A 56,187-nucleotide genomic window follows, 5' to 3' on the forward strand; every position below is an offset into this window, starting at 1 on the left:
TGGAGATGCCGATCATATGAAGAATGCCGAATACGACAAATTCCGCAGGATAAACAAGCCAGGTTACTATCGTAATGACGGCGGCAAAGCAAAGGAGATAGAGACCACGGAAAAATAGTTTCTTCGCCGACCGAACCGGGTTGGTCTCGCGGCCAGTGGAAAGAACGAGAGAAACGCCGGCGATCACTACGAAGAGGAATGCGATCGGCGCACCCGACATGGTATACGGATCGAACCAAGTGGCTAGCCCGGTCTTAAAGAAGTACAGACAGAAGAGGATATGATACAGGATCATCAGGATGAGGGCAACCCCGCGTGCAGCATCCAGTTCAAAGTAGCGTGACCCTCTCATTGGATTTATGTTGATTCGGATATCATATCTATCCATCGGAAAATGAAGGACGAACATATTATTGAGGCAGTCGGGATGACGCGGGTCGTCATCAGGGACGGTGAGGTCGTGGAAGTCGGAGAGCCGGGGGTCCGGTTCTGTCCGCTTGCAAAACGGTTTGCAACACCAGTCGACCCGATCACGAAGGAATCAGTGCAGAAAAACATCGAGTCGCGGATCAAAAACTTCGGGATGTGTACAAAAGAGCGGCAGGTGCTAGACCAGGAAACCTTCGTTCTCTTCGGCGCATCTGAGTTGATGAGCACCGGTCTGAGATCGAAGACCCTGGACGCGGCAGTCATCTGTTCAGACGGAGCCGGCACGGTGGTCGTGCGAACACCAGACCTTGTCCAAGGACTCGGCGGAAGGATGTCCGGTCTCGTCTCAACGACCCCTCACCTCGAAGTTATTAAAAAAATAGAGGAGGCAGGAGGCATCGTGATCGATAAAGAGACCGCGAAACTTGATGTTCTCGCGGGACTAGCACGGTCAAAATCTGAAGGCTGGACCAAAACGGGAGTGACGGTCGCGGGATTCCAGCATGAACTCGCAGAGGAGATCCGCCGGACTTATCCGGAAGCGCTGATCATAGCCGTTCACACATCAGGCGTCAAAAATGCGGAAAATGCAGAGAGATTAGTCGCCGCATCCGATCTGGTCTTTGCCTGTGCCTCAAAATATGTCCGTGCCGCCGTGTCCAAAGCATTGGTCCAGGGCGGAGTGGGCGTACCGGTATATGCAATGAGCCTTGCAGGAAAACGCCTGATCATGGAGAGGCTGATAGAAACAGATCAACAGATCCTGGTAAAAAACACCAAGCTTCCGGTCGATGATATGGGGAAACAACCGGAACCTTTAGTCTAATTTTTTTGCCCAACAAATACCCGACCCTACAGCCGGATATCAGTGACGAAAGAGCCTGCTTAATACAGTTTTGTCATTATTCAGGACACTATTTTACCATATTTTGAAATTTCCGCTAATTATATTCGAATTGGGGCAAAAGGTTTATAGTGTGAGCCCATAGTTAAAGTGTTCACCGGACTGTGCAGTTATCTGCCGATAATTTTTGGTCCATCAATGCAATTCTGGCTTTGTACAGACCGGTTTCTACCCCGTTGGGGTGAAAGATAAACAAGATTTGAGGAGATAAAAATGCATCCATTGTACATTACATCATTTTTCGAGCTCGGTAATGAGCCTGAGCCTGCTTTGCATGGGAACGAGCTGAGAACATATCCGGTCGACGGGCGGATCATTGATCATCATTATGAATTAAGTGACTCCGGACCGCCGGGGACAGGAGAGTTGAATAAATGACACTGCCGCCGGAATCCACGGACAAACACGCATACGGGAGTGCGACGACGAATGAGGCAGGTTCCTTTCCAGAGGGAGGGTATGCCGGAATAGATACCAGTGAATACTGGAAAAACTGGAAATGGCAGGTCCGGCATGCAATCAGAAGCATTGACACGGTCCAGCAGGTGCTGGGAATCAGGTTTGATCCGGACGAGCGAAAACAACTCCAAAAGACTGTCGAGAAGTTTCCTCTTTGTATAACACCGTATTATCTCTCACTAATTGATACGGATGATTACCGGAACGATCCGATCTTCCGACAGGCATTTCCCTCTCCTGCCGAACTCATCGTGGAAAATTATGAACTCAACGACCCTCTTGCGGAGGATAAAGACAGTCCTTGCGAGTGTATTACTCATAGATACCCTGACCGGGTCCTATTTCTCATCAGTAATACTTGTGCAATGTACTGCAGACACTGCACACGAAAACGGAAAGTCGGCGACATAGATTCGATTCCCGACCGGGAGAAAATTCTGGAGGGAATAGCCTACATCCGTGAGAATCCCCAAATCCGTGATGTGCTTCTCTCAGGAGGAGATCCCTTTATGCTGAGTGATGAGGTCTTAGACTGGATACTGACCGAACTCAACGCCATACCTCATGTAGAGGTTATACGTATCGGGACACGGGTCCCGGTGGTCCTGCCATTCAGGATCACCGATGATCTAGTGAATATGCTGAAAAAGCATCACCCGATCTGGATCAACACGCAGTTCAATCATCCAAAAGAGATGACATCATCAGCCCAGGCCGCCATTGCCAAACTTGCCGATGCCGGCATTCCACTTGGAAACCAGTCGGTCCTGCTTGCACGGATCAACGACTGCCCGATCATCATGAAAGAACTCGTTCACCAGCTGGTGAAGAACCGCATTCGTCCGTATTATCTTTACCAGTGCGATCTTTCGGAAGGAATCAGTCATTTCCGAACACCCATTGCCAAAGGGATTGAGATCATGGAGAGTCTGATCGGGCATACCAGCGGATTTGCCGTTCCTCGATATGTGGTCGATGCACCTGGAGGAGGAGGGAAGATTCCTCTTTCTCCGAATTATCTGCTGACCTGGTCGGTGAACAAGGTCGTGCTCCGGAACTACGAGGGAATAATCTGCACGTATCAGGAACCTGCGCACTATGATCGGATCCTTTGCGATGAAAACTGTGATGCCTGCAAACTCCAGCTGGATATCGAACGTGCCGATGAATCAAGGGTGGTCGGGGTCGCGAGACTTCTCGCCGATTATGATGAGACGACGACCCTTATCCCTGAGAATAATGAACGAATTGAGAGAAGAGATGATGAATCCATCTGATTCAGTGATAAAGTATGGAAAAAGCATACTCCAGCACGGTCATTTCAATAACCGGATATATATCATAAAACTCGCACAAGATGATCTCCCGGGGATCATCGGATTCGCCGACGATCTGGCCGAGAACGAGGGATACACCAAAATATTCGGGAAAGTGCCAGCATCATCTGCGGATCTATTTGCCCGTGCCGGTTATGTCATCGAGGCATCCATCCCCTCATATTTTCAGGGTAAGGAGGAGGCTGTATTTATAGCAAAATACTTTGATCCAAACCGATGCAAGGCAGTCAATGTAGCAGAACTTGCCGGAATCTGCACAGAAGCCGGAAAACATACGGGAAAGAGACAAGACCAAAAACTGCCCGAAGGGTTCACCCTTCGACCAGCAAATACTGAAGATGCCGAGGAGCTCGCAGATCTGTTCCGAAGAATCTTCCCAACCTATCCCTTTCCCATCTCTGATCCGGCATACATCAGAACCACTATGCAGGATAACATACACTATTTTGTGATAAAAGAGGGGAACAAAATTGTAGCTGCATCATCCTGTGAGGTCGATAAAGAGAGCTTGACGGCGGAGATGACGGATTTTGCAGTGGACCCACGCTTCAGAGGCCACGGTCTTGCACGGATCCTGCTTACTGAGATGGAAGAGACAATGCGAAAAGAGGGAATAATCACAGCATATACTATTGCGAGATCTGCCTCACTCCCCATGAACGCCGTTTTTGCCGGGGCAGGATATCGATTCAGCGGGATGCTCCCAAATAACACCAACATCAGCGGATCGATCGAGAGCATGAACGTCTGGTACAGAAAGATATAAACAGCATATTTGGATTTAATACCAATTTTCCCAAAAAATATCATCTAATAATTGAGAAAATACACATATTTTCACGATTTTCACCATCGACACAGAAAATGGCGGAAAGGGTTTAAATGATAGGGACCAAGTAAAGTGCGTTTAAAGAATTTTGCATCAGGTCACTAAGATCTTCTGTTAACAGCAATGTGACCGATCTTTTTGCACATAATGAATTTGCCCTTTTTTGGCAGATTACCCCAGTAAACGAGGTAAAAAATGCATCCAAAGTACATTACATCTATTTCTGCGCTTGACAATCTTGTCGGGCTTGCTCCTAAAGAACGGGAGATGATGGAGAGAGTGACCGACGTGTTCCCATTTCGGGCCAACGACTATTATCTATCCCTGATAGACTGGAAAGACCGTAGGGATCCGATTAAAGCTATTATCATTCCCGACTCCCGTGAACTAGAAGTCGGAGGATCTGCTGATCCCTCCTGTGAGAAGGATTATACCAAAAAACCCGGTCTGCAGCACAAATACGATCAAACCGGCCTTCTGCTTTTGACTGATGTCTGCGGCGGGATCTGCCGTTTCTGTTTTCGAAAACGCCTTTTTATGTCCTGCGAACGCGAGACTGTGAGAGACGTATCCGAGAATATTGCGTATATCCGGGAGCACACGGAGATCACCAACGTTCTTCTGACCGGCGGGGATCCCCTGACACTGGATACCCGGCATCTTGAATCCGTGATCCGTGAACTCCGCGAGATCCCACATGTGAACATCATCCGGATCGGGAGCAAGATGCTGGCGTACAATCCTTACCGTATTCTCAACGATTCAGAACTTCTTTCAGTCCTCTCGCGGTACAGCACCCCGGAAAAACGGATATATCTGATGGCACACTTCAACCACCCAAACGAGATCACCGAGATTTCGATACAGGCGGCAGAGGTGCTCCAGAAATCAGGCGTCATCGTTGTGAACCAGACCCCGATCCTGAACGGGATCAATGCCGAACCAGAAACACTTACGACACTCTTTCGAAAACTGTCTTTTGCAGGAATATCTCCCTACTATGTCTTCCAGTGCAGACCGGCAACCGGCAACGGATTATTCCATGTCCCGGTCGAGACATCCTACGATATCCTCCAGGAAGCTTGGAAAAACTGCTCGGGACTGGCAAAACGGGCAAGATTCATCATGTCCCATTCGACCGGAAAGGTTGAAGTGGTCGGTAAAGATGTCGAAAATGTCTTCATGCGGTATCATCAGGCCGCCGAGAACAATGACATCGGGAAGTTCATGACCTTCCCGACGAATCAAAAGGCAGAGTGGTTCGATGATTATCTTGCAGGTCAAGCCCCTGCAAAGAATTAACACTCTTTTTTTGTCAAAGGATAACCATGATCAGATATCAGTCCATTCCCCTGCTCATGCGATCTCACGATTAAGATTCACACTTTTATCAAAACATGTGCCTTCTGAATAAATCAAACCCCATTAACAATTTACCCATATGCGCACAAGTAATTTAATCCATCGTGTCATATACACAACATCCATATAAGAAATGATACAGACGCATCCGAAAAACCATATCGGCGTGTTTTGTCATTATCTCAATATTGGAGGAGAGAATCGTATGAGTAATAAGAGTATAATTGATGAACTTCTTGCAACCCTCCCGGAAAAACCAGTTCCCGTTCGATCCATAGAAGTTGGGGCTCACTGGACCGCCGTCTGCAGCACACACTGTGGTCTCGCCACAACGATAATCGGGGATAATTGTCATGATCACAAAACCGTTGTACGTGATGCAGGATCTCTGCACCTGAAAAGTGCGCAGGAACTTGCCGAGTATGCAAAATCAGATTATTCGTTAGAAGCCAGTATTGGTATAGCTGCTATCAACTCGCTTCTGGATATGAACGAACAAAATGCGGTAGAGATGAACGCATCTCAAGTACTTATGGAAAAGGGCGCCGGGAAAAATGTGGCACTTGTTGGACATTTCCCTTTTATTCCCAAACTCCGAAAAAGTGTGAAAAATCTCTGGGTCATTGAACTTCATCCAACCGAAGATGACTACCCAGCGCAGTCTGCTGCTGAGTTGATTCCAGAGGCCGATATCGTAGCACTAACCGCGAGTTCCCTGATAAATCATACCATGGATGATCTGCTGAACCTCTGCGAACCGGATACTCTCGTCATGATCCTAGGACCAAGCACCCCTCTTTCTCCTGTGTTGTTCGATCACGGAGTAAACATCATCGCAGGATCACGTGTTCGTGATGAAACCGCCGTTCTTCATGCCATTGGACAGGGTGCGACGTTCCAGCAGGTCACTGGTGTGAAACTGCTGACCTTCACGAATCCGTAAATAGTCCAAACCCGTATGGGAAAATAACGATGACACAGAAACCAGATCAAACAATTATCCCTGATAGTGAAGAGAAAACGTTCATGCAATCATCCGAGGGCACACTGGATTCGTTCACCTATACGCCGATCGGCATCGTGCGGTCTCCCTACACTGATATCGCCGGTATGCCGATCCAGCCAACCGGAGCGGAAGGCGTGCGCGGCACCATTGTTCTACGCCCGGAGTTTTCTCCAGGTCTCAACGATCTGGATGAGTTTTCCCACATCATCCTGATATATGCGTTTCATCGGTCCAAAGGATATTCCCTGCAGGTCACCCCGTTTTTGGACACAGTCCAGCACGGAGTCTTTGCCACCAGAGCACCAAAACGACCGAATACAATCGGACTGTCGATCGTCAGACTGATCAATATTCGGGAGAACATCTTAACGATAGAAAATGTAGATCTTCTTGACGGAACGCCCCTGTTGGATATCAAACCCTATGTGCCGGCGTTCGATGCATTTTGCTCGGCAAAAGCAGGATGGCTCGATCGAAGTTCACGGGATGCAGGATCGGCAAGATCAGACAAACGGTTCAGCGAGTAACTGATTCCTGCAGTAACGTGGAAAAGCGTTGGAAAAATCGTATTATTATGCATAAGGGTAATAATAGATATACATGATTCAAATCACCGCCGACCGCATATTCGAGGAATGGAAATGACAGAGAACCATATCTTCGGCCCGGTCAATTCCAGGAGACTCGGGAGATCACTGGGCATCGATCTTTTGCCCTTCAAGACCTGTTCATATGACTGCGTCTACTGTGAATGCGGAGCAACGAACAGTCTAACGACAAAAAGGGCCGAGTTTTTTCCAACTGAAGAGGTGATCGCCCAGCTGGATAAGGTCCTCAGAAAAGGACCAACATTGGATTACATAACGTTTGCCGGATCAGGTGAGCCGACCCTTTCCCTGTCGATCGGGCGGATCATCAGACATCTGAAAACAACCTATTCGCAGTATAAGGTCGCCGTCCTCACGAACGGGAGCCTGCTGGGCAATAAAGAGGTCATTGCGGATCTTTCCCGGGCTGATCTGGTTATCCCCACCCTGACCAGTACAAGTCAGGAAACGTTTGAACGTATCCACCGTCCATATCCCGGCCTCTTAACAAAAACGATCATCAATTACATACTGGAGTTCAGAAAGGAGTTCCGGGGAGAAATGTGGCTTGAGATTTTCCTGATACCCAATCAGAACACCAGCTTAGAAGAACTGGCATCGCTTCGAGACGTTATAGATAAAATCCAACCCGCACGCATTCAGCTGAACACGCTTGACCGGCCGGCTGCTGAAGACTGGGTCACAGCCCCGGATGAAGAAGAGCTGATAAAGATCAGGAACTACTTTGCTGAACTCAACATACCGGTGGATGTGGCCGGAGTCTGCTGTGAACAGCCCGACGTCTGCATCTCCGGTGAAAGCACCCATGAACTGATCAAAAAAACCCTCCACATCCGTCCCTGCACAGTTGAAGATCTCGCTTCAATGACCGGCTTACATCATCACGAAGTGGCCAAATACTTATCAGGACTTCTTGAGGAAGGGACGATTCATGTCCAGAGAGGGAAAAGAGGCGTTTTTTACTCGGCCGGACCGCAGACGGAACGAAAGTAACGCCAGGTGAAGAAGCCACAACCTCCATCGGATATTCTAAAATAAGCCCCCATCAATATATTCACAATAGTGTGTAGTAAAATAAGCATAAATACCACGTGAATCATCGATTCAAGCAGTCTATTTCCCTATCCCCGTAGGAAATCTACAAAATTCCACCATTTTTGAAGACCATAGCTTCAAATAGATAGTAGCAATATACAACTCAATCAATGCTATCTATCCTTTATTCTCTTCGTAAATCAAAAGGAGTTAGGATACCCTGCATAAGCATAGCAGTGATTTTCCTCTGTTTGTGTCTTGCATGCGTACCTGTCCTTGCTAACTCTGATGTGACCTTGGTAACGGATACTACCGCAAATCCGGCGACCATTACTGATGTCGAAGATTTTTTTGATACTGCTATTCCAGCAGGACTCGCAACATACAATATACCCGGCGCAACTGTCGCAGTAGTGCAGGATGGAGAACTGATTTTTTCCAAAGGGTACGGTTATGCTGATCTTACCAATGAAACGCCAGTTGATGCCGACTCAACAATCTTCCATATTGGATCGGTCACTAAACTCTTCACCTGGACCTGTGTTATGCAACTGGTGGAAGAGGGTAAAATCGATCTGGATACTGACATCAATACTTATCTGACTGATTTTTCAATTCCCGACACATATCCAGGCCAACCAATCACCATGCGAAACCTGATGACACACACGGCTGGATTCGAAGACGCATCTCGTCGTGGGGCAGTTGAAGACGTAGAAGATCTCTTTTCGTTTAGAATCTACTGCCGGGATTATATGCCCGCAAGGGTGTATCCTCCAGGGACCGTTACCTCCTACTCAAATTATGGCACCACACTCGCAGCAGTCATCATTGAGGATGTGAGCGGCGTTTCGTTTGAGGAATATCTGCAGGAACATATTTTAACGCCTCTTGATCTCACAAAAACACATATTTCCTATTTCCTCCCGCCTGAATCTGCCGCGAATCTCTCCTCAGGGTATAATTATATCAGCGGGAAGAATGTAGCCGTCACAGACACAGTTTTTGTCATTGGTCCCGCCGGATCCATCAGTTCCACGGCACCAGATATGGCAAAATTCCTTGCTGCACATATGCAGAACGGGACGGTTGATGGAGTAGAAATTCTTTCTGAAAAAACGGCAGCACTCATGCACGCAAGAACATTTTCAAATGACCCACGGGTCAGCGGCATGTGTCTTGGATTTTATGAAACATTTCTCAATAATGAGAGGATTATTCTCCACGGTGGAGATACAAATACATTCCATTCGCTCTTTGTAATTATTCCAGAAAAAAAAATCAGGATTTTTTGTCTCATACAATGCTCCTGGAGGGACAGCAGCACGATACGACCTCCTTGTGGAGTATGTCAACCAGTTTTATCCTCTCACCGAAACAGTGACATCGACCCCGGACACAAACCCGGGCACATCGTTGGAGAAATACGCGGGAACCTACCAGTCAACCCGCCATAATTACCGGACTTTTGAATTCTTCATTGATCCACCCAAACAAATGGTAGTTGAGGTGGGGGAAAACAACACACTCCGTTTGATAAAAGCAGACACAACATCTTCAGAATACATCGAGATTAACCCAGGCGTCTTCAAAGAATTGAGTGATACACCATCGTTCTACGGGAATATGGTCTTTCGTGAGAATGAGAATGGTGATGTAACGTTCCTCTGTTACGAAAACCTTCCGGTCTTCGCGTATGAACGGGTGCCTTGGTATGCTACCGATGGTTTTACTGAAGGTGTGCTCTCCGTTGCTGTTGTACTTCTTCTCACTGTTTTCCTCTGGCCGGTTATGGCACTGTCCCGGAGAATATACGGGAAAAAAGGTGAAGTGATACAGGAAAAAGGACTCCCGTTCTATGCCCGTCTGATCGCCTTTTTATCCTCCGTTATCAGCATTATCTTTGTGTTCTGTCTTCTCCCGATTGTTCAGAACAATGAAGGACTGATAAATTTGTATGAATGGGATGCAACACCCCCGTTCATCCTGACTGCCATTCTAACGGTCCCGGTGATTTGTGTTTTATTATCGATCGTAACCGCAGGTTTCACAGTCGTCGTCTGGAAGATGCAATGCTGGCGTCTCTGGCACCGGGTGCATTATACGCTCGTTACCATAGGACTCTTTATGCTGATATGGTGGATGAATTATCAGAATTTGTTCTTCTTCCGGTTATAACGGATATCATACACTCATTTTTTCATATCAATTCATTTTCAGCCGTTTTTGAGGATAAGGACATCACCGGTTGCCCAAATACAATCAACATATATGCCGAAAGTCGAAAAAATCATCCGGCAGACATTTATATCATCAAAGGAATTTGTTATTTTAACATGCAGCAATGTTATTGAGTGAAATAGCTAAGCTCATATCGCAAAGAAATACGAATAGGCACCTCAAAAAGAGCAGACCAAGACTATTCCCCCTTTGCGGTTGAGAAAAACCTGCTGCACGTCTAAATCCGGAATGAAACCATGCCAACATTACACGTCAATGATATCGAAATGTATTACGAAACCCGCGGAGAGGGAAAGCCGCTGCTGATTATCTGGGGAATCGGTGGTGAAATCCCGCCGCTTATTGACCGGCTTGCAGAATCAACTCAGGGTAAATACAGACTCATCTTGTTCGACAACCGGGGTTCCGGGAGAACGGACAAACCGGACATCCCGTATTCAATTTCCATGATGGCAGATGATACATCCGGCCTCATGACGGCAATTGGTATCGAACAGGCCCATGTCATCGGCATTTCGACCGGTGCCAGGATTGCCCTTTCACTCGCAGCAGAGCACCCAAAACAGGTGAAAAGCCTCATTCTTCACGTGGCTGCTGCCCGCTCTCCTGATAAAGAAGACAAGGATGCGGCCGCATCGTTTGAACGACTGCGTGCTGCCATGACACAACCGGGATTTATGGAAAAAGTGCTCGCCTACCCACCTACGATCGAATCATTCTTCCGGCAATTCGAGGCTTTGAGGGAATTTGACGGCAGATCACTGCTGGGGAAAATTCAGTGTCCCGTACTGATCGTGAACGGAACGCAGGATGCATCGACACCGGTCAGATACGCAGAAGAACTCGAGGCAGGAATCCCGGATTCACGTTTGATCCTTGTAGACAGTGATCACCTTTTTGCAAGAACAACGCCCGACCTCCTGATCACGCCGGTTCTTGCATTCCTGAACGAAATTGAGTGAAGAGACGCCCTAAATCAAACATAATATAAATCTTTCAGGACAGATAACAAGATTATGAGCGTAAACCAAAGAGAAACACTGGATGATCTGCGAGGTAAGGAATTAGGCATTCCAACAAAACTACCCGCCTTTAACCCGGACACGGATGTACCGGCGGCTCCGGATTATACAAATCCCAACAGCTGGCTTTCGATGCCCGCATATTTCAGCACGGAAAAGCAGCCGGTCGATGTGTTCTGGGTATATCCCACCATCCTCTCTGATAATATAACCTATCTGATGGACATCAGCAATTCGGCATTACGGGAGAAAGCGCACTGGACACTTGTGGAACAGGCCAGCATATTTGACGGGCAGGCAAATATTTACGCACCGTTGTACCGGCAGAACAATGTGAAAATAAATCCTTTGATGCTGACCGAAGCAAAACCCATCTTTGATCTGGGACAGCAGGACCTCATCCGTGCTTTTGATTATTTCCTGAACCATTTCAACAAGGGAGAACGGCCTATTATTCTCGCGGCCCACAGTCAGGGATCGGTCAGGGTCGTTGAACTCTCAAAGGCAGGAGAACTCCTGACCGGTGATGCCGAATCACTGAAGAGACTGGTGGCGGCATATGTTATTGGCTATTCGATTACACCTGCAGATCTCAAACAAAATCCGCTGATGAAGATCAGTGAAAATGCAACGGAAACGGGGTGTTTTATCACCTATAATACGATATCCAATGCAAAATGCAAAGAAAAGCAGGGGCCGACAATCATTCCCGGAACATTTGTGGTAAATCCCCTGACCTGGAAGACCGACACCACGTTTGCATCTGCTTCGGAAAATATCGAAGCAGTGTTCTTCAAACATGAGCATCCAAAAAATCCCGACAGGCACCCGAACTTTGCAGCAGCGAGAATCGTAAACAACGCGCTCGTGATAACAAACATATCCAACCCGGAAGAATTACCGGCAACCAGTGCCACCTTCCCGGAAGGTGTCTACCACATGTATGATTATGCGATCTTTTACGAGAATCTCAGAAAGAATGTCGGCGATCGGATCCGTTCGTATCTGGAGAATGAGAACGTCACAAAAAATGAAATAAACCAGATCCTTTTTTCTGAAATCTGATGGTCAGTATTTTTTTGAACAGTCTTCATTTGATAGGATAGCATACCGAATTTTCTGTAAAATTCATGACAATAAGATAGAAAATGAAATTATGCTCTTCTTCTGTTTCCTGAATGACCAGTATCCACTTCCGGGGGAACAAACGACGGGGGCCGGATCCCTACTTTTCTGAACTCCGCCAATGCCCTCCGGGAGACTTCCGATTTGAACTCAAATTCAAACCGGAGATCGTTGACATATCCCTTTGCACGGACACGCTTGTAGAACGGGAAATCGTCAAGCAGCACTGTATGGGTATATTTTTTTGAGATGATCACATATTTTGATGTGACAAGGGCTTCCTTGAGGATTTTCATGGCCTTCTCCGCATCAGAATCCGGGTGGACATAGAGATCGATGATGATCATCATGGCAAGGTCGCCCGCATTGCCGCTGGTTACCGACTGGGTGAATATCGTACCATTCGGAGCCGACACCTGTTCATCGCCAGGAGTCTGTAATCGGGTAGAGCGTATCCCGATATTTTTTACCTCCCCGTACTTTTCTCCGATGGACACCATGTCGCCGATCTGATAGGGTTTTTCAAAGATAATGATGATACCCGCGATGATATCGGCAAAAAGGTCTTTCAAGCCGAACCCGATGGCGGCGCCAAAGAGTCCCGAGAATGCGAGTAATAGGGTCAGCGAAGGTTCGATAACAGCAATGAGGATGTAATAGAGGGCGACCACATACACGACAAGCTTCAGCAAGGGGATCAGCATGGTGATCGTGGTCCGATACCGGCCCATCCGTTCCGAGATATGTGTCAGGATAAAACCGAGCAGCCGATTGAGGACATACGCGAAGATAATGATGAAAAGAACATACAGGATAAGGTTCGCATCTATGGTTTTGAGCGGGAGTTCAGCCAAAACGTCTGTAGTAACATTGGAAATCAGAGTGTCAGCCGAAACACTTGTCGTAACATTAGAGAGCAGAGTATCAGCCATGATTACCACAGCCTCCGGGTCTTTTTCAGATACTCGGCAACCGGCTCAAGTGCAAACGCCGGAATACTGTAATGCCCGTCATCATTCCCCACAAGCTCCTCTTGGACAAGACGGTAGAGGACGCGCCTGATATCCATCTCTGACCCAACGATCGCGATCAGATCTTCCTCCCGCAGGGATTTCATGGACAGGATGATCGTGAGGATGAATGATTCGCTGGTATCGAGATTGATGGAATAGGTAGTCTCGGTGATCGCGTTCAGAGATATGGTATTATCTTTCAGGCTCGACTCCCAGAGAATGAGGGAAACACCAGGGTTTCCCCGGGAGATCCTTTTGATTTTTTCAAAGATTAGGTCCTCGATGGACATCTGGATACGTTTTTTCCGGGGGAGCCGGCGGAACATGAAAGTAAAGTTCAGTTTTATCCAGGGAATTGAAACTTCGGAACCTTTGAACGGCAAACGGACCTGTTTATGGACCAGAGAGAAAAACATTGAGCGTTCGGCAACCCCGTCATTGATAAACTGGATCTCCCCGGGCTTATGCCGGGACAGGATCATCTCCTTGAGAACCGGCGTGTCCATCTTCTTGAGAACGATAATGGTCGGGAAATATGCCTCAATGTTCATGACGGCCGAAAGATACTGCCAGCTGAACAAATTCCATGTCGTGATGAAGAGTTTCTTTGAAGAGATCAGTGCAAGCAAAAACGCATCAAGGACATCAAACCCGCCGATCTTCCGCGTTGCAAGGAGCCGGCAGTTATCTATCAGGATAATATCCCCGGGAAAGGCAGAAAAATCCGGGAGGGAGGAGGGCGACATCCCAAACTTCAGCGGAAGGTAGTGTACCCTTTCACCGTAAAGGCGCCGGATCTCATTGGCGATCGTGGTCCGGCCGCCCAGCGGTTCGGCAACAATGGCGATGTGCGCCGGGGCACCGTCCCCATACCGTTCAATAGTCTCTGCGATTTCCTGTAGCTCTTTCTCAAGACCGATAATGGGTCTGTCGGAAACCGCATTCGGGTTTTCTGCCATGGATTTATTGTACCTGATAATAAGATATCCGGGGAACTATTAAAGGATATGCAGAAACTTGACAGACTCCTGCGGTTTCTTTTATGAAATTTCAAGGAAAATATTCGTAGAAAGCCATCGAAGAGTGGACTCGGACGGGAAAAAGAGCTCCCCGTAAGCAACTGAACGAAAGGATAAATAATACAGAAATGACGGGTTCAAAAGAAAACTGGACGACTATAACATCAAATCCAGATGCGAGGGATGGGATTCGAACCCAAGAACTACTACTAGACTAGCCCCTCAAGCTAGCGCCGTTGACCTGGCTTGGCTACCCTCGCACTGTGCGACCTATACATGTGGGTCAGTCTAGTAAATAAATCTACTGAATTTAAACAGATGCATCGGACATCACTGTACAAAAATCAAGGCAAGCGTATATATGTATTCCGTGATAGACACAAAGATACAATGTGGCGGAGAATACTCGAACAATTTCAGGACTCACCCTCGCAGCAGCGTGTCGTCCGTTTTCTTCTTGAGAACGGTTTCGGCGTTTCTTCAGAGGGAAAAACCGTAGTAAACGGCATAGAAATATCCGCATCCGCGCTCGCACGCGTGATAAAAGTGGACAGACGGGTCGTGGACTCCACCCTGCGCCGGATCTGCGAGATCGATGAACTGCAGTCTCTCTTTTCCCGTCTCCGTGTCACCCCGGATCTGACGGACGTCGCCAAAAATCTCGGCCTCTCGGTTATCACCATCCTCCCGAAAAATGCCGGCGATAAAAACATAGTCTCCTCGGCAGTTGATGTTCTCGCATCCTATGACCTGCCGCTTAGACAGATATTCGTCACCGACCCCTACGTGGTCGAAACACCGCGCCTAGTCATCATAATCGACGGAGTGATTCCGGCAGATGCCATACAGAAACTCCGGAGCCTCCCAACGGTCCAGTCACTCATCCTGTAACCAGGATCGATCACAAAAGAACAGATTAATTACGTCATATAACTAACACTTAGAGATATGGTATCCAGCATTGTCCTTCCGATAAAAAAAGTCAACTCACTCGTTGACTCAAAAATTTCTGTGGAGATAAAAGATGAGGGATGTAAATTTGAGGGAAGGCTTGTCGCAATGGACGAGTATCTCAATCTTCATCTCGAAGAAACCGTTGAGATCACCACAAACGGTCGAAGAAACATCGGCACAGTCGTCATCCGCGGAAACAACATCCTCACCATCTCTCCGCTGAACTAAATATGTCCAGAGAAGCTGAACTAAACGAAGCGGACGAAAAAACATTTGCCTACCTCAAAGAGCACCCAAAAGGTGTTCTTCAGAGTGATCTCTGGAAAGCTATTGAGGTGGACAGCCGTACGTGTTCACGTATCCTCAAAAAACTTGAGGATGCAGGTCTCATCGCCCGGGAAGAGACCAAAAAGGACGGGACACGAACCTATCTCATCACTGTCGTCCACACCTCCCAGGCGGTCGACCCCAACCTTCTGATGGCAGGGGAATCCATCGTTCCGTGTGTAGCCTGCGATGAGGAGTGTACCGTCGAACACTGTAAAATGCTTGAAGACTGGGTCTATGAACTGGTCTTCGATGAACTTGAATAACCTTCTTTTTTCATCTGTCAATCAATAACGAAACCTATTTCTCCATTGCCTACAGATTCAGTGTAATATGTCGGCAGGTTTTTTTGACCGGTTCTCTGCAAAGAAACCCTGGATCGTCGAGAGTGTTCCGCCGCCCTCGACCGGTCACGGGGCGGGAATGCAGGTACCCGAATACAAGTCCAATCCTTATTTCATCGTCGCATCCGTCGAAATGGGAAATACTACCACCAAATGCATCCTGACAGGTACAAACCTTGATACTGGAAAATCCTATATCATCAACAAGACCGTGTCCATGAGCAGGGATGTCAGAAAACCAAAAGCTGGAGAAGAAGTCTTTGGAGCTACCCTTGACGGAACGGAACTCACACGGGAATCCGTCACTGACCTGGTCAGAGATACCCTGATCAAATGCCACAAAGATGCTGATCTGAGCATCAAGGATGAACTTGATTTCGTTGTCAGAAGTACAGGCGTAGTGGCTGCCATGGACTCGCCCGAACAAGTCGGCGAGTTCGTCAAGGCACTCGCTAACGGATGCCTGCTCGCCGGCGTCCCGCCAAAGAAGATGACACCACCGATGGGAATCAACAGCCTCCCGAAAAAACTCAGGGGCTTCTCATATGCCGACCGGCTCGTCTTCACCGGAGCTATTGCCGGCGTAACCCCGCCGATCGGATCAACCGGTGTTGAGATGGTCGCAAATGAGATGGAGGGGGAACTGGCAATGGCAGGCATCAAAGAGGGCGCCAAATGGACCGGTGTCGACTTCAGAAATCCCTGCATCTCCATGGACTTTGGTACCACGCTTGACGGTCGTATCACCGGTGACGTGGATGATAAAGCGGAAAATCCCTTTGCAAAGACCATCGGAAACTTCTGCGGCCTCGCCGGGGCAATACCCGATGCAATAATCCGCGGGACAGGTCTCGTCGATAAAAAGAAAGGGACAGCGCTCGATCTTTTCGGAGAAAAATGCAAAACATCCTCGAACCGCTCAACCAAAAATGCAATGCCCTATGTTGAACGCTGCATGGAGATCATTGACGTCGCCGAAGTCCCGCGTGAACGGACGCATTTCGGCAAGGTGCCGGTCTGCGCCGATGTTGCCGAAGACTCAGGCATCGTCCTGATCGGTGTCGATATCGGTGTGAACGGAGATAGGACAGCCGACCTTGAAGCGATCGGAGCCGAAATCGCCAAAAATGAAAATAAGGAGGTCATCAGAGAGGTCATCGACCGGGTGTGTGCAAACGTCGCACTCAAAATCATCGACCTCTGTATCAAGAGAAACTTCCTCCCGAAGAACAGCTCGATCGGGTTTACTGGTCGTGCGATCATCTCCGGAAACAAACCTCAGTACATCCTCGAAGGCATTATGGAGAGAGGGATCTACGACGACCCGGTCGATCACCTTGTCTTCGTCGACGACGGACTTGCCCGCGGGGCGGCACTGATGGGGCGGTGTATGAATAGTATCGGTCATCCAAAGTGCCCGATCGGCGGTGTTCGGGGCGGACATTGTATTATGGCAAAACGCCAAAAGATAGGTAAGTAATATGGCAGACGAAGAATTTGATTTAGTCATCCCTCCTGGAACACCCAGAACGATCATCCGTGATGCTGCGCTGAAGTTCAACGTCGAGATCGTAAGCGTCACCCGCCCGCTGAGCTATGCAAATATGGTGAACGACGAACGCGAACTTCTGGCGCTCCGAGGAAATAAGGAAGAGATTGAAAAAGCAAATGAATTCCTTTATCAAAAGATAAAGGAGTTTATTGAAAGCTAACTTTTTTTATTTTATTAACGGGTCAATCCCCTAAAGAAAAGAGAGGGTGAAAAAATATAGATTTATGTTAATTGATATTTTCTAGACTGTACCCACGTGATGAGAGAAGTATTTTTACTCTGTCACGGTGATTTCCCTGAAGCTCAATAGAGTTTTCCTTCACGGTGCCTCCGCATGCAAGCCGGCCTTTGAGGAACTTGGACAGATCCTCAAGATCGATCTCATACGGATCAAGACCATCAACAACGGTCACTTCTTTACCGTACCGTCTCTTGCTTACTTTAACACTAATACGTTGCTGTTCTTTTGCGACTTCTTCGCAAATACAGAGTTCCTTTGGTAAACCACATTTCGGGCAGATGCCACTGTTCATTGCAGTAGTTAATTGGCGTCGGCAAGTTAAAATATATATGGTTGACTCCCAAAAAACGAACCTTGGGAAGTTATCCTTTAAAATTATAAAAATAATTGTTAAGTTTCTCTTTTTTTGTCACGAGATCCCGTTCGTTTTTCGACAAAAGAAGATCCCGCTCCCTGCTTTGGACCGCCGGACAGTATTTGCAGAAGGCGTCATCGATATCATTCCATACTGCGCGGACCGGGCAGTAATATTCACCGTCATACTGTTCCACAGAAAAGCCGCCGGGAAACGGCATGCCGACAGGGTGGACCGGCTCTTCTTTGATGTACACCGTATAGGCGGCTATCAGATATTTCAGGGACCGCAGACGGTCGCCGGGTGTCCCTTTCTTTGCCGCTGTCTGTGCATCGGCCGCAAATGCTTTCCATGACGAAGGAAGCGGAACCGCAGCATGGATCTCGGCAAGATCATCGGTCATCATCCGGTGATATCCTTCGATGATCTGGATGCGGGCATAATACAGGAGAGCCTCAGCGTATTCGTGAGGGACATTCTCCAGCTTTTTTGCGTATCGGTTAAGCATCAGCTCCAGGTCTTCAGGAGAATACAGCTGACCTTTTTCTTTAAGAGCAGAAAGAAGCGTCCCTTTTCGAGAAATACGGGCGAGATCATTCCATGAAAAAAGAGTTCCCGAAGGGGAATTCCCCTCACGGTTCCAGAATCCCATCTGGACACCTTACTCTGACAGAGGTTTTGCTCCCTTCTTCCATACCTCTTCCCGATAGGTCGGGCCGCTGTTATAGGTACAGAACGGGATGAGTCTGCCATCCGGGGTCGCATAATGGATACAGCATCTTGAGACACGGTCGGTGTCGTAGTTGAAGGCATCCATGAAATGCATCGTGCCGATAAAGAGAGCATTTTCGTGGAATTTCCCGATCGAGTCATAGTCGTGTTTGACGAGAGCATCGTAGATGAGTTTCTTCAGATCGATTCGGATCCCTTCGACCTCTTCCTTTGAAACAGCCTTGTTGATCTTACCTAGACCCGTGGCCATTGCCAGATACTTCCCGGTCTTCCCGGCGGTCTTAAATCGACCCGCCAAGGTGGCTGCCTCGGCAAAGAACTTCTCCACATCAACGAACCGGGTGATCGGCACGAGATCGCCCTCATCATTCACAAACCCGTAGGTCGCTGCTCCGCAGTGCGGGTGGGCACAAAACATGATCTGCGGTTTTCCGGTGTATGCCTCGATCAGATCACAGATGGTCATTACCGACGGAATCGGATAGAAATCTGATGACTTGAGTTTGCCGTTCATCTGCTCATCGATAGAACGGGTGATATCAGGAATGGTGACACGTTCGCGAATGACGTCATCCTCCTTTGCCGCGCCCGTGAAGGCGACCGGCTGGAAATTGATCCCCCGGATGATGTCGACATTTTTGCTCGCGAACCGAATGATGTCCCCGATCTCATGGTTGTTTTTCCCGTTGATGATCGTCGGGACGAGGACAATGCCAAGACCTGCTTTCCGGCAGTTTTCGATTGCCGGCAGACTGGTTTTTTCCAGGAGAGGATTCGTCTCTTTTGAAACGCCATCAAAATGCAGATACACCGTTGAAAGACCTGCATCCCGCAGTTCCTGTGCGAGCTTCGGGTTTTGAGCGAGCTTGACGCCGTTTGAGGCCATCTGCACCTGGCTGAACCCGAGTTCACGGGCTTTTTTGATGATCTCCGCAAGATCATCGCGCATCGTGGGCTCGCCGCCGGAAAACTGGACCGCCGGACATGCCACAGGCTGTTCATTTCTCAGGAGTGTGAGCATCGAAGTGATCTCATCGAACGTCGGTTCATACACATAGCCGCATGCTCTGGCATTGGCAAAACAGAACTCGCATTTGAGATTACAACGGTTCGTTACATCGATGTTTGCAAGAAGTGTTCCTGATTTGTGATTAGAACAAAGACCGCAGCGGGTCGTACACTCTCCAGGAAGGTCAACATTCGGATTTTCCACACCCCTGCCGACTCTGTCATAGGCGTCAAACCGCCGGTACATCTCAGCGTCCGACCAATACAGTGTCCTTGCATAACCGTGTTCCGGACAGGTCCGGCATATCCATATTGCGCCGTCCTCTTCAGTAATCTCCGCGTCAAGCAATTTACCACAAACGGGGCACAGGCTTTTCGTTCTTTTTATCGGCGTCATGGTTAACTCCCTTGAAATATAATTATTATACTAATTCGCGTGTAACTATAAAAGAATGAGAGTGAGAGATTGATAACAGATATTTTGATGACAGTTGGCATGGCCTGTCTATGGGCAGTATGGATTATGATCCCCGCATATATTCCAAACCCAGCCGCCGCGCTCATTGGCGGAGGGACACCGATCGATTTCGGCAGATGCGCAAAAGACGGACGACGGATCCTTGGTGACGGAAAAACCTGGCGCGGCCTTATCGGCGGCATCATTGTCGGTATCATCTTCGGATTCATACAGATCTTTCTGGTTGACTACTTCCAGCTGGATTTCCTGCCGAAACAGACGATTGTCACCGTATGTGCCCTCGCCACGGGAGCTCTTCTCGGCGACATGGTCAAGAGTTACTTCAAGCGCAGAATGGGAAAAGACCGGGGAGCCAAATGGCCCCTTGCAGATATGTATGACATGGTCGTCGGGTCCCTTGTCCTGATGACACTCGCATTACTCGTGACCGGGAATATCGGATGGTTCGCCGAGAACTTTGACTCGGTCGGATTCCTGGTAGCGACCTTAATTGCGATCCTTATACTGTCACCTCTATTACATAGAGGAACAAATATTATCGGATACTTACTCGGGTTAAAGGACGTACCATGGTAAATAGAATATTAGATCTTCTGGTTCAGTATAAGGCAGTGGAGTTTGGGGATTTCACCTTGGCGTCCGGTGCTCAAAGCAGGTATTACATCGATGTGAAAACAGCGATCATGCAGCCGAAACTGCTCTCTGAGATCGCCGCGGAGGTCGCAGCAAAATACGAGTTCGAGTGCATCGCCGGAGTGGCCGTCGGCGGGGTACCACTCGCCGTGGCCGTTTCTCTGGCAGCAGACAAACCCTGCGCCGTTATCCGGGCAGCAGCAAAAGACCATGGGAAAAGCGAGATGATCATCGGAAACGTAAAAGGAAAACGGGTCCTCCTGATCGAAGACGTCACGACATCCGGCGGTTCATCGAAACACGGCATCAATGAACTGAGAAAAGCCGGGGCAATGATCGATTCCGTCGTCACCGTCGTTGACCGGGAAGGCGGGGCAAAAGAGCTTCTGGCCGCAGAAGGCATCACGCTGCACCCGCTCGTCAAAGCAAGCGAACTCCTCGCATAATTTTTTTCTCATTTCCAAATAGATAAACGCATCAAAAATTAATGTGATATATTTATAACATATTGTGACAAATATATCACATGTGAATATGATTTCATTGATGGGACTTATCGGGTTCCTTGGCTTTCTCGGATTCTATACCGGGAATTATGGATATTTCGGATTCTTCGGATTCTTTGTATTCTTCACCTACGCTCTGAAAAAATATGATGAACTCTTTGATGCATATGTGAAAAGATCCGCAACCACGGCATTCTTTACCTCGGTTGTATTATTCTGCGCAGCACTCTGTGCAGTTGTCATACTCAACGTTCCGGAATATATCCCGATCCTCTTCACATTGGTGTTCGTTTTTTCGATCATTGTGTTTATTCTCCGTCTGATCATCTACGAAATGATGGAAAACGTTCATTCTCAGGAGGAGTGATGCAGACACGCATTCGCGAATGCCGGCAAAAACTTGACATGACCCAGGGGGAACTGGCAGAACTCGCGGGCGTGCGTCGGGAGACAATTGTCCATCTGGAAAAGGGGAAATACAACCCCTCACTCAAGCTCGGATTCGATCTGGCAAAGATTCTTCAAATGCCGGTGGAAGAACTGTTTTCCTTTGAGGACGAGTGAACGAGTTTCCTGCCTCCACAGTGATACGGGGCGGCAAATCCCGAGTTATTGGAAACATTATTTGACTGTTGACGCGCCATAGATAAGGATATGAAAATATTAGTGGCCGGAGGTGGCGGAAGGGAACACGCCATCTGCTTAGCACTCACCAAAAATGCGAACGTTGAACTCTACTCCGTCATGGGGAAAAAGAATCCGGGAATCGCAAAAATAGCCCGCGAATCCTTCATCCACGCGGAAACGGATGTCCCCGCAGTTCTGACCTTCGCAAAAGAACACAATATCCAATACGCCGTCGTCGGACCCGAAGCCCCGCTTGAAGCAGGCCTCGCCGATGCACTCACAAAAGAAGGGATCGGCTGTGTAGGGCCGGTCAAAGCAGCCGCCAAAATCGAGACAGACAAAGGGTTCTGCCGCGGACTCATGAATAAATACGGGATCGACGGCTGCCCGGCATACAAACTCTGCAATACCCCAACCGAAGCCGCTGCATTCATTCGAGAATATCCAGGTGACCTTGCAGTTAAACCGACCGGTCTTACCGGCGGAAAAGGGGTCAAAGTTATGGGCGAACAGGTCGACCGCGAAGGAGCAGTCGAATATGCCATGACCCTGAAAGATCAGGTTATCATCCTCGAAGAACGTCTTCTCGGCGAAGAGTTCACGTTGATGGCATTCGTAGACGGCAAACATCTCGTTCCCATGCCGCTCGTACAGGATCACAAACGGGCATTTGAAGGAGACATTGGCCCAAACACCGGCGGAATGGGCTCTTACTCACTCGAAGACCACAAGTTCCCCTTTGTCACCGACGAAGACTACGCTCAGGCGATCTCCATCATGCAGGCAACGATCGACGCCCTCGCAAAAGAAGGGAGCCCCTACAAAGGCATTCTCTACGGCCAATTTATGAACACAAAAACCGGACCGAAAGTGATCGAGTTCAATGCACGGTTCGGCGACCCCGAAGCAATGAACGTCTTGTCGATCCTGACGTCTGACTTCCTGACCATCGCAGAACACATCATCAACGGCACGCTTTCGGCAAAGGACGTCTCCTTTGAAAAGAAGGCAACGGTCTGCAAATACATTGTCCCAATGGACTACCCCGATAAACCCCACGCAGGTGATATCATCACCGTCGGTCCGGCAGAAAACACTGTCCTGTACTATGCGAACATCGCTCAGGAAAACGGTGTCTTGAAAACACTGACCTCCCGCACGATGGCATACGTCGGGATCGGAGACTCACTCGCCGAAGCAGAAAAGTATGCAGAATCGGCATGCAGAAATGTATCCGGAAACGTCAGATACCGGAGTGATATCGGAACAGAAACCCTGTTTGCAAAACGCATCGCCCACATGAAGGAATTACGATCATGAAAAAAGATTTCATTTCGATCACCGACCTTTCAGCTGAAGAGTACGAAGACATACTCACACTCGCCGCCCGGCTCAAACGCCAGCGGTATGCGGGTGTCCCCCATCCGCTCCTCGCCGGAAAAACACTCGCGATGCTCTTCGAGAAGGCATCCACCAGAACACGGATGTCGTTTGATGTCGGCATGTACGATCTCGGCGGATACGCACTCTACCTGAACGCAAGGGACACCCAGCTCGGCCGCGGCGAAACCGTCGCCGATACGGCTCGGGTGATGTCCCGGTACGTTCACGGAGCGATCATGCGGACCTATAGACACGAAACGATCACCGAGTTCGCGAAATACGCATCCATCCCTGTCATAAATGCACTCTCCGACAAAGAGCACCCATGTCAGATCATGGCCGACTCGCTCACCCTCAAAGAAAAGTTCGGGGAACTGGACGGGCTGAAGATTGCCTGGATCGGGGATGGAAACAATGTCTGCAATTCGCTCATCATGTCGTCCGTCCAAACTGGCATGGAAATCGCAGTCGGAACCCCGAAAGGATACGAACCCGACCCCGATGCGGTGAGATTTGCGAAAGAAAACGGCGGCAAAGTCACCATCTACGATGACCCGGTCAAAGCGGTAACCGATGCCCACGCGATCTATACGGACACCTGGATCTCAATGGGTGAAGAGGATATCAAAGAGACCAAGCTCAAAGACTTCGTCGGATACCAGCTCGACACCGCCCTGCTGAACAAGGCAGCCTCGGACGCGCTCGTTTTGCACTGTCTTCCTGCCCACCGAGGCGAAGAGATCACCGACGAAGTTATCGACTCCATGCAGAGCGGAGTCTGGGATCAGGCGGAGAACCGGCTGCATGCCCAGAAAGCCATTCTCGTTCGGCTGATGGGCCAGGGACACTGAGATGCAGCCCGACTTTACGCGGATCGGCAAACGGCTGTTTTCTGAACATCTGGTCGGAGGAAACTTCGGCAACATGAGCGTGAGGATCGATGAGGGATACTTCATCACCAAAACTGGCTCCTATCTGGACGCTGACCCGGAACAGATCGTCCTGATGCCCCTAAACGGCCGGGTCACCCCGGGTGCATCCAGCGAATGGCGGGTCCACACCGCCGTCTACAATACCTCGGAGCACAAAGCAATCGTCCACGCCCACCCGCCGTATGCCGTGGCCCTCTCACTTCTCACCGACTCTGAGATCATTACTATTGACAGCGAAGGAAAACTGCTTGCCCCGACGATCCAGGTCGTCGACGGACCCTGCGGATCAGAGAAGCTCGCGGACGTGGTCGCAGAAGGCCTCAGTTCTACAAACATCGTCATCGCCAAAGGTCACGGGACCTTCGCAGCCGGACGAGATCTGGATCAGGCATATCTGTACACCTCACTCGCCGAACACTGCTGTAAAGTTCTGTATCTGACGAAAACATACAGATAATTTCTTATTTTTTTATTTCCACATTTTTTTCTTGAGGCATTGAGGAAAAAAATTATATGTGAGTATAAGTAAACAAAATGGATATTACTTGGGAAATAATTAAAAATATCTCTCAAATACCATATGAGAAAATTATTTATTTACATATATACAAACATAAAATAATGAATTTCATCTCAAATCCTGAAACATTAATTAAAAGGGTTTTGTTTTTTGCAGGTGGATTCATCATTGGATTTCCTATCGCAGGATTTATGATGTCGCTTGGCATATTTCCGCAACTTTGCGGCACCCCGGATATTTTACAAATACCAGTCGTTATCGTGGGATTAGCGTTATTTCTCGCAGGAATGGTATCGATATTCCATGCATTTATGCTAAAAGAATGATTGGATTCTCAAGGACTTTTTTGGAGGGAGCAGAACCCTTTAAGCTAACCTATCCAGCCTAACGAATCGACATAGCAATAAGAAAAACTGCACAAATAAAAAAAGAGCGGCTCAGAGTGCCGCATCGATATATTCTGAAATCCTCGGCACGGAAACGGCACCCACCGGCACAAGTTTACCATTGATCAAAATGATCGGCAGCGGCGGGTGATCGACCCTCACAATCTCGACGACACGTTCAGGGATCCCGGCGTCCAGTGACGTGAGCGTCACCGACACCCGGTCGCCGTACTTCTCATTTAGAGCTTTTTCCAGTGCCGGAAACGCAAACACCATCGTTTCCTTCTCAAAACATTCCACAAGCCCGCAGGAACGATCCTTATCACAGGGGAACGGACCACAGGGGCGGTATGTATAGCCAATAACTTCTACAGAGATCGGAGTCATGCCTAAAGTATTAGTGCTGAGTGTAAAAAAAGAATGGTGAAGCGTCCTATCGCTTCAGTTCAGATGAGTGCCATAAGAAGGCTCTCAAGCGTTGCTGCATCGGTAACTCCCTCAAGTCGCTGGATGACCTTACCGTCCTTTTCGATGATGAGAGTCGGAACTACGCTGATGGAATACTTGTTTGCAAGATCTCCGTGCTCATCCACATCGACCATCTGGACGTCAACCTTATCACCAAGTTTTTTTGCAAGATCGTGGACAATAGGGCTCTGGATTCTGCAGGGTCCGCACCAGGTGGCGAAGAAGTCATATAATACCGGTTTTGTCATAATTAAAAGTGGGAGAAGAACACTAATATAGCTTCCCATCAGGGAATAAAAAATGAGGGGAAGGGGTCCCGGAATAGTTATTTGATAAGTGCCCGGATCAGATCACGGTCGAACAGCATGCCGGAAAGCCGCTGATCGTTGTCGATGATCGGCATCTGGTCAACCCGTCCGCGTTTCATCCGCAGAGCACAGTCGCTGACCTCTGCATTGTTTGGAACAGATATGACCTTTCTGACCATGCAGACCTTGACAGGACGGTTCGGAAGCTCGACTTTGGAGACACCGTAAGAGATCGTGTGATTATCGCGAATACTCTCCCAAGTCCACTCATCGTCATCCGTTCCGGTCGAGAAGTCACTCGTCTGGACATCATCCTCGATACTTGAGCATCTGATAAGATCACGCTCGGAGATGATCCCGGTGAGTTTGTTCTCCGAGTTCAGGATCGGCATGGCATCTGTGTGGGCGAGTTCCATGATCCGGCCGACGACCGGCAGAGGGGTCTCTTCCCAAAGGGCATACGTCTTTCTGCTGACATATCCATTTCTGATCTCGCAGACATCCCGAAGTTTCGCAACCGCTCCGACAAGATCGGAAACGCTTAAAATACCAATGAGATTCTCGCCTTCGACGACAGGCAGACGACGGACATTCATCTTCGTCATGATCTCTGCAGCTTCAGAGAGAGTAACATCAGGACGGATCGTCAGCGGCTCGGAGGACATGAGAAGGGCAACCTGGGTTTCTTCCGGTTTACGCAGAATATCTTTTCTGGTAACGATACCGAGGAGCTTTTTCTGGGGACCTTTCACCACCGGGACACCACTAATTCCGGTCCGCTTGAGAATACGCAGAACATCATCGCGGCCCGAGGGGATCTCGACCGTGACAACATCTTTTGTCATGTAATCTTTTGCTAACATTTCCGTCATGATATTCACCTCAGGATTCAGGCCGGTCACACAGATCGACCTAATCGGTTTTCCGTTACAGAAAATCCGTGTGTATTTCTTGGAGTGCAGGAGATAAATAACGCTTACATTCCTTCGGAGGATTTTGGCGCGAAAATGCCGACGAATCACCTATTCGCGCGGAAAAAAGTTTAGGGGGGTTAGTTTTTGATGATCAGCGTGCTGGTTTTCGCATAGTTGACGATATGCATTGATACGCTGCCAATCAGAAGGCGGTCGAGTTTGCTCTTACCGCGGGATCCGACAACAATAAGATCACATTCAAGCTCAAGTGCTGTATTGATGATCGTATCACCGGCATGTCCTGCCTCAAGATGGGGAATGACGTTCACACCTTTCTTGGATGCTTCCTCAACCAGTTCCGCCATGACATCCCGGCCTTCTTTTTCAAACCGCTGATAGATCAGTTCCCAGGATGTGTCCACCGGTCCGGGCGAGATCATACCTGACTCGATAACGTAGATTGCATGCAGTTCGGCTTTGGACATTTTTGCCAGTTCAATCGCTTTATTGAATGCAATTTTGCTGATGTCGGATCCATCGATCGCAACAAGTATCTTGGTAAACATTTTTTAGAACCTCCTACTTTATGTGTAAATTACTCCTGCAAGGTTATAAAGAGATGGTATTACCCCGGGAAATGACCCGGGTGATGCCCCGGGAACCGAGCCGGGTGATCAGAGATGTGAGAGGATCCTGCGTCCAGCGGCCGGCATACCCGCCGTCAAGGAGGAGAAGATCGGCTGACCCGCCCACCTCGATTCTCCCTCTCCTGCCCATAAGAGAGAAGCCGTCCGTCATCATCCGGAGAATGTCTATGGAATCTATTTTGTATATGGTCTGCAGGAATGCTGCTTCGGCGAACATATCCGGAGCGACAAACATCACATTGTCGGTCCCGAGAAAAACCCGGCATCCGGCATCCAGCATTTCATGAACAGGCGGACGACGGGCATCGGCGGTCGCCCCAAGAAGCCAGTTCGACCGGGGACAGATGACGATCGGGATATCGCGGTCTGTCGCCTCACGAATATGGGCTTTCGTAAAATGCGTGGCATGGATGATCAGATCAGGATCGAGAGCAAAAGCCGCCTCAATGTCTTTGACTCCCGCTTCGCCTGCATGCACGGCGAAAAGTTTCCCGGCCTGTTTTGCAAGGCGGACGGCCTCTTCCTCCGCCGCCGTGCCTTTCGCACTGGAAAGACCAAAACCCTGGGCGGCAAACTCGCCGCCGTCTCTCCCGAAGACGAACATGCCCACTGAAGGATCTGCAGCCTGATTGAGAAGATCGACACCTGCCTTTCCCCCTTCCCGGAAATCCGCAAAGCCGAGGGTCCCGGTCACCTTCATGAACCGAATCGTATCCTGCATTGCAGAGACCAGACGATCCGGGGGCGTTTCCCGCAAAAGCCGGTGCTTCAGCCCGTTCGGCGGGGCGACGAGTTCCGCCAGCGGCCGGTCGATTGGCGTATCCATCCCGACCGTGTCGGCGATGTGGGTATGCGCGTTGAAAAAGGCCGGAACGATCCATTGAGAGGAGGCGGTTTTACTCTCGGTCATCTCAGAGATATGCCCGTTTTCGATGACGATTTTCACATTACGCGGGGTAAACTCATCCCCGGTGAATGCCAATCCTTCCAGTATTTCCCCCTGCATTGATCCGTGATCTCCTGTTCTTTTATATGGGTAGAGGATGAATATAATAGGATATGGCAGCAAAGAACTCGGGCAGAGGACTAAGTTCATCAGCAGGTCTGGTTACCTACTACGATGCAGATGACCGCAAAGCGTTTCACATTAAACCAACAGTTGTGTTAGTGGTCGCAGGTGTCGTCGGTGTCGTCATTTACCTGCTGAACCTTTTCATCTAAGTCCCAAATAATATACTTGAGATTTATTCTCAACTTTTTTCAGATCAACGGATCGACCTTACTCACCCTGGACCCTACACCGCATTTATCCGAGGACTCTTTTTCTCACTCAAAAAGCCCTGTGACTGTGGGCACGATCTGCTCATCGCGCAAACTTTTGGTTTGCCCGGCTAAGGGCGAGCCTGACAACTCACCCCGCTCATCACACGAAATTCACGATAAGGGGGACAAGGGCGGAGGGGTGGGAGAATCTCTATTATTTTTTTGGGGTGTTTTGGTGTGATTTTCGATTTGGTGTATGGGATTCTTTTTTGATGAGCGCATCCATCACACGAAATGCACGAAAACACGACGAAAACACGAAAAGAGAAAAGTTCGTTGGACGATCTCCATGTATTACCCTCCCCCGTCCCCCACGCAAACCTTCGGTTTGCTCGGCTAAGGGCGAGCCTGATGGCTCACCCCGCCCACACGAAAACCACAAAAATCAACGAAATGCACGAAAAGGGGGACAGGGGTGGAGGAATATATGCTCTTCTGTTTTTAAAAGAGGAGAGCCGATCTCTTTTTTTATCCCGGGGTGCGGGGCCGCGACTCCGGCGCGGAGCGGTCCGCGGTGGAGATATCTTATTTTTGTATTCAGATCAACGGATCGCTTAAATATTTCAGAAGAGAGGTATCTGTATGCAGTTTCGGATGATCCACAACAACATCAACGTGCTCGATCTCGACCGATCGATGAAGTTCTATGCAGAAGCTTTGGGACTTTTTGAAGTAAAACGGATCGTGCCCGAGTCAGGGAACGTTACGATCGTTTTTCTGGGAGACGGTCAGTCAAACCACAAACTGGAACTCACGCAGATCAACGGTCGAACAAAACCGTATGAACCGGGCGACAACGGAAGGCATCTGGCATTCTCGACCGACGATTTTCAGGGATCCCTCGAAAAACACCAGAAAATGGGCTGCGTGAAGTCGGTCAACGAGGCAAGCGTGGTCTATTATCTCGAGGATCCGGACGGATACACGATCGAGATCCTCCCGCTCGGCAGAGGATGATATTGTATATAAATCTATTTAAATTCTGAAAACGAGAGCAAAAAAACGCGGTTTTTTACTTACATAGAGCATATATCTCATTACATTCTGCCGGACTGAAATACCATACTCAGGATACTGAGAAACGACCCGTCCGACAGTCTGAATACGAGCTAATTTATGGATATTGATTCGACGATTCCAAGCAGAGAGGGGACCCTCTCCTCTCCGGCGGAAGAGCTCGACCTCTCGACCCTCTTTCCGCCATTGAACAGCCATCCGAACATCACCCTCACGTATGATCCAAACGAACCTGAGGGTGAGCCATGCCCCGTCTCTCCGGTCCCGGTCCCCCGGGAGCTGCCGGCAAACACGGCGGCGGCCGTAAAAAGCGCCGGGAGTGCTCTTCGGTATTATAATACCGCCAACCGTTCCTTTGTCGGGATCTATGCCGGCCGTCTGTGCGAGATCATGGACGGTGTGATCACGCCTCTTGACCGGGGCAGGCTCCGTATCCTGCTGACGGCACTTTCCCGCTGGCACAAACCGGGCGATGAATCCAAGACCGAGATCCCGCTTCCTTTCGACCTGCTCGAAAGCGTGCTGAAAGCCTCGGCAAAGGAGCTGGACAGACTGCCGGAGATCAAAGGCGTCCATGTTGGCGCGATGCTGATGCCAGACGGCGGGACCCTTTCCGGCGAAGGCTACGATAAAACGACCGGCTGGTTTTTCCTGAAAAAAACGGATGTCCCGCCTGTCCCGGAGATCCCGACGGAATCCGACCTGATCCTCGCACGGGAATATATTGATTCGGTGTATCACGAGTTCCTGTTCAAAGACCGGGTGGATTATGAAAACAATCTGGCAGCGGTTTTTTCCGCGATGCTGAGACCAAGTCTTGCCGGCCCGTTTCCGATCCATGCTGTTCGCAAAAACAGTCCGCGGACCGGCGGAAGTTTTCTGCAGCGGGTGAATGAGATCGCCGCGTTCGGGTGTGACCGGCAGGTCTATCCTGCCCCGTCCCGCCCGGAAGAGATGGAGAAACTGCACAAGACGATCGTAAAGGAGAGTCCGCTCTACGCGGTGATCGACAACGTGCCGCAGGGTGGAAACTTCGTCTCGGATTTTCTGCTGACGGCGACGTCGGGGAACGGCACGACATCGTTTCGGGATCTCGGGAGCCTGAATCAGGTCGAAAGGGTCGTGACCACGCAGTTTTGTGTGAACGGGAATCATCTGAAGATCTCTGCCGATGTCTGCGGACGCGTGATCGTGACAAACATTATGGCGCCAAAACCCTGGCAAGAGCTGCGGTTTTCCCGGAAAAAGGATGAGCTGATCGCTTATGCGAAAGAGATGCACCCAAAACTCGTGTGGGCGTTCGCGGTTTTCCTGAAAAACTGGATCGCGAAAGGACGTCCGGCGCCTCCGCCGTGTCCGGGAAATCTGTCGGAGTATCCTGAATGGTATTCTATCATTGCCGGATCGCTGTATGCAGCAGGGTTTAGTAAGGTCCTTTCGAATATGGATGAGGTCCAGACAGCGGAGAACGAGGCGGAGACGGAAGGCTGCGAGCTTTTGTCCCGGCTGTTTGCCAAGTTCGGGAGCGAGATGTTTTCTCCGGCAGGTCTGAAGACGGTCCTGGTCCAGGAAGGCGAGATGCGCAAAGATCACCAGGTCTCTTCGCAGACGATCCTGGATTATGCACCGGATCATCTGGTGAAGGCAGCGGTTGCCGGAACGCTGACGGATGTGATGACGGGTAAATGGATCTCGCAGATCGCGGATCAGAAGTTTGCGGGATATGACCGGTATCTGACGAAGATCCGGGTGACTCCAGGTGTGAGATACCAACTCGTCCCCGTCGAAAAACAGACAAGCCTTACGGATTCTCTGTAGGATATGTAGGACATGTAGGGTGAATGTAGGGTGAAAATCCTCCACCCTACATACATTTACGGCTGAATTTTTCTTTGTTTTGGATTTAAAGGAATATTTGTATTTTTATGTAGGGATGTAGGATGATTTTGTGTTGTGTGAATAGGGAGATGATAGTTGAGAGATATTCTGCCGTAGGAGATGGATCTCAGTTTATCCTACATACCCTACATAGTGTCATAATTATACCTTATTCCCAAATTCAAGGAGAATAATGGGTTTTTATCCTACATATGACCCTACATGTATCCTACATCAATGAAGAGAAATCCAATTTTTTATTGAAATTTCGTTTTACTGAGAAGAGATTCCATATAATTACAATTGGAATACTGATAATTCGTGCAACCGTAGAAAACATCCCCATTTTTCACTTTAACAATTAAATATCCATCTTCACATGCGGGACATTTCTTAATATCATACTTATTTTTTATATCATTTGTCATAAAATTACAAATTTCCGGTTCATTTGTACACAAATAAAGATGAATGCCATAATTTTTATTATACTCATACTTAAGCGGACACCCACAAACAGGACATTTATATATTGATTTTTCGGTAACCTTCAAACTCATATCTTCGGGATATGATAATGGATAATCTTTGATAAGTTCCAAAAGGAACCTGGAGGGATTATATTTGGGGGTTGCAATATAGATGTGATTTTTTGTTCGGGTCAATGCCACATAGAACAGTCTACGTTCCTCCGCGAAGGGGATGGTCATATCTTCATGTGTAACAAGTTTCAAAATAGGATCATCTTCTATTTGACATGGGAAACCGAACTTACCTTCACGCATATTCAGAAGAATAACATTATCATACCCTAGTCCCTTAGCACTATGCGCGGTCATAAATGCAAGTTTTGCCTCAGGATACTGCACACATCTGATTTCACGTTTTGATTTGCCTTTTTGTATTTCAGTGAATTTCTTTGTATTCACGAGATTTTTCATATCAAAATTATATCTACCCATCAGGAGAATTTTAGATTCATATCCATATTCCTCACATATTTTTCCAATAGTACCTGTAACAACATCAGCCAGATTTTGTATTGCATTTTGACTGTCATCATAGGGGACCAGAACAATGGGATCTGTTAGGGATTTGGGGGAGATAAGTTTCTTTGTGATCTGACTACTGTTTTTCTGAATAAAAGATCCTGCAATATCTATGAGTTGTTGCGAGTTTCGGTACGTATGATTAATCTGCAGTTCTTTTCCTGACCCCATAATTTCTCTAAACTTAAGGAACAAGGTAATATCACTACCCGAGAAAGCGAAAATAGATTGCCAGTCATCACCCACCGCAATTACTTGGGCATGAGTAACATCTGCCAATTCTTTTGTCAGATTGAATCGTTGCCGGGCGATATCCTGGAACTCATCGATAATAATGTATTTGTAGGGATGGACAATTCCTTGTTTTTTGAATTCCTTAAGATAGAAATAGGCATCATTGATCATATCGGCAAAATCGATATGATTCGTCTGATGAAGTTGGTCTTGGTAGTATTCATAGACCTGCTCTGCAATATTGAGAAAAAGTTCCGTTCTTGGATTGGCATTTTCCCGCAGTTTGACAAAATCCTCATTAGTATATCCTGCGGATTTAAAGAGTCCGATAAACCTATTCAAAAAATCTGCGAGCTTCGAAATATATTTATCTTTGTCAGTAGCCACGAGTTTTTCGTATACTTCGGTCAAATCCCGGAGTTCCAACCCGAAACCATTCTCTGTTAGTACATCCTCGAGATGATCTATGAGCTGGCGATGATCGTTGTATACGGACCACGTTTCAATAAGGGTAGTATGATGTTCTTTATGCAGATTTCGCTTATCCTGAATACTTTTTGTGTATCTTTTTAGTTCAGCTGGTGAGAATATATCACTCTGATAATCCTCCGAGATTCCATAATGTTCAAGATAGACATTATTTTCTCCTTGTTGGATGTAGAAATCCGGAGTATACTTCTTTCTGGCATTTGGCATTAGATATGGATATGGTCTCTCATATTCATACTCCAGATTATGCAAATAGAGAAAGTTTGCAATCTGTACTTCCTGATTCGAACGGAGATACTCCCCAGTTAATGTTTTAGTTTTAGCTTCCCGTTTCACTGCAACTTTTTTTATGTATTCACCAAGATTGCTTTTTAGTGATTGATAATTCAGGGAAGCATTATATTCATGATATTGATTGAGATTTTCAAACTTGAATACATCTGCAGGGAGATCAAAATAGTATCCCAAAAATAATACCAGATTTCTCAATAATGATTTGTTTTCGTATATTTTGGTGATGAGTAAATCCGAGATGATACTGTATGAACCACCATCTCTGATTACCTCCGGGTTACTATTTTCTGAATCTTTTCTCAGTTGTTTGATTAAACTAAAGGCAAATGAATGAAATGTGGATATTCGAACATTGGGCAGGTGTAGTTTATTGTTAATCCTATCCTGAAGTTCACCAATGGCTTCATTTGTGTATGATACAACGACAATATCCTCCTGAGATATACCTTGTTTATCTACGAGGTATTTCACCTTTGCAGCCATGGTCGTTGTTTTTCCAGCACCCGCTCCGGCGATAATCAGACAATGATCTCCATCGGTTACCACAGCTTTTCGTTGATCCGCATCAAGTGAGATACTTTTATCAATTGGCAAAAGTATCTTGTCGAAGTATTCTTTGTTGGATTCGACGAGATTGGATGTTGACCTTTCAGGGTCTGATTCTCTTATTGCATGATATTTTTCAATAAACTGATCTATCTGAGTTTTTTCGATTCTTAGGTTTGAAATATTTTTCTCAATATATTTTCTAATTACCGGAGTTGATAATGCACGATAATATGAATCATATTTTTGATGGATATATTGAGATAAATCATCATCATATGCATAATTTTTACAATCTTTTTTGAAGGAAGAGAAGATTTCTGGAAGATGAGTGTAATCCAATAATTCAGATGACTGGGCATTTCGGATATCGGCTTTTTGTTTTGATGAGGAAATACTGCACGTTGTGCATGCAATCAAACCTTTATTTTTTCTAGCAGTACAAATACGACAGATATTGGGCATATTTTATAATTTCAGCTATTATTCCTTCCCATAATTATAGGATAGGATATCATCAATATTTTCAAGAATGAATAACTGGGCTTCCTTTGAATAGAGAGCTACGGTGTAGTCCCCATTGACGGATGTTCTCTTTTCGGCAGTAATGCCCATAAAATTGCCTTTTTCGGTTGGTAGTCGAAGAGCCTTCTGAGATATTGGATCAACAGATTTTTCCATTAATCCTTGTTCGACGAGCCAGGAGGTAACACTAACTGATTTTATCTTTACCATTGAATCATCTTGAACAACATTATTAATATTTATTATAAAATTAGTGATAGTTTGAGGTACTGGCGATATGGATGCCCGAATTTGTTCATCAGTAATCACAAATGGTTTTTTGTCCATCCTTGATGAGCGAGATCTCGATTTAGGCATGCCATTTGTTATTATTTCTGATAAGACCTTGGCAGTAAAGAAAAATGAGCGTGCAAGTTCAATATTATTAAGAATTGTATCGTTTGGGAGTTTATTTTCAGTAAAAGGATCTTGACCAAAAGCCAACATTTCCATCACTTTTTTCGCCCGATCCAACTGCTCCAAATTAAATAAATTGTCAGTCATATGAAATCGCTCTTAATGTATGATGGGAGATTAGGATATTTAAATTAACCACAAGTAATAATCTACTAAATGAATGAATCACAACAGAGAGTTGTGGATTTAGTCCAATTTTAATATTTGTTAGATTAATTTTTATGAACACTGATCAATTCATCACCCATATCCTTAATACCCTCCCCTCTCTATAGTTTGTCAGAACAACAATATCATGTCCATAACGCCCCGCCTCCTCCTCATCGCACTTTTACTGAGCGCTCTGTGTATCCTCCCCGCCGCGGCCGAGCTTCCGTCCTCCTACGACCCGCGGGACCTGAACCTCACCCCCGTGATAACCGACCAGGGAAATTTCGGACTCTGCTGGGCATTCGCCGCCGTCAGCTCACTCGAATCCAGCATGATCTATCAGGATCCGGAAAACTACACCGGGATAGATCTCTCCCCCTACCACCTCGCGTACTTCACCTACAACCGCGAAGATATCAGCGACCTGACATCTCCTTTTCCCGGACTTGAAGAAATCGCCGGAGACATTACCATCACCCCCTCTTGGGATATCATCGACAACATCCGCGGACTGAATACCGGCGGCTATGAATATCAGGGAAAATACTCACTTGCTTCAGGGATCGGAGCAGTGAATGAATCCCTGGTCCCCTTCGACTCGTACGGAAACAACACACCGATCTCACCGGATCTCGCCATCTCCGAAAACGAGATCCTGCTGGATTCTGCCTTCTCCATCTCCCTCGACGATACAGACGCCATAAAAACGCATCTCATGCACAGCGGAGCAGGCATACTCTCATTTTACGTAGCCTACGATGAACCCTACCTGACCCAGATAGACACCGGCGACTGGGCGTATTATCTTGGATCAACAGACAAAGACACTCTTCCAGATGCCGGAGGTCACGCCGTTCTTCTCATCGGGTGGGACGATACCTTTGGATCCTTTGATCTGACGCCCGATCAGGACGGAGCCTGGCTGATCCAGAACTCGTGGGGAACTGACCCCGCAAACTGCTCGTATATCTGGATATCCTACAATGAGCCAAGCCTTGGCGGGATCTTCTTTTATGTCGGAGGAGAACCGCCCTACGATCACAATTATCAGTATGACGGGGGAACGCTGGCAAATGATCGCCCAACCGACCAGACGACCGTGTCGATCGCGAACGTGTTCACCGCCGGCGGGGACGAGCTGATCAGAACAGTATCTCTGGATACGAACCAGTCAGTGAGATACAGCGTATCTGTGTACACTGACCCGACGGAGAATGCCCCGGATACCGGCAGATTGTCTGCACAGCAGAGCGGCGATATTCCCTATCCGGGATATTATACGATCGATCTGGATGAGCCGGTGCCGATAGAAAAGGGACAGACCTTTTCTGTCGTGTATGAGCTCGAAACAGACGGGCTGCTGAATATTTCGATCGACTCCTCTATCGTATCAGAGGATGCCGAGACGGTGACTTTTGCAAAAGCGGGACAGAGTTATCTGAATGACGGGACGGGATGGACAGATATGAGTGCGGACGGGGAGACGAATCTCCGGATCAAAGCATTCACGAACGATACGGTGTTTTCGATCACGGTCGATCCGGTCGCTGTTTCGATAAAAGAGCAGGGTGTTTCGGTTACCGGAACGACGAACTTCGCAATCGGAAGGGAGATCACGGTGACGCTTGTCTGTCCGAACGGAGATGTCCGGGCAGAGACGGCTGAGGTGAGGAAAGGTTCACCGGCGAATTTCTGGGAGGTTACGTTTTCCCCGGTGAAGCTGACGGAGGAGGAGTATTTTGTGTCGGCGGTGAGAAACGAGGTCCTGGCGGAGGGGGTGTTTGTGCCGAGCGGATTTAAGGATATGCTGGTTTTTGGAGCGAAAGGGACGATCATGCCGGCGAAGAGCGTAGTTTAGGTTGATAGGGTATATTGACATTCTTATATGAAGAAAGGAGTCGGGATGGGTGTGGATGTATGAGGAAAACCAACCGCGAATCGGCGCGAATCCGCCCTTCGGGCGAGGCGAATCGGATTTGCTATTCCTCACTCTCGCAAGTCTCTCGCAAGGCAAAGCCTTGCTCGGCTGAGGTCGCCCCTACGGGTCAGCCTGCCCTCGACTTGCTCGTCCCTTCATCGGGATCGTTCGGGCAAATCCTGTCGCCGCCCCAGCGGCTCCCGTGAGGGGGATAGACACTGAGCAGTCCTAAAAATGGTAAAATGTTCTTTTACTCCCGACCCTAAATGAGAAAGGGGAGAAAATTATCATGGGGAGGCGCTGGGGCGCCGACAGGATTTGCCCGAACGGTCCCGATGAAGGGACGAGCAAGACAGCGAAGCTGGATTGCGAGAGTGAGGAAAAGCAAATCCGATTCTGGGAGCAAGCCAAAGGCTTGCGGGATTCGCGCCGATTCGCGGTTGGTTTTTCTCTTGTGTCTACATGAACGCCATACACGAAATCGAAGCACATCTCATAAGTACATCAGTTTTTTCATGTATCCATACCCGGCATTATTTTTTCGGGAGTAAGAGTATGTATTGAGACTTGAAATATATAAAAATGGAGATTTCACATTATTAATGTGCTTTAAACTGTACTTTTTTGATTATTTTTCCCGAATAAATAAAACAAATCTAATTAGTGAAAGCACAATTCCAGAAATAATACAAATAATACCTATTATTAGGAGTAGTTGGTTGAATGAAAGTAATATACCAATTGAATAAATAATCGCTCCAATAGGGAGAAGGATCAAACTAACCGGCCATAATTGAGATGATATCTTAAAACGAACACCCTCTTTCGGAGGAGGAGTCAATGATATTGCAATAAGTAATAGGACAAGAAAAAGGATAGATACAATGATTAAACAAATACTGAAGCATGCCAGATTACCTTTGATTAAAGAGTAAATCGTCACAGGGATAAATGAAATCATTAGAGCCAAAAGAAAACACAAGAGTTTCGTCTCAAATCCCGAAACGGGTTTCTTGAGTAAAGTGAATGGAATGTACCAATACAAGATACCCAAGAAAAATGCGATCACACTAGCACAGATAAGAAATACCGTTACACCCCAAGTCTCTCTTGAATCAGGAAAGCAGGCAGAAAACATTGAAGGAATGCCAATGAACGCCATTATCGTAGACAGGGCAATCACGAGAAAATTCCAATTGGTTTCTTTGACGGCAGGGGCGGATGTTTCGTTCAGTTTTATTTTCTTTCTATCACGGGAAATAACCATGAATGTGACTGATCTTTATACTTACATAAATCTATCCGGGATGAAATGACCAAAACGTGAAAAAAAGAATGTTGCCTGATCTGTCAGGTGAAAAAGGTCAGATCCCTTTTTTATGCAGATGATATGAGTAGATGAATGGTGCTGCGACCATCACGATGATCACCCCGAAGAAGACCGGGACCCAGAACCAGACGAGGAACGAGTTCACGATCAGCACAAACCCGCCGATCATCCAGAGATACCCGGCGAGTCGATGGGTCCGTCTCCAGTTTTCCTCGCTTTCAAGCGTCCATTTGATCCGAATTCCGGCGACCGGATTCTGTTTTGTCTTTGGAAAGTAGTTGCCGATGATGATAAACACAACGCCTACCAGGACCGGGGCAATGATCTGGATCGGGATATCCGCACCAAGACCCTTAAACAGGGCGATCGGAGCGATCACGAGCGCGATTATCGCACAGAGCCAGCGGGAAAACTTGATCATCATGCTCTGATTTTCCCCGCCGTATTTTCTGGTCGAAACATTTACGATGATGTTAAAGAGACACAGAAGCATCGGAATACCGAATACTACGAGATCTTTAGGTCCCCAGCTGTCCGGATTGCCGGCAAAGTCGAAATGGATCGGGATCGAATCGGGCAGTTGGTCATACAGCAGTACCCCTAGAGCGATCGGCAGAAGACAGATCACCGATGTGATTATCAGGGTTTTATCAATTTTCATTTTGTACCTCTTTGAACTGGGAGATCCAACACATAAGCTCCTCGAACACCGAGAGATTCAGCTCATAATACACGAAGTTCTTGTATTTTGTTTCCGTCACAAGATCCGCTTTTTTCAGCTGGGACAGATGATACGAAATCGTCGCTCCGGTCATGTCGAAGTGCCCGGCGATATCTCCGGCAGACATCTTCCCCTCTTTTAAGAGCGTGAGGATCTCACGCCTGACCGGATCAGATAATGCTTTGAATGTCTCGGGAAATCCCATAATACTACCATACTCTTTTGACCGTGAAACTATTTAGATGTATTTCTAAATTGATGATTTTCTAAATAGATCCGGCAGTCAGGAAAGACTTACGTTCTTTCATACAGATAATCTATCTACGGAGAAATCATGGGCGAACTCGCTGCATTACCAAACATCGGCAAAGACACCGAAGAAAAGCTGAACAAAGTCGGAATCACGACTGCCGCAAAGCTGCGTGAAACCGGCAGCAGACAGGCTTGGCTTATGATCAGGGGGATCGACGACTCCGCATGTCTCCACAGACTCTACGGGCTGGAAGGAGCGGTTTTAGGCGTAAAAAAAGCGGCGCTGTCCGCCGAAACAAAAAAAGAACTGAAAGAGTTCTACTCTTCGTTCAGTTGACCGAGGTCATTCATTTTTTTGTTCAATCTTCTTGAACTTCCCATACTTCCCGCCGATAATGATAATGATAATTCCAACAAAGATACCGACTATCATCAGGATAAAGTTCTGGTAGTAACCTGAGAACACAACTGATGATGCAATTATTACAGCAACACCGAGCAGGACAATGGCCGTTGAAATAACAGAACCTTCTTTCGTAAGATACTCAAAAAATGAGGACATACTTCTAACATACACTTCAACTCTAAATAAATGTATGGAGGATTCGATAATCCAGGGCATCCAAACACCCCGAACTTCACCCCATATTCCAAGGCTGCCTGCCGCGAACGGCCAGTACGGGAACAGTTAATTTGCATGCATAGCCTACATATAGGCATAGGAACGTCCGGGTACAGGAAAGGGACACTGATATGGTTTACAGGATATTTGTTGAGAAAAAACCCGCACTGGCAAACGAGGCACGAGCATTGCAGAATGAACTGCAGAGTCTGCTGGGCATCAAAGAACTGACATCGGTCAGAATAATCAACCGGTACGATGTCGAAAATATAGAAAAACCGCTGTTCGAATACGCAAGATCAACGGTTTTCTCCGAGCCTCAGCTGGATATAACGTATGATGAGCTGGAGCCCGCAGGCGACGACGCCATGTTTGCCATCGAGTATCTGCCAGGCCAGTTCGACCAGAGAGCGGACAGTGCCGCCCAGTGTATCCAGCTGATCTCCCAGGGAGAGAGACCGCTCGTAAACACCGCACGGGTGTATATTCTCAAAGGAAAAATCTCCAAAGAACAGCTGCTTGCGATCAAAAAATATGTGATCAACCCGGTCGAGAGCAGAGAGGCATCTCTGGATAAACCGGCGACCCTTTCCGTAACCTACCATATCCCGACAACCGTCGAAACGCTCACCGGATTCACCAAGCTGGATGAGAAAGGTCTTACCGGCCTTATCCGCGAACTTGGTCTTGCGATGGATCTGGACGATATCAGATTCAGTCAGCAGTATTTTATTCAGGAAAACCGGGACCCGACGATCACCGAGATCCGGATGATCGATACCTACTGGTCGGATCACTGCCGCCACACGACGTTTTTAACGACGATCGACAAGGTAACGACGAAAAGCCCGCTTCTCCAGAAAGCATTCGACGACTACATCGCAGTCAGAAAAGAAGTCGGCCGGGAAAAACCCGTCAATCTGATGGATATCGCGACAATAGCCGTCCGACATCTGAAACAGGCAGGAAAACTCGACAAGCTGGACGAGTCCCCTGAAATCAATGCATGTACCGTGAAAATAACGGTGAACATAAACGGCAGAGACGAGGACTGGCTTCTTCTGTTCAAGAACGAGACCCACAATCACCCGACCGAGATCGAACCGTTCGGCGGAGCGGCGACCTGTCTTGGCGGAGCGATCCGTGATCCCCTGTCGGGCCGTGCCTACGTTTATTCAGCGATGAGACTGACGGGCGCCGGAGATCCCCTGACCCCAGTAAGCGAGACGCTGACCGGGAAACTTCCGCAGAGAAAGATCGTCTCGACGGCGGCGGCGGGCTACAGTTCGTACGGAAACCAGATCGGGCTTGCTACCGGGATGGTCGATGAACTCTATCATCCGGGATACGTGGCAAAGCGGATGGAAGTCGGCGCCGTTATAGGTGCCGTCCCCATGGAAAATGTCCGGCGCGAAGTCCCGGCCGATGGTGACGTCGTGATCCTGTTAGGCGGACGGACAGGGAGAGACGGATGCGGAGGGGCGGCAGGTTCCTCGAAATCCCACACGGTAGCTTCGCTCACGAGCTGCGGAGCGGAAGTCCAGAAGGGAAATGCTCCCGAGGAGCGGAAGATCCAGAGGCTTTTTAGAAACAAGGAAGCTTCACGTCTTATCAAACGGTGTAACGACTTTGGTGCCGGCGGGGTTTCGGTCGCGATCGGAGAGCTTGCCGATGGTCTGGAGATCGATCTGAACGCGGTCCCGAAGAAATATGAAGGTCTTGACGGGACCGAACTCGCGATCAGCGAATCGCAGGAGAGAATGGCCGTTGTCGTAGACAAAAACGACGCGGAAACGTTCCGCTCCCTCGCTCATGCTGAAAATCTCGAAGCAACGGTCGTTGCCCGGGTCACGGAAGATCCGCGCCTGATCATGAACTGGAACGGGAAAAAGATCGTCGATATCTCCCGCGAATTTTTGGATACGAACGGTACGGAAAAACACATCAAGATCGACCTCGCTGACCCGCAGCCGTTTGAAAAAGAGATGAAAGGCGGATTTGCCGAGAACTATGAAAAACTCGCCGGCGACTTAAACATCTGCTCGAAGAGAGGTCTTTCCGAGAGGTTCGACTCGACGGTCGGCGCCGGAACGGTCCTGATGCCGTTTGGCGGAAAATATCAGCTGACCCCGATCCAGGCGATGGTGAGCAAGATCTCGGTGGAGAAGAGCGATACCGAGGACTGTTCCCTGATGGCATGGGGATTCAATCCGATGATCTCGGAGAAGAGTCCGTATCACGGAGCGTATCTCGCAGTCGTAGAAAGCGTCTCGAAGCTTATCGCCACCGGAGCTGAGTTTTCGGATGTGTATCTCTCGTTCCAGGAGTATTTCGAGAAGCCGGGCAAGGATCCAAAACGCTGGGGTAAGCCGATGAGCGCTCTTCTCGGCGCATTTGCGGCCCAGATGGGGCTCGGCGTCGGGGCGATCGGAGGGAAGGATTCGATGAGCGGTTCCTTTGAGAAACTTGATGTCCCCCCGACACTGATCTCGTTTGCCGTGACGACGGAGAAGATCAAAAACATCGTGACGAACGAGTTCAAGAGTCCGGGCCATAAGGTCGTTCTGCTGAAAGCCGAGTATGATGAAAACGGTCTCCCGAAGGCTGAATCTCTGATCGCAAATTATCATCTTGTCACCATGCTTATGAGAGAGGGGAAAATCCTCTCCTGTTATACCCCTGCCTTGGGCGGGATCGCCGAAGCCGTATTAAAAATGGCATTCGGGAACATGGTCGGATTCGTGTACGACAGCAGCGTCGATCCACAGGATATTTTTGGATACAACTACGGAGCATTTATTCTCGAACTCGCCGATGACTCCGAGATCGGTGTCCCGTTAGGTATGACAAAGTCGGACGCTTTCATCCGGTATGCCAGTGTAAAACTTCCGCTGGAAACGCTTCTGAACGTGTACGAAGCAAAACTGGAATCGGTCTATCCGTGCAATATCCCGCAGGGATCGGGCAGGATCAAAAAGATCAAGTGTGAGACCCGCAGTGCCGTGAAACCGCGTGAGCGAACTGCCCATCCGCGGGTCCTGATCCCGGTTTTCCCGGGAACGAACTGTGAGTATGACAGCGCAAAGGCCGTAGCAAAAGCCGGCGCAATTCCCGAGATCCTCGTGATAAACAATCAGACGGCAAAGGACACTGCCGAGTCGGTCGACCGGGCGGCGGACGCGATCCAAAAATCCCAGGCAATCTTCATTCCGGGCGGTTTTTCCGGCGGAGACGAACCCGACGGGTCAGGGAAATTCATCACGGCATTCTTCCGCAATGCAAAGATCAAGGATGCCGTCCACGATCTTTTACAGAATCGTGACGGGCTGATCCTTGGGATCTGCAACGGTTTCCAGGCACTGATCAAGTTAGGGCTCGTTCCCTACGGAGAGATCATCGACGTGGATGAGGATTCGCCAACGTTGACGTTCAATACGATCGGCAGACATCAGTCAAAACTCGTCCGCGTACGAGTATCTTCCGTAAAATCCCCCTGGTTCTCCAAGGTGAATGTCGGGGACGTTTTCGCGGTGCCAATTTCGCATGGTGAAGGAAGATTCCTCGCAAATGACGATGTGCTGAAGCAACTCATCGAAAACGGTCAGGTAGCAACGCAGTATGTTGATCGGACCAATCATCCGACCTCGGATATCCACTACAATCCGAATGATTCGATGATGGCGATCGAAGGGATCACCTCGCCGGACGGGCGCGTGCTTGGTAAGATGGGACATGCGGAACGTATCGGCGACGGGCTGTACAAAAATTATGATGAAGCGTTTGATATGAAACTCTTCGAGTCGCTGGTCGAGTACTTCAGACCCTGACCAGGTTCTCTTTTGTATGAAAAATAGGAAAGTCCCCAGGAAAAATACTATAACATTAAGACTATATCTATTGAATAAGGATTATCATGAGTAAAAGCGGGCTGATCGTCGAAGGAGGGGGGATGAAGTGTGCGTATAGTGCAGGCATCCTCGACCGATTCCTGGATGACGGGATTTGTTTTGATGAGTGTATAGGTGTGTCGGCGGGGGCTGGCAATCTGGCATCATTTCTCGCGAACCAGCGGGAAAGAAACCTGCATTTCTATACGATATATCAGAACCATCCAGAGTATCTTGGGATGAGGAATTATCTGAAGCACGGCTCATACTTCAATCTGCAGTACATCTATGGTACGATCACCAACTCCACCGGTATCGACCCGGTGGATTATCAGGCTCTGACGGCAAATCCCGCAGAGTATTATCTGACGGCGACGAACGCCAGAACCGGCGAAGCTGAATATTTATCCGGACATGATATGAAGCGGGATGATTTTCGCGCTATCATGGCAAGCTGCGCCATTCCGGTCGTGTGTAAACCGATCGAGCTGAACGGCAATCTGTATTTTGACGGCGGGGTTTCGGATTCGATCCCGGTACAGAAAGCACTTGACGACGGCTGCGATAAACTGGTGGTACTGCTCGAAAACCCGCGCACTTTTGTCCGTCAGCCCCAGAAATACAAACCATTCTATCATTTCTTCCTGCGGAACTATCCGGAGATCGTCAGGAAAATCGACAGACGGCATTTCGAGTATCACAAGGTGATAGCCTATGTCAAAAAACTGGAGGAGGAGGGAAAAGCATTCGTTTTTGCCCCGTCCCACCAAGGGGCAGTGAAAACCACTACCAAAGATTCACAGGATATACATGAGCAGTATAACCTTGGCATCGCTGATTACGATGCCAGACGTGACGAATTGAGAGAGTTTCTGAGCGGGTCATCGTAAGGTATCAACCTGATCAATCTCTCATTTTTGCATTTAAACAGCATGACTTTTTTTCACGGGGATGTAATTTTGACCCGCAAACATTGATTAATAATAGTTGAAAGGGAATAGGTGAGGTGATTATGATCGAGACGAAACGGTTGATCCTTCGGCAGATCGTAGCCTCCGATGCAGAAGATATATTTGCCTATTCAAGGGGACCAAACACCGGTCTGAATGCGAGCTGGAAACCTCACGAAACGCTGAGAGAGACCAGGAGAATCATGCAGGAGGTGTTTCTCGGCCAGGGGAGCGTTTTTGGGATCGTGCTGAAAGAAACCAATGTACTGATAGGTAACATTGGTCTGATCGGGGATGAGATGCGTGAGAACGATTCGGTCCGGATGCTCGGGTATGCTCTTGGGGAAGATTTCTGGGGACATGGTTTCATGACCGAAGCAGCAAAGGTTGTTATTGGTTTCGGGTTTGAAACGATGCAGCTCGATCTTATTTCGGCGACATGTTATCCCTTCAACGTCCGTTCGAGGCGGGTCCTCGAAAAACTCGGGTTCCATTATGAAGGAACACTCGCTCTCGCAGAAAAGAGATATGACGGTAAAGTTTTCGATAAGGATTGTTATTCCTTAGCGAAGACTGCGTATTCTGAGAATAAGCAGGGATCCTGATAAAAAAAAGGTAGTAAGTCACTATTTTTCTGTTGTTTGACCGTGATATACGCGGCCAAAAGGAGTTCGGTTTTTTGCGGGATCATTCGCAGATCAGCTGTTCGCGTCTGAGTGATTTTATCTTTCGTGCAGGTTTTAACCCAAGATGAAGCAGGAGAAGACCCATTACAACTAGGAAAACCACACATCCAAGGTTCAGCCACGCCATTTGACCCAAAACGATCCATCCATAGATGAACGCAGCCAGATTTGCCGCGGCAATAATGAACTCGAGCCAGACAAAAGTAAACCAGAGATTTTTCATCGTTGAGAGGCGTTTTATCTTTGAGTCGATGTCGGTGTAAAGTTCGAACGGACCGCTCGCCGCCTCTTTTCGTAAGTACACCCATCTGAACACAGATGCTACACAGACAACGCCGGCCTCTTCCAGGAATCTGAGATAGGCAACGCTTTCCGGCGACGACGGAAGATTTTCCAGAAGTTCGATTTGGTAGATGTACTTTCCCGGCTCGGTCTCTTCGAAGGTGTATTTCCCAAAGAAGAAACTGTATAAGGACATGCCCTTTGCCGCCATCTCGTTCAGCCACTTCTCCTCTTTTTCATAATCGGAGATCCATCTCCATGTTGCGTGCTTCATGATGTTGCCCCCGTGATCTTTCTACCGTTTTTAAGAAGTTCTTCGAGTCTCTGTATTTCATAACTCACTACTTTTTTTCCGGATTCGGTTATCTGATACTCTTTTTTTCGTGAGTCTGATTCGCCGGCAGAGATGATCCATCCTTTTTCCAGCAGCGTATTGATCGCTCCATACAATGTTCCCGGCCCCAGATTGACCCGGTCACTACTCATTATTTTTACATTCTGCATTATCCCGTAGCCGTGCATCGGTTCGTAGAGAGAGAGCAGGATGTAATAAGCTGCTTCCGTAAGGGGAGATTTTTCCAACGTAAGTGTCATGATGTATTCCGTGTGACGATGTATCGTTAAGCGATGTATCACTTGACGATATATTGTTGTATCGTCATCCGATATAATAGTTGCTGGAAAAAAGGGGAGGGGTTCATTACGTCCTGCTGGTCATCAGTTCCGTCAGGCACGGGCAAATCCCCCGCCGAACCCTGAAGAGACCGATCCGTACGATCCCGCAGTTTCATCCAGCGTGATCTCTGTAACGGTAGTCCCGATCATAAGTGTATAGGTCGAACCGATCGTCATATCCGGGGAACTGATTATCACGGAATTAAACGAGAGCGACGAGGTATAGGTGAGGAGGACGCTGCCGGAGGCATCGGTGAGCGAAAGTATTGTCCCGGCCTGGGTACTGGTATCGAAGTTATACATGATGGATGCCTGCGTCGATGAAGAATCGAATCCTTCCGCCATCGAAGAACTTCCAATTGCCAATACGATACCCCCATTGACAACACACGTTCCGCCGGACTCGGCCCCCGCATCAATTGCACTGTTTCCGTTGTTGTTTGCCTCGACATACAAGGTACCGCCGTTTATTGTGAGATCACCGTTGGAATCCACACCGTCTCCCGAGGAGGAGAACACCGAGATTACTCCGCCGGTGATCGTGAGCTGGGCGAGATCCCCGCTTTCGGTAAGGACGGAACTGAAAGAGTCCATGTCAAAGCTGCCGCCGCCCATCATAAATCCGCTCCCGTCAGCCCCGCCTCCGGCATTCATACAGTCATCGGTCGAGGTTATGTCGATCTGGCCGCCGTTAATGGTTATCGCAAAACCTTCCAGCCCTTCGTAGCTTTGGGTAATCGTGACCGAACCATCGTGTATCACGAGATTCTCATCGGCATGGATGCCGTCATCTCCCGAAGCGATGGAAAAGGTGCCTCCCTGAATCGTCACATCGCTATTGGAATGGATACCGTCGTCCTCACAGTCGAGAGTTATTGTCCCGCCGGTGATGAGAACAAGTTCGTCGGCCTTCAGGCCTTTTGCACTCACGCTGTCGTCATCTGTGGTTGTAGTTGTCGGAGTGAAACCCTGGCCCCCGCCCATTTGAGCAGTCATATTTCCGTCGAAGGCGGACCTGGTCATATTCATTTCACTTCCCGAATCAATGCCTGACGAAACAGGCATCGTAGTCATATCGGGAACACTGCCTGTAAATCCAAGATTTCCCGAGACAGCGGTCCCGCTTCCTTCGCCGGTGGTGATATCGATGTCGCCTCCGGCAATCCGAAGAATTGTTACGGCTTCAATTCCATCACCAGTAGAGGTGATCGTAATACTGCCTCCGTCGATCGAGATGAATCCTTTTTCTTCATCATCCATCTGATCGGCCTGTATCCCTTCGTCACCGGCATTGATGGTTATGGTGCCGTCATAGATCTTCACGGAATTCTTTCCATGGAGTCCGTCGCCGACTGCAGTTAAATTGTATGTGCCACCGGCGATGATTAGATTGTCCTGCGAGGAAATCGCGTGGAGATAGTTGCCGGTCACGATCAGCGTACCCTGACCATTGAGCGTGAGATCGCTGCGTGAGTAAATCACGGCTTTGGCTTCCTTACCGTCGATTGTAGCGGCATACACACTGCCGTCTTCGAGGGTATTGACACTGCCTTCGGCGAGAGTGATGAATACTTTGTCGGCCTGTGCCGCATATATGGCCGGGTTATCCGAACAGGAAATATCAACGCCGTCAAGAACGAGCTGGACCTTGTCACTCTCGCCGGCATATATAACGATCTGGCCGTCGGAAAGACTGCCGCGTGCGATATACGTGCCTTCATCGGTGATGGTTATCACATTGCCATATACCGAAGCCCCGGATCCGTCAACATAACTTGCTCCGTCGGCAAGATACAGAACCGTCGCTGAATCTTCGTCATATGAGGGATCGAGATCTTTGGCGGAGTAGGTGATATCTATAGTGATACCGTCGGTTGATACATTTCCCGTTTCTGCGGATCCGAGAACGGACGGAGCAAACAGAATGAGACTCGCAAATACTATTCCAAGTGCCAGAAGAACGAACGTGACGATGGCGATCCGTTTTTCTGATGGTTCCATTATCTCACCCTGACGAGCAACGGGCTTCTGGAATCAGGGATAAAACCGGCAGACCAGATATGCAAAGCAGAAAACGATTTCTCTGTTTGGTATTTTGTAGATTCTTTTGATGATTGAGGGGAGATAATTGTCATATTGTACTTCCATTATACTTTCTGAGAGTCAGAGACCCGCATGTTCTCACAGCAGGTTGTACGAATCGAAATTGATTCTTTTCTCTCATTCAGAAATATATATTAAAGTAAAACATATTTAACATTTTGGTGCAGTAACTATACATAAGTCTGTGATCAAAGCAGATGTCGATGGTACGGAATACTCGATAAAACCGATGTAGCCGATAAAGTTCGGGATGCGGAACCGGACCTTCATTTGTAGAGAGGCTCAAAAGAGAGGCGTCTGACCGTCACGCAGACGTGTCTGACGGGCATTGGTGACGATATCGCCGTCGGCCGATGTGCCGATGAGGAAGGGGGAGGAGGAGTCATGGAGCGAACGATTGTTTTGGACGGTTTTTTGATCATAATTCGCATAACAGTACACACATCCGTGACCACAGGTATTGTAAACACCGATATCGCAGTTGAGCAGACAGGAGCAGGAGCTGCGTGTCGATATGCTGCCGGAATCGTGACGAAGTTTTTGCCCGACCGCACGTTCCAGAACCTCACGGGTGAGGCATCCGGAACAATCGACGCCGTATGGTGAGAGTTCCGATCCTTCAGCACAGGATTTTATTTTTATTCCGTACTCGCGACCGATCTCACAGAATGTTTTTCCAAGAGTGATGCGATCCTTTGGTTCCATTTCCTTTCCGGCAGGGAAGTTTCGTCTGGTTTTTTCATAGAGGTCGAGGAAGCTGATGACGCAGACGTCGGTGTATCCGGAAAGTTCCGCCGCCATTTTTTCAAATGCAACGGTGTGATACTCAGGGGAATATTTTTCTGTCAGAAAAATCGGGTCATACCGCCAGCCGATCCGGTTGAGTCCGACGATTCGGGATAGGTTCTGAAATGAATCGATCACTTGTTCGACCGAAGGAACATGAGGTTCGATCTCTTTTCCGTATGGGGTGATGGTGACATACCAGAACTGACCGAATCCGTCCAGTTCATGGATTCTCGGAAGCATCGGTGCAGGATTTTTGGTACAGAAGTTGATACAATCCACGAGATCCGGGTTCAGCAGGTATTTCGTAACCTTCTGAGGAAAATACGGGTTACGTACGAGAACATACCCTTCCTTGATACGATTGTAGAACCATTCGCTGAAAAATGCAGGGATATCTGTCCTGCTTCCGGTATTGAGGATCATGGCGGGTTCACTCTGATAGATTTTATTTTCGAGGAGATATAAGGGGTGCGGGAAAACAAAAACAGAAAAGGGCGTGATGAAAAAATACCACAAGCAAAAACATATTATTAAAAAAATAAAAAATGATTATGTTAGTTATGGTTTGCAATGTTCAAGATTGCAATACACCCAACAGCAAACATAAAACCATACCAAAATGTACGAGCTTCTGGTTTGAATGCTTCTTTTGGTATGGCAATATTCAATTGGTTAGTAGAACCAGTTTTTTTTATTGACATCATTACGATCTCACCCCCCTTTTGAATAAGTAGCAAAAAGGCGGACCTTTCTGCCCTTCCTTCGACTTTTTATCTGGTTCATTATTCATTATTTAGTGCCTCAAACAATTTAGCCAAAAGATAGACCCCGGCAGTAATTATAGCAATCATGGCAAGCAATGTCATAAGATCATTATTTTCCATTTCTCCGAGAGCCGCAACGTATTTATTGATAGTATTTTTATTAATTCCAGTCTGTTCTGAGATTTGAAGATTATTATACCCCTTATTTCTCAGGAGCATAATATCTTTGAGAAGGGCAGGATTAAGTTTATATTTTTTTGATATCTGAATGAACTTCTCATTTGCTCTTTCAATATTATCATCATATGTCATACAATAATATTGGAGGTCATAATATATAAGTATTATTGACCATATTTGGTTATTTAAAACATTATTAGTTAACATGACTATTCAAATTAACCAATAATAATCTTGATCACGAATTACTTACCTCCAAAGTATTTCTCACGATAATCAATATAATCTCCGCCATATTTTTAAGAGTGCAAGAAGAGAATGGTTACATAAAGTAATTGCATCAAGAAAAACGGATTGAAACAGTTTTTGGAGAAAACTTTCACGAAAATACAGTTAATTTAAATTTGATTTCAGAAAAAGAAAAGAAGCCTCAGGCGAGAGTTGAACTCGCGACCTCGTCCTTACCAAGGACGCGCTATACCACTAAGCCACTGAGGCAACAAAATATTGCGATAACAAGATACAACTCAGACTCATTTAAACATTATGAATCGAGGGCATAATTTTGAAACTGAAAACAGCCCCGTACCAAAAAATCAGGGGCAAACCCCACTCACGCGCACAACATCCTAAGGATCGTTTTCGCCGCGACAAAACCTGTGGAAAATGCCGCCTGAATGTTGTATCCTCCGGTATCCCCGTCGATATCCATCACTTCTCCCGCAAAAAAGATGCCAGGAGCGATTTTCGACTCACAGGTCTTTTTATTGATCTCCGCAAGCGGGACCCCGCCGGCAGTACACATTGCCACACCGAAATCTCCGACCCGCTCAACAATAACAGGGAACCCGGTCAGGTTTTCGACTAGTGCGCCCCGCATCTTCGACGTCAGCTGCCCGCCGGTCGTTCCTTCAGGAATACCGGAGATCTCCACCAGAGCGCGAGTGAGACGATCCGGACAGGAAAGACCGGAAAGAAGATTCTGGATCTGCTTCCCTCCTGACTCGGCGGTCCGTTCTTTGAGAAGGGTATCAACTTCCTCCGGGGAAAGAGGAGTGAACGCGATTCTGAGCTGATCTCCTGCCCGCATCCACCTCGACGCATCCAGGATCACCGGACCCGAATAGCCAAAACGGGTGATCAGCAGATCGCCCTCCCGGGTCATCAGCTTCTTCCCTTCGTGCCATATGCTCACCTTCGCCGGAAGAGAGATCCCTGAAAGATCCCAGAGCAGATGGTCATCGACATATACCGGCGTCAAAGAAGGTTCCGGCAAAACGATCGTATGACCCAGCGATTCCGCAAAGGCATAACCGTCCCCCGTCGAGCCGGTCCCAGGGTATGACATCCCGCCTGTCGCGATCACCACGTACTTTGCCTGATATGCGGTGAGGGAAGTCTGCACAGAATATCCTCCGTTGTTTGGGGCGACAGACTTCACCACCTCCGAATAAAATATCTCAACTCCTGCCTCATCACAGGCATCCAGCAAAGCATCCAGCACATCATCCGCCCGAAGCGAAACGGGGAAGACCTTATCGTTCTCGTTTGTGAACAAAGGCACGCCGCGATGTTCGAAGAAATCCATCACGGTCTCGTTCGAACACGCCATCAGAGAAGGCTTCACAAAATTCCCATGATCCCCATAGTTTCCGGTGAACGTTTTCACATCACCGGAATGCGTGAGATTACACTGACCGGAACCAGCCAGCAGAAGTTTTCGACCCGGCAGTTTCATCTTTTCCAGAATGAGAACCTTGGCCGGTGCAAGATGGGCGGCACAAAACAGTCCTGCGGGTCCTGTCCCGACAACGATCACATCATACTCACGCATACTCATTGTATGTACGTACGTCCCAAACCCTTATTATTGATCCCCTCCAACATATACGAAGCACTTAGGTGCTGACTGAAGTAAGTCCGACGTGTCTGTCTACTAAGACACTGCCATATGGCTATGGGATTACGACGAGTCAGCTGTATTATACATGCTGCTCTTTTCGTGACTTACGACCATACCTGTCAAATTACAGTATCCGCGAATACGTCGTCAGGTTGGTTCTCCACCCGGTACGGATGGGCGGACAGTCTCTTTCGCGAGGTGATAAATAATGGCACGAATGCATGCTAGAAGAAGAGGAATTGCATCCTCTGTGAGACCATACAGAAAAGAAGTTCCTGCCTGGTCCAACTCCGATGTAAAAGAGATCGAGGGTAAAATCATCGAGATGCGCAAAGCAGGACTTTCCTGTGCACAGATCGGTCTCGTTCTCCGTGACAAACACGGAGTCCCGAACGTAAAACTCGCAACCGGTAAGAGGATCAATGCCATCGTTCGTGAGAACGACCTTGACACTGACATCCCTGAAGATCTGCGTAACCTTATGCACAAGGCTCTCGGAATGAGAAAACACCTTGAGCAGAACAAGAAAGACCTTCACAACAAACGTCAGCTCCAGCTGACCGAAGCAAAGGTCCGCAGACTCGTAAAGTACTATGTCGGCAGCAAACGCTTACCCACTGGCTGGGTCTACAAGCCGGAGACTGCAGAGATTCTTCTGTCCAGATAAATCATCATAACCCATGTCACTTGAAGAAGCCGCAAAAAAAATCGCTGACCGCCTGAGAGGGATGGAGTACGTGGAAATGTACGCCCACCACGATGCGGACGGCATATCCTCGGCGGCGATCATGTCCATTGCCCTGAAACGGGCGGGCATCGCGTTCAGGCTCAGGTTCCTACCTGTTCTCACGAACACCGATGTCACGAATCCGGACATTTCCCTTCTTTGTGATCTGGGTGCGTCGTGCACCGATTTACCGGAAACGACAATGATCATCGATCACCACGTGCCTTACACCACCTCCCAATACCATATCAACCCGCGACTGTTCGGTGCAGACGGCGAGACGGAACTTTCCGCTGCCGGATGCGCTTATCTGGTCGCAAATGCCCTTTTTGATAATCGTGACCTTGCCGGTCTGGTTCTTCTCGGCATCATCGGAGATGGTCAGAAACTCATCGGGATGAATGAAAAGATCATCGGTGAGGGGATCGCGAATAATCTGATAAATCCGGGGAGAGGAATTCATCTCGCCGGCAGGAAAACCAGAGAGCAGATCGAATCTGCGTCCTCACCCTATCTTCCTGGTCTTTCCGGAAACAGCGGAGAAGCTGAGGAGATCACAAAGATCTGCTCGGCAAAGACGTCGGATGAGACTTACCTTGGTTGTCTGTTATCAGAAATAATCGCACGGTCCAGTGCTTCGTATGATGCTCTGATGAACCTGTACGGTGATACCTGGAGCCTTGAGAGAGAGAGCATCCAGAATGCCCATGCCCTGACAACAGTCGTTGATGCCTGCGGTAAAGCAGGCAGAACCGATATCGCGTTCGGGCTGGCATGCGGAGATGCTTCCCTTCTGAAGGAATGCTGGGAGACCGCCCTTTCTTTTAAGAAAAGGGTGATCGAAGCCGCAGGTTCAGCGAGACGGGTTGCAGCGAATGCATGGATGGTGGATTCTGTCGATACGGTAAGCGATGTCGCTGACATGTTTGCCGAATCGGAGAACCGACCTCTTTTCGTTCTTTGCAGAGGAGAGTCTTATCTAAAAGTCTCTGCCCGTGCCCCCCGGACCGCGAACGTAGACTTTGAGCAGTTCATCGGAACTGCAGCAAAAACGTTTGGCGGAAACGGCGGAGGTCACAAGACCCGTGCAGGAGGGGAACTCCCGCTTGCATGCGAGGCTGAGTTTATCAGATCTCTGGGGGCATTTGTATGAAGATTTACGGTGAAATCAGGTCGAAGAATCTGAGTGCTGATGAGATCGAAAAATCTCTCGCTCCGGATAACGGCGGATTTATCGAAACTTCTTTTGAGGACGGGTGTATTGTAGCAAGGGTGAACGGTGAGTCGCTTCGGTCGGTTATCGCGACAGTTGATGATTATCTGATGAATCTCTCGGTTGCAGAACGTCTCATCGAGACGATCTGTGAAGAGAATACGTTAAAAAATAATTCAGGTGAATAAACCATGGCAAGAAAAAAGCAGAGTGGTGGACGCAAAATCGAGGGCTGGAAAGCAAAGAACTGGTATAAAGTTCATGCACCGGAGTTCCTCGGTAAGCAGTTCATTGGAGAGATCATCTCTTCAAATCCGGAAAATGTTCCGGGTCGTGTAATGACGGTTAGTCTGGGCGAACTGATCCAGGACTATTCCAAACAGAATGTTCGTACATCCTTTAAGATCATGACCGTTGCAGGAGATGCAGCATACACCCAGTTCAACGGTCATGAGATGACAAAAGAGTTCGTTCGTGCAATGGTAAAGAAAAGAGCCACCCGTGTCGACAGCACGATCACGGTCACTCCTCTTGGCAGCACCCGCGAACTTCAGGTCACTATCACTGCATTCACTATCAACCACGCAAGACTTGGCCAGGTCCAGGAACTTCGTTCAATGATGGTGAAGGTCGTTGAAGACGCCGCAAAAGAGTCAGACTTTGAATCCTTTGTTTCCGCTATGCTGAAAGGCGATCTTTCCAAGAAGATGTTTGCCGCATGCAAGCCGATCTTCCCGATTCGCAGAATCGAGATCATCAAGTCCGAGTCGGTCAGCTCAGCAGCAGACCGTGCAGCAGCCCTTATCCGTTAAATACGGATAAACTCTTTTTTTTAGAGATACGCACAGTATCTCAGAAAACTTCGCCGAGGCGGAACCACGTATGTCTCAAGAATAATGACAGTGGAAACCTGAGTTCACATTCATTCATTTTCGGTGAATGCAGGATCCCACTGAACATGGGAGATGGAGATCCCGGGTCGCGGGTTTTCGATGACAAGGTCATCCCCGTCTGCAAAAAGCATCATGCCGGTGAACTCATCAGCAGAACAGAGGAGATGCTGCTCGGGATGGGTCCCGCGTTTTATGTCACACCGCATTTCGATTTTTTCTGCGGCCGAAACGACATAGGAAAGGCGCTTTCCTGCCGGATGTGTTTTTGGAAGAGCGATGACCGGCAGATGATATGTCCGGACCATCTCAAGAAGATAAAGAGCGGGAAGAACTTCACCGCCTTCCGGCGCTGACACGATGATCAGATCGCCCGGGTACACACCCTGGACAATCTCGTCCGTGTCGGTCTCGATCAGAAGAGGGAATTTTTCGAAGGCTTTGGAAATTACAAGAAAAGAAGAGATTCCACGGATGATGACCGGCTGGTCACCTCTCAATGGAACGCGAAGATCACCGGTCATTCAAGTTACATCTCGGTAACGTCTTCTGACTGGCAGGTCGGGCACATCGGGTGTTTGCCGATTCCCGTAAACGTCGCCCCGCAATCATTACATTTATACTTCTTAC

61 protein-coding genes and 2 tRNA genes (2 of these 63 only partly in view) are annotated in these 56,187 nt (G+C 48.2%); 36 read left to right on the plus strand and 27 right to left on the minus strand.

Annotation, left to right across the window (positions count from 1 at the left end):
• On the minus strand, positions 1-352 hold the beginning of the coding sequence (locus Q7J08_RS05690; RefSeq protein WP_304910727.1) for a heparan-alpha-glucosaminide N-acetyltransferase. The gene continues 386 nt to the left of window position 1, outside the view; 352 of the gene's 738 nt are visible here — the first part of the coding sequence; it begins with the start codon at positions 350-352; its stop codon lies beyond the left edge, outside the window.
• 42 nt (positions 353-394) lie between these two features.
• On the opposite strand from Q7J08_RS05690, the gene Q7J08_RS05695 reads away from it, so the two are divergent.
• From Q7J08_RS05695 to Q7J08_RS05745, 11 genes are all read left to right on the plus strand, one after another.
• Positions 395-1,255, plus strand: a complete 861-nt coding sequence (locus Q7J08_RS05695; protein ID WP_304910728.1) for a methanogenesis marker 8 protein — start codon at positions 395-397, stop codon at positions 1,253-1,255.
• Between the two features lie 452 nt (positions 1,256-1,707).
• On the plus strand, positions 1,708-3,069 hold the full coding sequence (ablA, locus tag Q7J08_RS05700; protein ID WP_304910729.1) for a lysine 2,3-aminomutase: 1,362 nt from the start codon (positions 1,708-1,710) through the stop codon (positions 3,067-3,069).
• On the plus strand, positions 3,032-3,895 hold the full coding sequence (gene ablB / locus Q7J08_RS05705; protein ID WP_304910730.1) for a putative beta-lysine N-acetyltransferase: 864 nt from the start codon (positions 3,032-3,034) through the stop codon (positions 3,893-3,895). Before ablA ends, ablB begins: the two co-directional genes overlap by 38 nt.
• A gap of 258 nt (positions 3,896-4,153) precedes the next feature.
• Positions 4,154-5,260, plus strand: coding sequence for a KamA family radical SAM protein (locus tag Q7J08_RS05710; RefSeq protein ID WP_304910731.1), 1,107 nt, complete (start codon positions 4,154-4,156; stop codon positions 5,258-5,260).
• Between the two features lie 265 nt (positions 5,261-5,525).
• Positions 5,526-6,263, plus strand: a complete 738-nt coding sequence (locus tag Q7J08_RS05715; RefSeq protein ID WP_304910732.1) for a DUF364 domain-containing protein — start codon at positions 5,526-5,528, stop codon at positions 6,261-6,263.
• Between the two features lie 83 nt (positions 6,264-6,346).
• Positions 6,347-6,853 (plus strand): tRNA (N6-threonylcarbamoyladenosine(37)-N6)-methyltransferase TrmO, encoded by a 507-nt coding sequence (gene tsaA / locus Q7J08_RS05720; protein ID WP_304910733.1) that lies wholly within the window; start codon positions 6,347-6,349, stop codon positions 6,851-6,853.
• A gap of 114 nt (positions 6,854-6,967) precedes the next feature.
• Positions 6,968-7,927, plus strand: coding sequence for a radical SAM protein (locus Q7J08_RS05725; protein WP_304910734.1), 960 nt, complete (start codon positions 6,968-6,970; stop codon positions 7,925-7,927).
• 332 nt (positions 7,928-8,259) lie between these two features.
• Complete coding sequence (locus tag Q7J08_RS05730; protein ID WP_304910735.1) at positions 8,260-9,426, plus strand: serine hydrolase; 1,167 nt, start codon at positions 8,260-8,262, stop codon at positions 9,424-9,426.
• A 40-nt stretch (positions 9,427-9,466) separates the two neighbouring features.
• Positions 9,467-10,147, plus strand: a complete 681-nt coding sequence (locus Q7J08_RS05735; RefSeq protein WP_304910736.1) for a hypothetical protein — start codon at positions 9,467-9,469, stop codon at positions 10,145-10,147.
• 299 nt (positions 10,148-10,446) lie between these two features.
• Positions 10,447-11,172: an alpha/beta fold hydrolase gene (locus Q7J08_RS05740; RefSeq protein WP_304910737.1), complete on the plus strand. Its 726-nt coding sequence runs from the start codon at positions 10,447-10,449 to the stop codon at positions 11,170-11,172.
• 54 nt (positions 11,173-11,226) lie between these two features.
• Entirely contained in the window at positions 11,227-12,297 is a 1,071-nt protein-coding gene (locus Q7J08_RS05745; protein WP_304910738.1) for a DUF3089 domain-containing protein, read from the plus strand.
• Between the two features lie 89 nt (positions 12,298-12,386).
• Here Q7J08_RS05745 and Q7J08_RS05750 read toward each other — a convergent pair whose 3' ends face one another.
• The 3 genes from Q7J08_RS05750 to Q7J08_RS05760 all read right to left on the minus strand — a co-directional run bounded on the left by Q7J08_RS05750 (position 12,387) and on the right by Q7J08_RS05760 (position 14,649).
• Entirely contained in the window at positions 12,387-13,289 is a 903-nt protein-coding gene (locus tag Q7J08_RS05750) for a mechanosensitive ion channel family protein (protein ID WP_304910739.1), read from the minus strand.
• A 2-nt stretch (positions 13,290-13,291) separates the two neighbouring features.
• On the minus strand, positions 13,292-14,329 hold the full coding sequence (locus Q7J08_RS05755; RefSeq protein WP_304910740.1) for a hypothetical protein: 1,038 nt from the start codon (positions 14,327-14,329) through the stop codon (positions 13,292-13,294).
• A 235-nt stretch (positions 14,330-14,564) separates the two neighbouring features.
• A tRNA-Leu gene (locus Q7J08_RS05760) sits at positions 14,565-14,649 on the minus strand.
• Between the two features lie 130 nt (positions 14,650-14,779).
• Between Q7J08_RS05760 and Q7J08_RS05765 the strand changes: the two genes are divergently transcribed.
• The 5 genes from Q7J08_RS05765 (at position 14,780) to Q7J08_RS05785 (ending at position 17,726) form a co-directional block, all read left to right on the plus strand.
• Complete coding sequence (locus Q7J08_RS05765; protein WP_304910741.1) at positions 14,780-15,280, plus strand: regulator of amino acid metabolism, contains ACT domain protein; 501 nt, start codon at positions 14,780-14,782, stop codon at positions 15,278-15,280.
• Between the two features lie 57 nt (positions 15,281-15,337).
• A complete protein-coding gene (locus Q7J08_RS05770; RefSeq protein WP_304910742.1) occupies positions 15,338-15,571 on the plus strand; it encodes an LSM domain-containing protein in 234 nt (77 codons plus the stop codon).
• 2 nt (positions 15,572-15,573) lie between these two features.
• On the plus strand, positions 15,574-15,936 hold the full coding sequence (locus tag Q7J08_RS05775) for a MarR family transcriptional regulator (protein ID WP_304910743.1): 363 nt from the start codon (positions 15,574-15,576) through the stop codon (positions 15,934-15,936).
• Between the two features lie 67 nt (positions 15,937-16,003).
• Complete coding sequence (locus Q7J08_RS05780) at positions 16,004-17,494, plus strand: methanogenesis marker 14 protein (RefSeq protein ID WP_304910744.1); 1,491 nt, start codon at positions 16,004-16,006, stop codon at positions 17,492-17,494.
• A 1-nt stretch (position 17,495) separates the two neighbouring features.
• Positions 17,496-17,726, plus strand: coding sequence for a hypothetical protein (locus tag Q7J08_RS05785; RefSeq protein ID WP_304910745.1), 231 nt, complete (start codon positions 17,496-17,498; stop codon positions 17,724-17,726).
• 67 nt (positions 17,727-17,793) lie between these two features.
• Here Q7J08_RS05785 and yciH read toward each other — a convergent pair whose 3' ends face one another.
• From yciH to tes, 3 genes are all read right to left on the minus strand, one after another.
• Positions 17,794-18,099, minus strand: a complete 306-nt coding sequence (gene yciH / locus Q7J08_RS05790) for a stress response translation initiation inhibitor YciH (RefSeq protein WP_304910746.1) — start codon at positions 18,097-18,099, stop codon at positions 17,794-17,796.
• A gap of 70 nt (positions 18,100-18,169) precedes the next feature.
• On the minus strand, positions 18,170-18,814 hold the full coding sequence (locus tag Q7J08_RS05795) for a DUF2115 domain-containing protein (protein WP_304910747.1): 645 nt from the start codon (positions 18,812-18,814) through the stop codon (positions 18,170-18,172).
• Between the two features lie 9 nt (positions 18,815-18,823).
• Entirely contained in the window at positions 18,824-20,299 is a 1,476-nt protein-coding gene (gene tes, locus Q7J08_RS05800; protein WP_304910748.1) for a tetraether lipid synthase Tes, read from the minus strand.
• 126 nt (positions 20,300-20,425) lie between these two features.
• Here tes and Q7J08_RS05805 point away from each other — a divergent pair, with 126 nt between their 5' ends.
• From Q7J08_RS05805 to Q7J08_RS05840, 8 genes are all read left to right on the plus strand, one after another.
• Positions 20,426-20,956: a CDP-2,3-bis-(O-geranylgeranyl)-sn-glycerol synthase gene (locus tag Q7J08_RS05805; RefSeq protein ID WP_304910806.1), complete on the plus strand. Its 531-nt coding sequence runs from the start codon at positions 20,426-20,428 to the stop codon at positions 20,954-20,956.
• Positions 20,950-21,459: an orotate phosphoribosyltransferase gene (pyrE, locus tag Q7J08_RS05810; RefSeq protein ID WP_304910749.1), complete on the plus strand. Its 510-nt coding sequence runs from the start codon at positions 20,950-20,952 to the stop codon at positions 21,457-21,459. Before Q7J08_RS05805 ends, pyrE begins: the two co-directional genes overlap by 7 nt.
• An 88-nt stretch (positions 21,460-21,547) precedes the next feature.
• Positions 21,548-21,886, plus strand: coding sequence for a DUF3796 domain-containing protein (locus tag Q7J08_RS05815; protein ID WP_304910750.1), 339 nt, complete (start codon positions 21,548-21,550; stop codon positions 21,884-21,886).
• A complete protein-coding gene (locus Q7J08_RS05820) occupies positions 21,886-22,083 on the plus strand; it encodes a helix-turn-helix transcriptional regulator (RefSeq protein WP_304910751.1) in 198 nt (65 codons plus the stop codon). The genes Q7J08_RS05815 and Q7J08_RS05820 overlap by 1 nt, the downstream gene beginning before the upstream one ends.
• A gap of 90 nt (positions 22,084-22,173) precedes the next feature.
• Positions 22,174-23,466 carry a phosphoribosylamine--glycine ligase gene (purD, locus tag Q7J08_RS05825; protein WP_304910752.1) on the plus strand — a complete coding sequence of 431 codons (1,293 nt, stop codon included), beginning with the start codon at positions 22,174-22,176 and terminating at the stop codon, positions 23,464-23,466.
• Positions 23,463-24,380 carry an ornithine carbamoyltransferase gene (argF, locus tag Q7J08_RS05830; protein ID WP_304910753.1) on the plus strand — a complete coding sequence of 306 codons (918 nt, stop codon included), beginning with the start codon at positions 23,463-23,465 and terminating at the stop codon, positions 24,378-24,380. Before purD ends, argF begins: the two co-directional genes overlap by 4 nt.
• Position 24,381: 1 nt before the next feature.
• Entirely contained in the window at positions 24,382-24,918 is a 537-nt protein-coding gene (locus Q7J08_RS05835) for an aldolase (RefSeq protein WP_304910754.1), read from the plus strand.
• A gap of 77 nt (positions 24,919-24,995) precedes the next feature.
• On the plus strand, positions 24,996-25,307 hold the full coding sequence (locus Q7J08_RS05840) for a hypothetical protein (protein ID WP_304910755.1): 312 nt from the start codon (positions 24,996-24,998) through the stop codon (positions 25,305-25,307).
• Between the two features lie 111 nt (positions 25,308-25,418).
• Here the strand turns inward: Q7J08_RS05840 and Q7J08_RS05845 are convergent, their stop codons facing one another.
• The 5 genes from Q7J08_RS05845 to Q7J08_RS05865 all read right to left on the minus strand — a co-directional run bounded on the left by Q7J08_RS05845 (position 25,419) and on the right by Q7J08_RS05865 (position 28,710).
• Positions 25,419-25,754 carry a hypothetical protein gene (locus tag Q7J08_RS05845; RefSeq protein WP_304910756.1) on the minus strand — a complete coding sequence of 112 codons (336 nt, stop codon included), beginning with the start codon at positions 25,752-25,754 and terminating at the stop codon, positions 25,419-25,421.
• Positions 25,755-25,813: 59 nt separating this feature from the next.
• Positions 25,814-26,083, minus strand: a complete 270-nt coding sequence (locus Q7J08_RS05850) for a co-chaperone YbbN (protein WP_304910757.1) — start codon at positions 26,081-26,083, stop codon at positions 25,814-25,816.
• Between the two features lie 77 nt (positions 26,084-26,160).
• Complete coding sequence (locus Q7J08_RS05855; protein ID WP_304910807.1) at positions 26,161-27,006, minus strand: CBS domain-containing protein; 846 nt, start codon at positions 27,004-27,006, stop codon at positions 26,161-26,163.
• A 188-nt stretch (positions 27,007-27,194) separates the two neighbouring features.
• A complete protein-coding gene (locus Q7J08_RS05860) occupies positions 27,195-27,623 on the minus strand; it encodes a universal stress protein (RefSeq protein WP_304910758.1) in 429 nt (142 codons plus the stop codon).
• A gap of 43 nt (positions 27,624-27,666) precedes the next feature.
• Positions 27,667-28,710, minus strand: a complete 1,044-nt coding sequence (locus Q7J08_RS05865) for an amidohydrolase family protein (protein ID WP_304910759.1) — start codon at positions 28,708-28,710, stop codon at positions 27,667-27,669.
• Positions 28,711-28,763: 53 nt separating this feature from the next.
• On the opposite strand from Q7J08_RS05865, the gene Q7J08_RS05870 reads away from it, so the two are divergent.
• The 3 genes from Q7J08_RS05870 to Q7J08_RS05880 all read left to right on the plus strand — a co-directional run bounded on the left by Q7J08_RS05870 (position 28,764) and on the right by Q7J08_RS05880 (position 31,862).
• A complete protein-coding gene (locus tag Q7J08_RS05870) occupies positions 28,764-28,925 on the plus strand; it encodes a preprotein translocase subunit Sec61beta (RefSeq protein ID WP_304910760.1) in 162 nt (53 codons plus the stop codon).
• A 684-nt stretch (positions 28,926-29,609) separates the two neighbouring features.
• Positions 29,610-29,984, plus strand: a complete 375-nt coding sequence (locus Q7J08_RS05875; RefSeq protein ID WP_304910761.1) for a VOC family protein — start codon at positions 29,610-29,612, stop codon at positions 29,982-29,984.
• Positions 29,985-30,143: 159 nt separating this feature from the next.
• On the plus strand, positions 30,144-31,862 hold the full coding sequence (locus tag Q7J08_RS05880; RefSeq protein WP_304910762.1) for a hypothetical protein: 1,719 nt from the start codon (positions 30,144-30,146) through the stop codon (positions 31,860-31,862).
• A 317-nt stretch (positions 31,863-32,179) separates the two neighbouring features.
• Here Q7J08_RS05880 and Q7J08_RS05885 read toward each other — a convergent pair whose 3' ends face one another.
• Positions 32,180-34,954, minus strand: a complete 2,775-nt coding sequence (locus Q7J08_RS05885; protein ID WP_304910763.1) for a UvrD-helicase domain-containing protein — start codon at positions 34,952-34,954, stop codon at positions 32,180-32,182.
• 63 nt (positions 34,955-35,017) lie between these two features.
• Entirely contained in the window at positions 35,018-35,602 is a 585-nt protein-coding gene (locus Q7J08_RS05890) for a hypothetical protein (RefSeq protein WP_304910764.1), read from the minus strand.
• 208 nt (positions 35,603-35,810) lie between these two features.
• Between Q7J08_RS05890 and Q7J08_RS05895 the strand changes: the two genes are divergently transcribed.
• Positions 35,811-37,523 carry a lectin like domain-containing protein gene (locus tag Q7J08_RS05895; protein WP_304910765.1) on the plus strand — a complete coding sequence of 571 codons (1,713 nt, stop codon included), beginning with the start codon at positions 35,811-35,813 and terminating at the stop codon, positions 37,521-37,523.
• Between the two features lie 688 nt (positions 37,524-38,211).
• Here Q7J08_RS05895 and Q7J08_RS05900 read toward each other — a convergent pair.
• From Q7J08_RS05900 to Q7J08_RS05910, 3 genes are all read right to left on the minus strand, one after another.
• Complete coding sequence (locus Q7J08_RS05900) at positions 38,212-38,850, minus strand: hypothetical protein (protein ID WP_304910766.1); 639 nt, start codon at positions 38,848-38,850, stop codon at positions 38,212-38,214.
• 97 nt (positions 38,851-38,947) lie between these two features.
• Positions 38,948-39,574, minus strand: coding sequence for an SdpI family protein (locus tag Q7J08_RS05905; protein WP_304910767.1), 627 nt, complete (start codon positions 39,572-39,574; stop codon positions 38,948-38,950).
• Entirely contained in the window at positions 39,564-39,839 is a 276-nt protein-coding gene (locus tag Q7J08_RS05910) for an autorepressor SdpR family transcription factor (protein WP_304910768.1), read from the minus strand. Before Q7J08_RS05910 ends, Q7J08_RS05905 begins: the two co-directional genes overlap by 11 nt.
• A gap of 129 nt (positions 39,840-39,968) precedes the next feature.
• Here Q7J08_RS05910 and Q7J08_RS05915 point away from each other — a divergent pair, with 129 nt between their 5' ends.
• Positions 39,969-40,223 carry a TfoX/Sxy family protein gene (locus Q7J08_RS05915; RefSeq protein WP_304910769.1) on the plus strand — a complete coding sequence of 85 codons (255 nt, stop codon included), beginning with the start codon at positions 39,969-39,971 and terminating at the stop codon, positions 40,221-40,223.
• A gap of 6 nt (positions 40,224-40,229) precedes the next feature.
• On the opposite strand, the gene Q7J08_RS05920 is transcribed toward Q7J08_RS05915, so the two are convergent.
• Positions 40,230-40,448: a hypothetical protein gene (locus tag Q7J08_RS05920; RefSeq protein ID WP_304910770.1), complete on the minus strand. Its 219-nt coding sequence runs from the start codon at positions 40,446-40,448 to the stop codon at positions 40,230-40,232.
• A gap of 191 nt (positions 40,449-40,639) precedes the next feature.
• Between Q7J08_RS05920 and Q7J08_RS05925 the strand changes: the two genes are divergently transcribed.
• The 3 genes from Q7J08_RS05925 to Q7J08_RS05935 all read left to right on the plus strand — a co-directional run bounded on the left by Q7J08_RS05925 (position 40,640) and on the right by Q7J08_RS05935 (position 45,950).
• On the plus strand, positions 40,640-44,335 hold the full coding sequence (locus tag Q7J08_RS05925; protein ID WP_304910771.1) for a phosphoribosylformylglycinamidine synthase: 3,696 nt from the start codon (positions 40,640-40,642) through the stop codon (positions 44,333-44,335).
• A gap of 86 nt (positions 44,336-44,421) precedes the next feature.
• Positions 44,422-45,285: a patatin family protein gene (locus Q7J08_RS05930; RefSeq protein WP_304910772.1), complete on the plus strand. Its 864-nt coding sequence runs from the start codon at positions 44,422-44,424 to the stop codon at positions 45,283-45,285.
• Between the two features lie 122 nt (positions 45,286-45,407).
• Positions 45,408-45,950, plus strand: a complete 543-nt coding sequence (locus tag Q7J08_RS05935; protein WP_304910773.1) for a GNAT family N-acetyltransferase — start codon at positions 45,408-45,410, stop codon at positions 45,948-45,950.
• Between the two features lie 82 nt (positions 45,951-46,032).
• Here the strand turns inward: Q7J08_RS05935 and Q7J08_RS05940 are convergent, their stop codons facing one another.
• The 7 genes from Q7J08_RS05940 to Q7J08_RS05970 all read right to left on the minus strand — a co-directional run bounded on the left by Q7J08_RS05940 (position 46,033) and on the right by Q7J08_RS05970 (position 52,664).
• A complete protein-coding gene (locus Q7J08_RS05940) occupies positions 46,033-46,587 on the minus strand; it encodes a DUF2812 domain-containing protein (protein WP_304910774.1) in 555 nt (184 codons plus the stop codon).
• On the minus strand, positions 46,584-46,907 hold the full coding sequence (locus Q7J08_RS05945) for a PadR family transcriptional regulator (protein WP_304910775.1): 324 nt from the start codon (positions 46,905-46,907) through the stop codon (positions 46,584-46,586). Before Q7J08_RS05945 ends, Q7J08_RS05940 begins: the two co-directional genes overlap by 4 nt.
• Positions 46,908-47,039: 132 nt before the next feature.
• The gene (locus tag Q7J08_RS05950; RefSeq protein ID WP_304910776.1) at positions 47,040-48,989 is read right to left on the minus strand and encodes a carbohydrate-binding domain-containing protein; all 1,950 of its coding nucleotides are present in this window, start codon (positions 48,987-48,989) and stop codon (positions 47,040-47,042) included.
• A 384-nt stretch (positions 48,990-49,373) separates the two neighbouring features.
• Positions 49,374-50,303, minus strand: coding sequence for a DUF1848 domain-containing protein (locus tag Q7J08_RS05955; RefSeq protein ID WP_304910777.1), 930 nt, complete (start codon positions 50,301-50,303; stop codon positions 49,374-49,376).
• Positions 50,304-50,662: 359 nt separating this feature from the next.
• Positions 50,663-50,956, minus strand: coding sequence for a hypothetical protein (locus Q7J08_RS05960; RefSeq protein WP_304910778.1), 294 nt, complete (start codon positions 50,954-50,956; stop codon positions 50,663-50,665).
• A gap of 294 nt (positions 50,957-51,250) precedes the next feature.
• Positions 51,251-51,322 (minus strand) — tRNA-Thr (locus Q7J08_RS05965).
• 115 nt (positions 51,323-51,437) lie between these two features.
• Positions 51,438-52,664 carry an NAD(P)/FAD-dependent oxidoreductase gene (locus Q7J08_RS05970; RefSeq protein WP_304910779.1) on the minus strand — a complete coding sequence of 409 codons (1,227 nt, stop codon included), beginning with the start codon at positions 52,662-52,664 and terminating at the stop codon, positions 51,438-51,440.
• Positions 52,665-52,935: 271 nt separating this feature from the next.
• Here Q7J08_RS05970 and Q7J08_RS05975 point away from each other — a divergent pair, with 271 nt between their 5' ends.
• The 4 genes from Q7J08_RS05975 to Q7J08_RS05990 are packed head-to-tail and all read left to right on the plus strand — an operon-like array spanning position 52,936 to position 55,479.
• Positions 52,936-53,394 carry a 30S ribosomal protein S15 gene (locus tag Q7J08_RS05975; protein WP_304910780.1) on the plus strand — a complete coding sequence of 153 codons (459 nt, stop codon included), beginning with the start codon at positions 52,936-52,938 and terminating at the stop codon, positions 53,392-53,394.
• A gap of 13 nt (positions 53,395-53,407) precedes the next feature.
• Positions 53,408-54,607, plus strand: a complete 1,200-nt coding sequence (locus tag Q7J08_RS05980) for a DHH family phosphoesterase (protein WP_304910781.1) — start codon at positions 53,408-53,410, stop codon at positions 54,605-54,607.
• Entirely contained in the window at positions 54,604-54,855 is a 252-nt protein-coding gene (locus tag Q7J08_RS05985; protein WP_304910782.1) for a KEOPS complex subunit Pcc1, read from the plus strand. The genes Q7J08_RS05980 and Q7J08_RS05985 overlap by 4 nt, the downstream gene beginning before the upstream one ends.
• Before the next feature lie 3 nt (positions 54,856-54,858).
• On the plus strand, positions 54,859-55,479 hold the full coding sequence (locus tag Q7J08_RS05990; protein WP_304910783.1) for a 30S ribosomal protein S3ae: 621 nt from the start codon (positions 54,859-54,861) through the stop codon (positions 55,477-55,479).
• Positions 55,480-55,589: 110 nt separating this feature from the next.
• Here Q7J08_RS05990 and Q7J08_RS05995 read toward each other — a convergent pair whose 3' ends face one another.
• Positions 55,590-56,081 (minus strand): alpha/beta hydrolase, encoded by a 492-nt coding sequence (locus tag Q7J08_RS05995; RefSeq protein ID WP_304910784.1) that lies wholly within the window; start codon positions 56,079-56,081, stop codon positions 55,590-55,592.
• 5 nt (positions 56,082-56,086) lie between these two features.
• On the minus strand, positions 56,087-56,187 hold the 3' portion of the coding sequence (locus tag Q7J08_RS06000; RefSeq protein WP_304910785.1) for a hypothetical protein. The gene runs 58 nt beyond the window's last position; 101 of the gene's 159 nt are visible here — the last part of the coding sequence; the start codon falls outside the window, past its right edge; the stop codon is at positions 56,087-56,089.

The sequence above is a fragment of the Methanocorpusculum sp. genome (assembly GCF_030655665.1).
Classification (GTDB): Archaea; Halobacteriota; Methanomicrobia; order Methanomicrobiales; family Methanocorpusculaceae; genus Methanocorpusculum.

Excerpts from the sequence above, each read along its gene's own strand:
- Q7J08_RS05945 (WP_304910775.1), bottom strand. The coding sequence starts at position 46,907 with ATGACACTTACGTTGGAAAAATCTCCCCTTACGGAAGCAGCTTATTAC.
- Q7J08_RS05960 (WP_304910778.1), bottom strand. The coding sequence starts at position 50,956 with ATGACATATGATGATAATATTGAAAGAGCAAATGAGAAGTTCATTCAG.
- Q7J08_RS05915 (WP_304910769.1), top strand. The coding sequence starts at position 39,969 with ATGGGCGAACTCGCTGCATTACCAAACATCGGCAAAGACACCGAAGAA.
- Q7J08_RS05990 (WP_304910783.1), top strand. The coding sequence starts at position 54,859 with ATGGCAAGAAAAAAGCAGAGTGGTGGACGCAAAATCGAGGGCTGGAAA.
- Q7J08_RS05910 (WP_304910768.1), bottom strand. The coding sequence starts at position 39,839 with ATGGGATTTCCCGAGACATTCAAAGCATTATCTGATCCGGTCAGGCGT.
- Q7J08_RS05970 (WP_304910779.1), bottom strand. The coding sequence starts at position 52,664 with ATGAGTATGCGTGAGTATGATGTGATCGTTGTCGGGACAGGACCCGCA.
- Q7J08_RS05890 (WP_304910764.1), bottom strand. The coding sequence starts at position 35,602 with ATGACTGACAATTTATTTAATTTGGAGCAGTTGGATCGGGCGAAAAAA.
- Q7J08_RS05855 (WP_304910807.1), bottom strand. The coding sequence starts at position 27,006 with ATGTTAGCAAAAGATTACATGACAAAAGATGTTGTCACGGTCGAGATC.
- Q7J08_RS05895 (WP_304910765.1), top strand. The coding sequence starts at position 35,811 with ATGTCCATAACGCCCCGCCTCCTCCTCATCGCACTTTTACTGAGCGCT.
- Q7J08_RS05950 (WP_304910776.1), bottom strand. The coding sequence starts at position 48,989 with ATGGAACCATCAGAAAAACGGATCGCCATCGTCACGTTCGTTCTTCTG.
- ablB (WP_304910730.1), top strand. The coding sequence starts at position 3,032 with ATGAACGAATTGAGAGAAGAGATGATGAATCCATCTGATTCAGTGATA.
- Q7J08_RS05780 (WP_304910744.1), top strand. The coding sequence starts at position 16,004 with ATGTCGGCAGGTTTTTTTGACCGGTTCTCTGCAAAGAAACCCTGGATC.
- Q7J08_RS05725 (WP_304910734.1), top strand. The coding sequence starts at position 6,968 with ATGACAGAGAACCATATCTTCGGCCCGGTCAATTCCAGGAGACTCGGG.
- tsaA (WP_304910733.1), top strand. The coding sequence starts at position 6,347 with ATGCAATCATCCGAGGGCACACTGGATTCGTTCACCTATACGCCGATC.
- Q7J08_RS05985 (WP_304910782.1), top strand. The coding sequence starts at position 54,604 with ATGAAGATTTACGGTGAAATCAGGTCGAAGAATCTGAGTGCTGATGAG.
- Q7J08_RS05815 (WP_304910750.1), top strand. The coding sequence starts at position 21,548 with ATGATTTCATTGATGGGACTTATCGGGTTCCTTGGCTTTCTCGGATTC.
- Q7J08_RS05930 (WP_304910772.1), top strand. The coding sequence starts at position 44,422 with ATGAGTAAAAGCGGGCTGATCGTCGAAGGAGGGGGGATGAAGTGTGCG.
- Q7J08_RS05755 (WP_304910740.1), bottom strand. The coding sequence starts at position 14,329 with ATGGCAGAAAACCCGAATGCGGTTTCCGACAGACCCATTATCGGTCTT.
- tes (WP_304910748.1), bottom strand. The coding sequence starts at position 20,299 with ATGACGCCGATAAAAAGAACGAAAAGCCTGTGCCCCGTTTGTGGTAAA.
- yciH (WP_304910746.1), bottom strand. The coding sequence starts at position 18,099 with ATGAACAGTGGCATCTGCCCGAAATGTGGTTTACCAAAGGAACTCTGT.
- Q7J08_RS05845 (WP_304910756.1), bottom strand. The coding sequence starts at position 25,754 with ATGACTCCGATCTCTGTAGAAGTTATTGGCTATACATACCGCCCCTGT.
- Q7J08_RS05795 (WP_304910747.1), bottom strand. The coding sequence starts at position 18,814 with ATGGGATTCTGGAACCGTGAGGGGAATTCCCCTTCGGGAACTCTTTTT.
- Q7J08_RS05835 (WP_304910754.1), top strand. The coding sequence starts at position 24,382 with ATGCAGCCCGACTTTACGCGGATCGGCAAACGGCTGTTTTCTGAACAT.
- pyrE (WP_304910749.1), top strand. The coding sequence starts at position 20,950 with ATGGTAAATAGAATATTAGATCTTCTGGTTCAGTATAAGGCAGTGGAG.
- purD (WP_304910752.1), top strand. The coding sequence starts at position 22,174 with ATGAAAATATTAGTGGCCGGAGGTGGCGGAAGGGAACACGCCATCTGC.
- Q7J08_RS05955 (WP_304910777.1), bottom strand. The coding sequence starts at position 50,303 with ATGATCCTCAATACCGGAAGCAGGACAGATATCCCTGCATTTTTCAGC.
- argF (WP_304910753.1), top strand. The coding sequence starts at position 23,463 with ATGAAAAAAGATTTCATTTCGATCACCGACCTTTCAGCTGAAGAGTAC.
- Q7J08_RS05900 (WP_304910766.1), bottom strand. The coding sequence starts at position 38,850 with ATGGTTATTTCCCGTGATAGAAAGAAAATAAAACTGAACGAAACATCC.
- Q7J08_RS05905 (WP_304910767.1), bottom strand. The coding sequence starts at position 39,574 with ATGAAAATTGATAAAACCCTGATAATCACATCGGTGATCTGTCTTCTG.
- Q7J08_RS05875 (WP_304910761.1), top strand. The coding sequence starts at position 29,610 with ATGCAGTTTCGGATGATCCACAACAACATCAACGTGCTCGATCTCGAC.
- Q7J08_RS05925 (WP_304910771.1), top strand. The coding sequence starts at position 40,640 with ATGGTTTACAGGATATTTGTTGAGAAAAAACCCGCACTGGCAAACGAG.
- Q7J08_RS05840 (WP_304910755.1), top strand. The coding sequence starts at position 24,996 with ATGGATATTACTTGGGAAATAATTAAAAATATCTCTCAAATACCATAT.
- Q7J08_RS05695 (WP_304910728.1), top strand. The coding sequence starts at position 395 with ATGAAGGACGAACATATTATTGAGGCAGTCGGGATGACGCGGGTCGTC.
- Q7J08_RS05775 (WP_304910743.1), top strand. The coding sequence starts at position 15,574 with ATGTCCAGAGAAGCTGAACTAAACGAAGCGGACGAAAAAACATTTGCC.
- Q7J08_RS05715 (WP_304910732.1), top strand. The coding sequence starts at position 5,526 with ATGAGTAATAAGAGTATAATTGATGAACTTCTTGCAACCCTCCCGGAA.
- Q7J08_RS05940 (WP_304910774.1), bottom strand. The coding sequence starts at position 46,587 with ATGAAGCACGCAACATGGAGATGGATCTCCGATTATGAAAAAGAGGAG.
- Q7J08_RS05820 (WP_304910751.1), top strand. The coding sequence starts at position 21,886 with ATGCAGACACGCATTCGCGAATGCCGGCAAAAACTTGACATGACCCAG.
- Q7J08_RS05740 (WP_304910737.1), top strand. The coding sequence starts at position 10,447 with ATGCCAACATTACACGTCAATGATATCGAAATGTATTACGAAACCCGC.
- ablA (WP_304910729.1), top strand. The coding sequence starts at position 1,708 with ATGACACTGCCGCCGGAATCCACGGACAAACACGCATACGGGAGTGCG.
- Q7J08_RS05745 (WP_304910738.1), top strand. The coding sequence starts at position 11,227 with ATGAGCGTAAACCAAAGAGAAACACTGGATGATCTGCGAGGTAAGGAA.
- Q7J08_RS05770 (WP_304910742.1), top strand. The coding sequence starts at position 15,338 with ATGGTATCCAGCATTGTCCTTCCGATAAAAAAAGTCAACTCACTCGTT.
- Q7J08_RS05850 (WP_304910757.1), bottom strand. The coding sequence starts at position 26,083 with ATGACAAAACCGGTATTATATGACTTCTTCGCCACCTGGTGCGGACCC.
- Q7J08_RS05860 (WP_304910758.1), bottom strand. The coding sequence starts at position 27,623 with ATGTTTACCAAGATACTTGTTGCGATCGATGGATCCGACATCAGCAAA.
- Q7J08_RS05870 (WP_304910760.1), top strand. The coding sequence starts at position 28,764 with ATGGCAGCAAAGAACTCGGGCAGAGGACTAAGTTCATCAGCAGGTCTG.
- Q7J08_RS05935 (WP_304910773.1), top strand. The coding sequence starts at position 45,408 with ATGATCGAGACGAAACGGTTGATCCTTCGGCAGATCGTAGCCTCCGAT.
- Q7J08_RS05865 (WP_304910759.1), bottom strand. The coding sequence starts at position 28,710 with ATGCAGGGGGAAATACTGGAAGGATTGGCATTCACCGGGGATGAGTTT.
- Q7J08_RS05980 (WP_304910781.1), top strand. The coding sequence starts at position 53,408 with ATGTCACTTGAAGAAGCCGCAAAAAAAATCGCTGACCGCCTGAGAGGG.
- Q7J08_RS05710 (WP_304910731.1), top strand. The coding sequence starts at position 4,154 with ATGCATCCAAAGTACATTACATCTATTTCTGCGCTTGACAATCTTGTC.
- Q7J08_RS05785 (WP_304910745.1), top strand. The coding sequence starts at position 17,496 with ATGGCAGACGAAGAATTTGATTTAGTCATCCCTCCTGGAACACCCAGA.
- Q7J08_RS05765 (WP_304910741.1), top strand. The coding sequence starts at position 14,780 with ATGTGGCGGAGAATACTCGAACAATTTCAGGACTCACCCTCGCAGCAG.
- Q7J08_RS05735 (WP_304910736.1), top strand. The coding sequence starts at position 9,467 with ATGGTAGTTGAGGTGGGGGAAAACAACACACTCCGTTTGATAAAAGCA.
- Q7J08_RS05805 (WP_304910806.1), top strand. The coding sequence starts at position 20,426 with ATGATCCCCGCATATATTCCAAACCCAGCCGCCGCGCTCATTGGCGGA.
- Q7J08_RS05880 (WP_304910762.1), top strand. The coding sequence starts at position 30,144 with ATGGATATTGATTCGACGATTCCAAGCAGAGAGGGGACCCTCTCCTCT.
- Q7J08_RS05920 (WP_304910770.1), bottom strand. The coding sequence starts at position 40,448 with ATGTCCTCATTTTTTGAGTATCTTACGAAAGAAGGTTCTGTTATTTCA.
- Q7J08_RS05750 (WP_304910739.1), bottom strand. The coding sequence starts at position 13,289 with ATGGCTGATACTCTGCTCTCTAATGTTACGACAAGTGTTTCGGCTGAC.
- Q7J08_RS05975 (WP_304910780.1), top strand. The coding sequence starts at position 52,936 with ATGGCACGAATGCATGCTAGAAGAAGAGGAATTGCATCCTCTGTGAGA.
- Q7J08_RS05995 (WP_304910784.1), bottom strand. The coding sequence starts at position 56,081 with ATGACCGGTGATCTTCGCGTTCCATTGAGAGGTGACCAGCCGGTCATC.